The organism is Micromonospora sp. NPDC048830 (assembly GCF_043198215.1).
In the GTDB taxonomy this organism is placed as follows: domain Bacteria; phylum Actinomycetota; class Actinomycetes; order Mycobacteriales; family Micromonosporaceae; genus Micromonospora.
The window spans coordinates 114,776-169,104 of record NZ_JBICUP010000011.1 but is presented as its reverse complement, the minus strand read 5'-3'; the positions used below and the strand labels follow the sequence as shown (position 1 = coordinate 169,104).

The following is a 54,329-nucleotide window of genomic DNA, read 5'->3' as shown; positions in this document are numbered from 1 at the left end:
CTTCCGGGACGGTGGATCAGGTGCGGTCCGAGCTGGGAATCCAGGGCCTGGCCCCGGAGGAAAATCCCCCGGATTTATCCGTGGGGATCGTTAAGAAGACGCTGTTGGGATCCTCCGCGTAAGAACCGAACGGAAGGCAGAGAACGAATCCTGCCTTGGCGTACAGCGCTCTCGCCGGCGCGAAGAACTCCATGCTGCCGGTTTCCAGGGAGATCCGGTGGATGTGGCGTCCCCGCGCATTCTGCACGAGATGGTCGAGGATCCGGGTGGCGATTCCCTGGCCTCGTCGCTCCGGATCCGTCCGCATGCTCTTGAGTTCCTCGTGCCCCGGCTCCAGGTTCGCGAGAGCTCCGGTCCCCACGATCTGTCCGCCGACGGAGGCGACCCACAGGCGGACGTCTGGTGTCTGCAGGCCACCGAGGTCCAGTGCATGCCGGCTCTCCGCAGGGGCTGTCGGCGCGAGATCGTCGAGATGCGCCCGAAGGAACGCACTGAGGTCGGGGTCGGTGAAGTCGGCGCGTTCGATACTCAACTGCATGGTGGCATGCTGTCGGCCCCTTGTTGCGGCTACGTTTCGCCGAGCCAGTGACGGTCGCCACCACTTCATCGCCCTGTCATCGGCATGCCCGCCCACCGACGACTCATCAAAACTGTAGCGGCAGGCGAGGTCGACCTGCGCACTGGTCGTGGTGGTACTCGGAATTTCGACGTATCGACATCCTCTCCCGCCTAGAGGCGGGAGATCCCGCTTCCAGCGCCGTACGTCGCCGGCGTTGTGTGGGTGGTCGACAGGACGCCGGTTGGTTCCTGTCCCGGACTGCCCGCCCGGTGGGTGGGGGCGCCGCCTCGGCGGTGTCCCTGACGTTGATCGCCGCGTTCACGTCAGCGTTGGCCTGGTATCCGCAGGACGCGCACCGGAACATCGCTTGGCTTTTGCGGTTGTTCCGGTGCGTGTTCCCGCAGAACCTCCCGTGATCACGAAGCGTCAGCAACTTCATGATCAATGGATCTGTGCCTGCATCCGTTCAGGCGCGCGATATTATTCCGGTGTCGTATGCCTTGCGGATGGCCTCCAGACGCGGGTCGTCCGCCTGCTCGGGCAGCCAGATGTCTCCCCGGTAGGGGCGCTCGGGCCCCGGATCCTGCTTCGACAGCAGGATCGAGTGAACCTTGTCCGTGAAGTCGCGGCTCCATGCCTCCTCGGTTTCGGGGTCATCCCAGTGCAGCTCGAACCGCGCCAGCGCCTCGCCCAAGGGCATGGAACAGCTATCTTGCAGGTCCGTCATCCGTCCGCCGCCTAAAATGACGAGCGTGTACATCCGCTCGCGCAACGGATGCGCCTGCGCCGATTCGAAGGCGGCGTATAGTTCGAGGAGCATAGGCTCGCAGTCCGGAACGACCCAACTCGAAATGGACGTGAAGTAGGAGCTGGCCATCTCCCGCGCGGATGAGGTCTGCTTCCAGTATAGTAAGGGATTGGCGTGCAGCGCCTCCGCGGTTACCTCCCCCAGCATCTCTGGGTGGGCTGCCAGAAAGTCCGAAGCCGGCAACATGCGCAGATCGAGCAAAGTCTTCTCTGACCACGCCGAAAGATCGGCCACGATGTCCGTAACCTCGTCCCCCAGGTATTCGCGCAGCAGTTGCACGGTGGCCTCGGCGGTCAGTAGGCTTACAACGTTGAATGAGCACACCGGCGCCAGCTGATCCGGCTCGAAGTGGATGCGGACCGAGACTGACACCTCCTGGGGCAGCTTGGCTGATCGTCCGAAGAAGCCATGGCCCACGCAGGTGGCCAGCTGTTCTCGGGTGATCCGCGTGAATCGCCAGGTCGCCAGCGCCGGCTCGTCTATCAGCTTCAAGCGTATTTCGGTGACGACTCCCACGCAGGCGATGGCACCGCCGCGCATCGCCAGCAGCAGGTCTGGATGGCTTTCTTCGTCCACGTCGATGACGCTGCCGTCCCAGAGCACGACTCGACCGCCCACGACGGATTGACACCCAAGTCCGTATTTGCGTGCGAGGATAAGGTCCCACCCGGCGGTGAGGAAGTGCCCGCCCGCGCCGACTCCGAAGCAGTCGCCGTGCGGCACTGCCTTGCGGTTCTTGGCCAGAATGTTGATGGTCTGCCCGAGCACGCAGCCCGGCTCCAGGAACAAGGTGTCGCCTGCAATGCGACGCTGGGTCATGTTCGCCAGGTTGATCATGATGCCGGTGCAGGTCGCGCCGTTAAAATAGCCATGGCCGCCGCTCTTGACCGACAGCGGGACCTTCCCGTTCAGTTTCAACTCGGCCATCAGTTGCAGCGTCTGCACGACGCCCCATTCGCTGCGCGGAGAGACGACGACGGCTGGGACGACGGCCGCGCGGTCGTGCATCGCGGCGTTCGCCGGGAAATCGATGCCGTTTGTCTCCTCTACCTGAATTCCTCGCAACCTCAATCTGTTCACGAATTCTCGATAGCTGGTTACATCTTCGCGAGCTTTCATAAAGACGACCTCCTGGGGGATGAAGAATTTGACGCGTCTGGGTTAGTCACAAGCGCTGTAGGGGCCTCCACGCCTGAGAGTCAGCAGTTCCGGCCCGCTGATTAGGCGGGTCATCCCCAAGTAGAGAGACCGTACTACCACACCGGCGCTCATGGGGCTGTGCCGAGAAATCCGGGTTCACCGGCATGTGCAACGAGTTTGGCGCGGTGCAGGCATTTTGATAGATGTCGCAACCGCATAACCCCTACTTTTCAGACAGGCTTGAATTGGAGGCAACTAAACGATTGGCGGTCCGGGCGGCATTCGCACCGGGCGTGCCGGTTATCTTGAACGCACCAAAGCGAGAATTCGCCCAAAGGCTACTGGCTTTCACCCGGCTCTGGTCATATCGGCGGCTTAGCCGAGCTCATCGCCATCAGTCGATGCGGGCCACCGCCGCTATCCAGGGAAGGGCCGTAGGAGGCGGTGGCGCCTCACGACCTCGTGCGGGCGCTGGGCCGGGCCGGGCTTGGCTGCCGACCGCGCCAGCGGTTGGGGAGGATAGCGTGGTCACGGTGGGCACCTCCGCTGCGACGAACTGAGTGATCAGTCAGTGTGGACACATGGACGACGAAGGTCACTAGACCGTGTCCACATTTCAGATGTCCTCCTGGACCGGGGTTGATCAAATCGAAATATGGCTGCTTGCCCGATTGACGTCCTCGTCGGCCAGCCGGTCCGCCGCCTCATCGGCTGTTTGCGCTGGTCAAGCCGTTCCGGCAGCGCCCCGCATAGCACCTCAACCCCGAACGGCGGGGCTATGCCCTGTCCCAAGTTGCGTGAAGACGATCTCTACGGGATGGATGCGATTGTTCTTTACCATGGCACACACTTTCGCATCCAGCCCAATATCCCTAAATTAGGGCGAGACCGGTTGTTATGATGGCGTACCCGCGCCCGGTCAGGATCACTTCAGTCGGCGCCTTCTACCGCCTCATTGAGCCGCAATCCAAATGGTCCGTGATCATTGTCCACCTATGGGCGTTGTGGTACGAAACGCGCGGCGGCTTTCCCCGCAGGCACAAGAGGCTCAGGCTGGACTCGGCCGCGGTAGGGGCGCTCGGTGGCGTGGCGGCGGCCATCGTCGCCTTCCTCACCTACGCGTGGCCGCGGAACACTCCCCGACACCTCCGGTCCGAGACTCAGAGGTAGCGCATCCTCAGGAGGCCGAGCCGACCGCGCCTGTCCATGCCGCACCAAGCACGGTAGGGCCACAGACGACAGCGCCTGAGCCGAGCGCGAGTACCGTTACCTATCAGTGCGCTCTGGTGAGCATGTGATCGGTAGTCCTGCCTTGCGGTGGGACGGTCCCGGTCTGACCCGCTGGGGCGGTGCCGGGTTGACGTTTCACGGCCACCTGCCCCGCGAGCGGGGTCTTACGGTCGGCTCCACGTCCGTTTGGCGACTCCCGGCCACTCCGGGCGTCGACAGCCCCCGCCTCACCCCGCTACGCACCACGGAACGCTCGCTCACGCGCGAGCGCGGCGAGGTTGCGTGCGGCGTTCAGATCCCGGTCCAGGACCAGGCCGCAGGTGGCGCAGGTGTAGGTACGCTCGGCCAGGGCCAGCTTGGCTTTCACCGCGCCGCAACCCGAGCAGGTCTTCGAGGACGGATACCAGCGGCCGGCCACGATCAGCCGACCCCCGTTCCATCCGGTCTTGTAGGTGAGTTGTCGGCGTAGTTCGGCGAACCCGGCGTCGGCGATGTGCCGGGCCAGACGCCGGTTGGCCAGCATCCCGGACAAACTGAGCCAGCAGGCCGCCGCGACGGAGGCGTACCAGGGGATGATGCGCGCGGGCCTGGCCGCGGAGGGAACTGTCCAGACGGTGACGGTGGCGCTGTCGCAGGACTTCTCGAACATGCGCTTCATCCTGTCGGGCACGATTCGGGAGACTACGCCGCGGCGCAGGCCAGGACGAAGAGGGACGCCCAGACCCTCCGGGATGTATGCGGCTCCGACTGACAACTCAACCGGAGATCACGCGATGACCGCGGGCCACCGCCATCGACGGCGGTCCGACCCGATGCGCGCGCCGGCTTCAGCGGCGGGCCGCCGCGGCGTCGAGCCGGTCGAGGACCGCGCTGGCGAGCCGGTACAGCGTCTCCACCTCGTCGGGTTCGAGGGCGTCGAAGAACAGGCGGCGTACGGCGTCGACGTGACCGGGCGCGGCGTCGGCGATCGCCTGCCGGCCGGCGTCGGTGAGCACGACGTACGCGCCACGCCCGTCCTCGCCGCACTCCTCGCGGCCGACGAGGTCGCGGCGTTGCATGCGGCTGAGGTGGTGGGACAGCCGGCTCTGCTCCCAGTCCAGGGCGCGCTGCAGCTCGAAGGGGCGCAGCCGGCCGTCGGGGGCGTCGGTGAGCTGGACGAGGACATCGTAGTCGGCCAACGACAGGTTCGAGGTGGACTGGAGCTGCCGGTTCAGCTCGGCCGTCAGCCGCCCCTGCATTCCCACGTACGCCCGCCAGGCGCGCTGTTGGCCCTCGTCGAGCCACCGGGTCTCCGCCATGCCAGCCATCCTACTCGACCTGAATGACGCGTCATGCTTGTGGAATGAATGACGCATCATGTATGTTGTGGCAAGCGCATGACACGTCATCTTCTGAGCGGAGCCACCGACATGATCGTCAACCTCGCGACCAAGACCGCCTGACCCGCCGGACGCCGCCGCCCCATCCGCCCCCTCCCCACCTCACGCACGCCCCGAAGGGACATCCCATGAGCACCGCGCTGACCCCGACCGTCGACATCCGCCGTGCGGAGGACCGGTTCAAGACCAACATCGCCTGGCTGGACTCCAAGCACTCGTTCTCCTTCGGCGGGCACTACGACGCCGCCAACACCCACCACGGCCTGCTGCTGGTCAACAACGACGACATCGTCCTCCCGGGGACCGGGTTCGACACCCACCCGCACCGGGACATGGAGATCGTCACCTGGGTGCTGCAGGGCTCTCTGGTGCACCAGGACTCCACCGGCCACTCCGGCGTGATCTACCCCGGCCTGGCCCAGCGGATGAGCGCCGGCACCGGCATCCTGCACTCGGAGAAGAACGACTCCTGGCGGATCCAGGGCCAGCGGCACACCGACCCCGTGCACTTCGTGCAGATGTGGGTCGTGCCGGACGAGCCCGGCATCACCCCCGGGTACGAGCAGCTGGAGATCGACAACGAACTGCTGCGCGGCGGGCTCGTCCCGGTCGCCTCCGGGATGGACAAGCACGACGGCGCCGCCGCCATCCGGATCAAGAACCGGCACGCCGCCCTCTACGCCGCCCGGCTGCAGCCCGGCCAGAGCGTGCAACTGCCGGAGGCGCCGTTCCTGCACCTGTTCGTCCCGCGCGGCACCGTCACCCTCGAGGGCGCCGGAACGCTCGGCACCGGGGACGCCGTCCGCTTCACCGCCACCGGTGGGCAGCGGGTCACCGCGGCCGAGGCCGCCGAGATCCTGGTGTGGGAGATGCACGCCACCCTCGCCAACTGACCACCGCATCGCGGCGGGGCCGACGCGGCCGGCCAGGCGTCGTCGGCCCCGGCCGGGGTGCCGTCACCGGAGCTCCGTGCTGCCGTTCGGCCCGTTGAGCCGGACCACAAGCGCGGCGTCGGCCGCAGGTTCGACCTGCACGTCGGCGCCGAGGGCCGCGAGTACCGGCCTGAGGGACTCCGGATCCGGATGCTCGACGTGGAAGGATTCGAGGAGGAGCCCCGGTGGCGCCGAGCGGGCGGGGTGCGGGGTGTCGCCCCAACCTATGAGGAACGGGACCAGGCCGGCGTCGAGCGCGTTGCGCGTCAGCCGCCACCGCAGCATCTCCCCCGTCGGCCCGACCCTCCGGCCGTCGATCACGTCACCCGGGTCGAAGCCGTGCCGCCGCGTCCTGGCGAGCGCCGCGTCGATGTCGTCGCACTCGACAGCCCAGCCGACCAGGCCGCCGCGGGTGACGCCGTCGACCCCGTAGGGACGCGGGCGGGGCGGCTCAGCCTGGTCGGGGTCAGGGGCGACGATCTCCAGATAGGTACGCGGGCCGAGCGCGAGCAGCTTGTTGTGCGTCCCTTGACCCACGTGCTTCCCACCACCGAGGGCCCGCACGCCGAGACGCTCCTCGAGCTGGGTGACGGCGGCGTCGAGGTCCGGATGGGCGTAGATGAAGTGGTCGATCGGCATGGCAACCTCACTGCGGCACGGAGTGGCGACTCGTCGACCTCCGCCGTTCGCCTGGACGTCGAGTATCAAGTGACTTGATGTCGTCCCCGTCTCTGACCTGTGCAAAGGGATCGCAATGGGCTCGTACAACTTCTTGGCGCCGCAGCTTCGTCGGCGCCTGGCCGCCGGGTTCGTCTCTGCCACCCTGCTCGGGCTGGCCGCCTGCGGCGGCTCCTCCGGCGGGCCGGCGGCGAGCCCCGGCACCACTGCGACCGGCACGGTCGATCTCTCCACCCAGGCTCAACTACAGCCTTCCTTCACCGCCAACGAGTCGTTGCGGGCGTTGCTGCCGCAGAGCGTGCGGGACTCCGGGGTGGTGCGGCCGTCGTCGCGGCGGTGGCGGCGCGATGAGCCTGCGGCGGGATGCGGGCGTACGCCAGGTCCGCATCCCGCCGCGGTAACCTGCCTCCGTGTCGAAGGCCACGTCAGCCCAGCCCGACGGCAGCCCGCCGCCGCAGGACCTCCGACTGCTGTACGCGATCGGGCGCCTCGACCGGGGGATCATCAGAGAGCTGCAGCACGGGCTCAGACCGCTCGGCCTCTCCCCGCATCAGTACGTCACCCTCACCGTGCTGCGCGCCCGCAGCGGCCTCAGCAACGCCCAGCTCGCCCGCCGCGCCTACGTCTCCCCCCAGGCCATGATCCAGGTTCTCGCCTCGCTGCAGGCCGGCGGGCTGATCACCCGTTCTCCCTCCGGCGAGAACCAGCGGATCCTCGAGACCCGTCTCACCGACAAGGGCCGCGAGATCACCGAGCGCTGCGACCGGATCGCCGACGAGATCGAGAACCGGATGCTCGCGGGCGTCCCGCAGAAGGACAGGAAGGCGCTCCTGGCCACCATCCGCGCCTGCGTCCAGCGGATCAACGCCGGTCTCGCGCGAAGCTGAGCCGACAGACCGCGACTGCCGCCGAGGTCGGGGAGAGCTCTGGTGGTGCGTCACCTCGGGATGACGGTTCGCCGCGCCGTGGATCGGAGCTTGTCCAGCTCCGCGTCGTCGACGGCTTGGGTCCACCGCGCCCCCGACCGGGTGGTGGACAGACTGGCCACGCAGACCGCTGTCTCCGCCGCCGCGACGAGGTCCGCTCCGGCCGCGAGCTCGGCGGCCAACACCCCGCACAGGCAGTCGCCCGCGCCCGTCGTGTCCAACACGGCCACCGCCGGCGGGGCGATGTGCGTGACCCGGTCGCGCTCCCGCTCGTACACGTAGGCGCCGGCGCCGCCGAACGTCGCGACCACGTCGCCGCGCCCGGGGGCCTCCCGCACCGCGGCGGCGGCCTCGTCCGGGCCGATCAGGGCGTCCCGGCGCAGCAGGCTGCGCAGCTCGAACTCGTTCGGCACCAGCACGTCGACCCGGTCCAGCAGTTCGACCACCCCGTCGACCATCGGCGCCGGGTTGAGCACCACGAGCCCGGCGGCCCGCTCGGCGACCGCGCGGGCCGTCTTCAGCGGGATCTCCAGTTGCAGGAGGACGACCCGGGCCGCCGCCAGCGGCCCCGGCGGGATGTCGGCGGTGTCCAGCAGCAGGTTCGCGCCCTGGTCGACCACGATCGAGTTGTCGCCCGAGCCCTGCTCGACGATCACCACCGCCGTCCCCGACGCCGCGGGTTTGGCCACGAGGTACGTGGTGTCGACACCGGCGGCGGCCAGGTCCGTCCGCAGGAACTCGCCGATGTCGTCGTCCCCGACGGCTCCGACGAACGCGACCCCGGTGCGGGTGGCCGCGGCGACCGCCTGGTTGCCTCCCTTGCCGCCGGAGTGCCGGGAGCGCGACGACGCCGACAGCACCGTCTCGCCCCGGATCGGCAACTCCGGCACCGGATAGACCTCGTCCAGGTTGACGCTCCCCACGACCAGGAGGTCAGTCACCACGCGCCTCTTTCCCCATCGGTTGTCCCTGCCGTCCCGGTGCGCTGCCGGCGGCCCGGATCCCCGCCACGAAGCATTCCAGCACCGCGTCGATGTCCAGCCCGGTCGCGACCTCGATCGGCGGATGCGGGGGCTCCGGCTTGCCGGCGACGAACGGTCGCCGGTCGGCCAGCGTCGCTCCCCGGGTGATGCCGCGCGCCAGCTCCACCTGGACGCTCCACCGCGAGTACTCGCCGTACTCCGGGTGCAGCAGCAGGATCGCGGCGGTCGGGTCGTGGATGGGACAGCTCTGCCGCCCGTAGGCCACCGAGAAGTACGCGGAGAACCTCTCGATGATCTGCTGGGCGAGCCGGCCACCCGGGGTGGCCAGGGCGTCGATCGCGGCCAGTTCCGTCGGCCGCAGCCAGGTGGTGAGGGTGACGTCCAACCCGGCCAGCACGCAGCGCCGCCAGCCGGCCGAGAAGACCAGGCTCGCCGCCTCGGGGTCGTGCGCGATGTTCGATTCGGCCCAGGGGGTGTTGTTCCCGGGCACGGTCACCGCGCCGCCCATCACCGAGATGCCGGCGACCAGGTTCGGCAGGTCCGGCTCGATCATGAGCGCCAGCGCGATGTTGGTGAGCGGCCCGACGGCGATGATCTCCAGCTCGCCCGGGTACCGCCGCGCGAGCTGGACGAGCTGCTCGGCGGCGGAGATGTCGGTGCGTACCCGCACCTGGCGGTCGACGGGGATCTCGCCCAGCCCGTCGGAGCCGTGCACCTTGGCGCTGTACTGCACCGGCTGGGCCAGTGGGCGCCGGGCCCCGACGGTCACCGGCACGTCCGTGCGGCCGAGGGTCTTGAGCACGGCGGCGGAGTTGTGCGCCCCCTGTACGGCCGAGACGTTGCCGTGCACCGAGCCCACCGCCACCAGGTCCACGTCGGGCCGTCCGGACAGGAAGATCAGCGTCAGGGTGTCGTCGAGGCCGGTGTCGCAGTCCAGCACGATCCGCCGCCGAGGGGTCCCGGTCTCCGGCATCACGCCGCTCCCTGTTCCGTCAGCCGGGCCAGGTCCTCGCGGATCAGGGCCATCTCGGCCGGGCCGAGCGGCGCGAGCGGCGGCACGGGCTGCCCCACGTCGATCCCCAGCGCGGCGAAGAGTCCCTTGACGCCGCGGCCGGGGCCGAGGGTGCGGAAAACGTTCAGCGCCGAGTCGAGCCGGCGTTCCCTCGTCTGCGCCGCCGCCCACTCACCCCGGACGGCGAGGTCGTAGATCTCCACCGACTCGGCGGGGAAGGCGGCCGCCGGACCGGCCATCCAGCCGCACGCTCCGGACAGCATCGCGGCGGTGGGGGGTACGGCCGTCGCGGAGAAGTACCGAATCCCGCCCGAGGTGGCGTCCAGCCACCGGGCCACGTTGGTGATCCGCCCGGAGGCGTCCTTGACATGGTTCACGCCGTGGTCGCGGTGCGCCGCCGCGATGACGTCCGCGGAGAACTCGACGTGGGTGAGATGCGGGTGGTGGTAGAGCACCACCGGCACCTCCACGGCGGCGGTGACCGCGCCGATCATGCCGAGGATCTCCGCCGGCCGCAGCGGGAAGTAGGCGAGGATCACCAGCAGGATGCCGTCGCTGCCGGCGGCCACCGCGGCGCGGGCGTCCCGCACCACGGACGCGGTGTCGAAACCCCCGACCCCGGGTACGACCGGAACGCGGCCCGCCGCGGCGGCGACGGTGCCCTCGATCACCGCCAGCCGCTGGTCGCCGGTCAGGTAGGGCAGTTCGCCGCTGCTACCCAGCGGGGTCAGCCCGTGTACGCCGGCGGCCAGGCAGCGCTCGACGATGTCGGCCAGCGTCGTCCGGCGTACCGTGCCGTCGGCGTCCAGCGGCGTGGGCAGGTACGGGAAGACACCGGACCAGGGTTGCTGTGTCATTACTTCACTCCGGTTCCGGCAATCGACGCCACGAAGTACTTCTGCGCGTAGAGCAGCAGGCAGAGCGGAATCGCCGCGGTGATTACCGTGCCGGCGAAGATCGCGCCGAAGTCCACGAACGTCTCCTGGGAGAACTGCGCGATGGCCACCGGGGCGACCTGGATCGCCGGGTCCGGCGCGATCAGCAGCGGCCACAGGAACGCGTGCCACTGGAAGACGAACAGGATGAGCGCCGCGCTGATCAGCGCGGGCTTGGACAGCGGCAGGTAGATCCGGAACAGGATCCGCCACCAGCCGTACCCGTCCATCTGCGCGGCCTCGAGCAGCTCACGCGGGATGTTCCGGAAGAACTGCCGCAGCGCGAAGATCGCCAGTCCGTTCCCGACCGCCGGCAGGATCAACCCGTCGTAGGTGTTCTGGAACCCGGCGCCGGAGAGGACCTGGCTGAGCGGGATCGCCAGCGCGTCGAAGGGCATGAGGAAGCCCACCAGGGTGATCCCGAACAGGAGCTTCTGCCCCCGGAACTGCAGTACGCCGAGCGCGAAGGCCGCCGCGGAGCAGAGGATCAGCCCGATGACGATGGTGAGCAGCGCGACGATGACGGAGTTCACCACCGGCGCGCCGAATCCGGTGCTCATCAGGGTCCGGAAGCTGGCCCCGGTCAACGTGGTCGGCCAGATCGACTTGATCGACAGTGGGGAGAGGTAGCGGAAGATGTCCCCTTCCGGGCGCAGCGAGCTGACCAGCGCGAACCACAGCGGAATGACGGAGTAGAGCGTCGCGCCGATCGCCAGGGCCAGCAGGACGCCACGCTTCAGCCGGCTTCCCGACCTCGCCTGGCGTTGGTCTCCGGTCGACATGTCAGTCCTCCGAGGGAAGCAGTTTGAACTGGATCGAGACCACCGCGAGGATGATGCACAGCAGGATGAAGGTCTCCGCCGACGCCGCCGGCAGGTCACCGGTGACGTAGGCACGTTCGTAGATGTCGAACATGATCAGGTTCGTGGAGTGGTCCGGGCCGCCGGCGGTCAGGGTCTCGACCGGCGCGAACACCAGGAAGTTGGCGATCGTGTCGGCCACCAGCACGAACAGCAGCGGCCGCTTCAGCTGCGGCAGGGTCACCCTGAAGAACGTGCGGAGCGGTCCGGCTCCGTCGATCTTCGCCGCCTCCAGCGTGTCGCCGGGGATGTCCTTCAGACCGGCGACGAGGAACATCATCCAGTACCCCACGCCCACCCAGGAGACCAGGATGATGATCCCGGGCAGGGCCTGGAACTTCGAGGTGAGGAACGGCTGGTGCGGCAGGCCCAGCGCGCCCAGCACCGCGTTGAGCGGCCCGTCCGGGCGGAACATCACGCCCCAGATGATCGCGCTGACCACCTGCGGGAGCGCCGCGGGCAGGAAGATCAGCGTTCGCCAGAGCCCGACCAGGGGCAGCCGCTGGGTGAGCAGCACGGCGAGACCGAGGGCCAGCAGGATCTGGAACGGGTTCACCAGGACCGTGAACAGCAGGGTCTGCCGTACCGAGGCGAGGAACGCCGGGTCGGCGAAGACCCGGGCGTAGCTGGCGAAGGCCCCCTGCGGGTCGGACAGGCTGGTGCGGATGGCCTCGACCGCCGGTACGAGCCGGAAGAACAGGATCGCGACCAGCGCCGGCCCCAGCATCAGGAACGCGGCCAGGCCCGTACCGCCGATCTTCTTCGCGGGACGCCGGCGCCGGGCCGGCCCGCCGGCGCGCCTGGGCGGCGCGCCGGCGGGCCTGACGGACGTCGTCATTTGTTGAACCGTCCCAGCGTGTTGACCAGCTGCGCCTGGCCGTCGGCCAGTGCGCTGTCGACGTTCGCGCCGTTGCCGATGTTGTCGATCATCTTGTTCACCACGGCCTCGAAGTCGGTGTAGCCGACGCTGGAGGGGCGCTTCACCGCGGTCTGCGACAGCTCGTCGGCGATCAGCTGCGAGGTGCCGGCCAGCTCGGGCCCGGCGCTGTCGATGAGCTTGGCCCAGGCGGCGTACGCGTGGTTGTTGGCCGGGATCCGGGCGATGTCCTGGCCGGAGAGCGCGGCGCCCTCGTCGTTCAGGGTCAGGAACGAGATGAACTTCTTGGCCTCGGCCTGGTGCTTCGAGTACGGGCTGACGGCGAGTGCCCACGAGTCGGTCGGGGTCGCCGGCTTGCCGCCCGCGAAGGTCGGCGACGGCGCGACGCCGAACTTCAGGTCGGGGCTCTTCTTGAAGGTCGCGACGGACGGGGTGTTCGCCAGGAAGTACGCGATCTTGCCGTTGGCGAAGAGCGCGGGCAACTGGGTGTACTGGATGCCCTTCGGGGTGATGCCCTGGCTGAACAGCCCCTGGTAGAACGTCAGCGCCTTCTTCCAGCCCTGGTCCTGGATCGCCGGGGTGAGGTTCTTGTCACCGGACAGCCCGGTGCCGCCGCCGGCCGAGACGATCAGCGGCTCCAACTGGTAGTAGCGGCCGGGCTGCTCGAAGGCGAAACCGTACTGGGCGCCGGCGGCCTGGGTCTTCTTGGCGTCGGCGGTGAGCTGTTCCCAGCTGAGGCGCTTGTCCGTGGCCATCGCCGGGTCGGCGATGCCGGCCTTCTTCAGCAGGTCCTTGTTGTAGTACAGCAGCATGGTGGACGTCCACAGCGGCAGGGCGTACAGCTTGCTGTCGAAGGTGGTCGCCTGGACGGCCTCGGGGCTGGCCTGCTTGTCGGCCTCGCCCTTCAGGTCGTCGAGCGGCAGCAGGAAGCCCCGGTCGACCATCGAGGGGATCTTCGGCTCGTCCGCGGTGAACGCGTCGATCGAGCTGTCCTTGCCGCCGAGGCGGGCCTGCAGCACCTGGGAGAGCTGGCTCGCCGGGTTGGACACGTACTTCACCTTGATGCCCGGGTTCGCCTGCTCGAACGCCGCGATCGCCTTGTCGTAGTAGCCGTCGGGCTGGCCGCCGACGAACTGGAGGGTGACGTCACCCCCGTCCCCGCTGCCGCTGTTGGAGACGGGACCGAGGCACGCCGTCGTGGCCAGCACGGCCAGCAACGGGACCGAAAATATGATCTTTTTTCCGGCACGCCAATTCATGACAGTATCTACTCCCTATTTCCTGATTAAGCCGTTATTGAGGGTCAGGCCGCCGGAGCGGCGGTGGAGTCACGTATCCGGAGCTCCACCGGAATGCACACCTCCCGCGCGCCGGGCGCCGACCCCGACCGGACGGCGTCCATCGCCGCCGCCGCGATCGCCCGCACGTCCTGCCTCACCGTCGTGATCCCGGGCGTGGTGTACGACGCCACCGGCACGTCGTCGAAGCCGGCCAGCGAGAAGTCCCGCGGAATCCGCAGGCCGTGCTCACGTGCCGCACAGTGCACGCCGATCGCGATGAGGTCGTTCGAGGCGAAGACCGCGGTGAAGGGTGACTCCCGTCGGACCAGGGTGTCCAGCGCCGCACGGCCGCCCGCCTCGTCGAACGTGCTGGTGACCACCAGTCGCCGGTCGTAGCGGATCTTGTGCGCCTTGAGCGCCGCCCGGTACCCCTCGTACCGTTCCAGCGCGACGTCGCAGAACGCCGGACCGCGCAGGTGCGCGATCCGCCGGTGCCCCAACTCGATCAGGTGCTCGGTCACCGCCCGCGCGCCGTCGAAGTTGTCCGAGTGGATCCGCACTGCGTGGGTGGACGGGACCGCCCGGTCGAGCGCGATGAAGCGCAGGCCGGCGTCCTCGTACGCCTGGACCTCCCCGGAGTCGGCCCGCAGCCCCATCACCAGTACGTGTTTGATCTTCTTCGACAGCAGCACGTCGAGGTTCCGCTGCTCGATCCGCTCGTCGTCCCGGGTGCTGCACAGCAGGACCGCCAACCCCGACCGCTCGGCCAGGATCTGGATCTCCTTGACGAGGCTGGAGAAGAACGGGTTCGAGATGTCCGGCAACAGTACCGCGACGGTGTTCGACGCCCGGCGGGCCAGATCGCTGGCCAGGCTGTTGCGCCGGTAGCCCAGCCGATCCGCCGCCGCCAGGACCCGCGCCTTGGTCTCCGGCGCGATGCCGTTCGCGCCGGCCAGCACCCGACTCACGGTAGAGGCGGAAACGCCGACCGCCTGGGCGACCTGGTAGATCGTCGGCGGTGAACCGGTGGTCACGTCGTCCTCCTGCAAGATCCCTCGCAACCGGTTGCGCAACCGGTTGCGAGGATCCTTCGCCTGCTCAGGCCGATTGTCAAGACCCCGACAACGCCGCAACAGGCGAGAAACGCGCCCGTCCCAGGCCCGCGCTCACCCCGAAACACCGCAAATGTCCGGTCATGTACGGAACGGCGAGCAAGAGCACCCCTCCGCGCGTCCGATTCGTGACTCCGCGGTGACACACCGCAAGCGCCAGACATAGCGTCGCGGGATGCAGCCGAAAGAGCCGCCCCCCTCCCAGACCTCGCGGCCCCCGCTGGTGCCCGCCCAACCCTTCACTCCCCCGGCCGTGCCGATCTACCACGGCGAGCCGATCCGCCCCGCGCAGAACACCGCCGGCACCGCACCGGCCCAACCCCCGGCCCCGCAGCCGCACCAGGCGCTGACCGCGCGTCTGACGCACTGGAGCGCGGCCGAACAGGTGGTCGCCGACGTGGTGGCGGCCCTCGACCAACTGCTAGGCCAACGGGTCCGGCCCTCCGTCACGCGCTTGCTGGTAGGCGGGTGGTTCGGCTGACCTGGTGAAAGTGTTGGTCGGTGGCCTGGTTGTCGGGTTTGTTGATCCATGCCTGTTCGGGAACCCGGGGTGCGACGGGTCGGCGGCTGCCGAATCGGTGCGGGTGGGCGGCTCGGGCGGCGTCGAGGGTGCGTTGCCGCGGAAGCCCTTCCCAGCAACCTGGGCATCAACCTGTTCGACGCGGCCCGGATCGCCTTCACCGGCGGGGTTGTGCCCTTCGGTGAGCGGTTGCCGGTTTGGGCGCTTGGGGCAGCGCTCGCTCTCCTTCGGGGGCGAGCCCGTGCGGTCAGCGTCGCTCCGCGCGGGCGCGTCCGACGGCACCCGCCCTGCCCCACCGCCCGGGGATGTCGAGCAGTTCGATCCGGCCCATGCCCGGGGGCACGGCCGGTCTGGCCACCAGGTGCTCGCCGCGTGGCTCCATGCCGAGCATGGTCCGCAGCAGCAACAGGGGAGTTCCGGTGGACCACGCCTGTGGGCTGCACGCCGTGGGGTACAGCACGGGATATCTGGTCAGCGTCCGCTCGTATCCGCCGAACGCCTCGGGGAGCCGCCCGTCGAAGTGTTCCGCGGCGTCGATGATTCCCTCGGCGATGCGGCCGGCCTCCTGGTGGAATCCGTAGCGGCGCAGCCCCCAGGCGATGAAGGCGTTGTCGAACGGCCACACGGTGCCGACGTGGTAGCCGATCGGGTTGTAGCGTCCCTCGCCGGTGCCGAGCGTCCGCACCCCCCAGCCGGAGAACAGTTGGGGGCCGAGCAGGTGTTCGGCGATCTTCGGTGCCCGGGATTCGTCGACGATGCCGCTCCACAGCAGGTGGCCGATGTTGGAGGAGAGGGCGTCGACCTGGCGGCCGTCGCCGTCGAGGGCGAGTGCGTAGTACTCGCCGTCGGAGATCCAGAAGTCGCGGTTGAAGCGTTCCTTGAGGTCGGCGGCCTCCCGTTCGAGGCGGTCGGCGTACGCGGGGTCGTGCCAGCACTCGCGGGCCAGCCGCGCGCCGCGGATCTTGGCGTCGTACGCGTAGCCCTGCAGCTCACAGGTCGCCCGGGGCAGGCCGGGCAGCCGCCCGTCCCGGAACGAGATGGAGTCCCAGGAGTCCTTCCAGCACTGGTTTTCCAGCCCGGTCCGCTCGTTCCGGCGCTGGTACCAGACGTAGCCGTCGCCCATGATGTCGCCGTACTCGTCGATCCAGTGCAGGGCGGCTCTCCCGGCACGTTCGAGAGACCGGACCAGGGTGGCGTCGCCGGTCCATCGCTCGTACTCGTCGAGCAGGATGACGAAGAGAGGAGTGGAGTCGGCGCTACCGTAGTACGGCGAGTGTGGCTGCTCCTCGAATGCGGTCGTCTCCCCGTACCGCAGCTCGTGGAGGATCTTCCCGGGCTCCTCCTCGCGGAAGTCGTGCAGGACGGCCCCCTGTCGCACGGTGAGCTGGTGTAGCGTCGTGGCGGCGAGGTCGGGCGCGAACGGCAGTGCCTGGATGCTGGTGAGGATGCTGTCCCGGCCGAAGATCGCCATGAACCACGGTAGGCCGGCGGCGGGGATGGCGTGTCCGCGGCCGGTCAGCGGTGCGTAAAGCAGCGCGGAGAGGTCGGCCAGGCTGCGTCGGTAGGTCATTCCCAACGTGGGGGAGTCGCAGGTGAGGCGGGGTGCCTGCGCGAGCCAGTCGGCCAGGTCCTGCCGGATCTGCGCTCGGGATCGACCGGGTCTGCCCTCCAGGCTCTCCCGAAGGTCGCGCCCGCCCAGGCCCAGCGCCTGCACGTGCAGGTTGGTGGTCCATTGACCGTGCGGTTCGAGTCGAACGTGGTATGTCAGCCCCTGTTCGTCGACTCGGGCCGGCGCGGTGGACGAGACCAGGGTCTCCCGGCGGAACGCTTCCCGCTGATAGCCGAGACGTAGGCGCCCGCCGTCGACCTGGGTGTAGTACGTCCCGCTCTTCTTCCGCACGTCCTTGATCTCGAAGAGGTCGGCGAAGTCGCTGTCGACGTCGATCCGGATCCGCAGGTCGACGGGCTCGGGTTCGTGGTTGATCACGGTCAGTTGCTCCGTGAAGCTTCCGCCGATGGAGCGGTCGCGAATGGCCGAAACACCGATGTCGACGAGTGGAGCGGGGAGGGTCGGGACGACGACCATGCGGCTCTCGAAGTACTCGACCTCCTCGACGGTGAGCGCGTTGACCCGCTCGTCGTTGATGGACAGGATCCATTTCGACAGGAATCGGGTGTCGAACGAGAAGAACCCGGTCGGGATGGTGGGGGACGCGTCGATGTCGCCCGTCTCCTCACTGACGACGAACGTGTTGCCGTCCAGCAGCCGGACGAGGCCGTCGCTCATGCCGCACGTCTCCGTTCGCGGCCGAAATCCCGAGGGTGATGGGCTTTGGGCGGCGCCGGCATGAGCCGAACGAAGAGGCGGGCCAGCCGGACATCACCCGGCGTCGTGATTTCGTTGCGCAACCATGACGGGTACATCTGTGACTGGCCAGCCAAGATCCGGTCGAAGGTCGCCCGGCTGCCATGGAAGACACAGTCGGCCTTGCCGCCATCCCGAGAGACGCGGATATTGCCCCGTTCGATGGCCACGAACCAGCGGTCGACGCCCTGCTCGTGGGTGAGGTCGAACCGTATGGTCCCGGTGGCGTCCTCGAGGAGGGTTTCGTGCCCGCGACGGGCGAGGGATTGGAAGAAGCTCGTGGTGGGATTCGACATGTCCGCCTCCCTCCGATGCGTGCCGAGCCCGGATGAGCCGCGTACCCACCCTGACCCGGAGCGAGGCCCTGCCGCATCACCCGGATCGGGTGGATTTCCCCGCGCCGCTCGCGGCCGCAGTCCAGGTTCATCCGTTCCGGGTGAGGCCGACCCACCCTGATGCGAATGATGCTGCTCGTGGTCCGGCGGATTGCTACGGGGGTGGTGCCATGTCGGAGGCGACCAGGAAGTTCTTCGAGGCACTCGAACGACACGGCCACGAACGCCTGCTGAAGAAGACGAACGGCACCATACGGTTCGACCTCGAGCGTGACCACGAGGTCGACCACTGGTTCGTGGAGATCCGCGGCGGCGTCGTCCGGGTGTCACAGCAGAACTGCGCCGCCGACACCGTCATCCGCTCCGACGACGCCTTCTTCGACCGGATGGTCCGCGGCGAAGCCAAACCGCTCCCGGCGTGGCTGAGGAACGACATAACGTTCGAAGGACAAATCCGGCTCGTCAGCTTGCTGGAGCGGCTCTTCGCGCCGCCGCCCAACGCGCGTCACCCGCGGATCGCCGCCCGGGACCGGGGGAGGCAGGGATGAAGACCGATCTCGTCAGAATCCTGGACGGCAACATCTTCGTGTTGAGCGACGGCAGCGGCGACATAGCGGCGACGCCCAACGTCCCGACCGGCTACTTCTCATTCGACACCCGGTTCCTCTCGCTGTGGCGACTGACCATCAACGGCGAACGGGTGAGCACACTGGCGATGGACGACCCGTCGTACTTCGAGGCGCGGTTCTTCCTGGTGCCCGGGGCCCCGACACACTACGTCGACGCCAAGGTCTCGGTGATCCGCGAACGGGCGGTGGCCGGCAGCTTCGAGGAGCGGTTGACAGTGCTCAACCATTCCGGGGAACCGGCCGAGTTCACCGTCCGGGTGGACGCCGGCTCTGACTTCAGCTCCGTGTTCATGGTCAGACAAGAACGCACGCCGGCCGGCCGGCTCTACCAACGCGTCGAGAACGGTCGCCTGCACCTCGGCTACGTGCGGGAGAAGTTCCGGCTGGAGACGGTGATCTCCACGACCGAGCCGGCGCAGGTCGACGAACAGGGGCTGACCTACCACATCCGGATCGAACCCCACGGGCAGTGGACCACCATGCTGCACGTCCGGGGGCTGGTGCTGAATCCCGACGGTCAGGACATGCGAGAACACCTGACTCCCCCCCGCCAGCAACGCGACACGGCAAGGCTCCAACACGACCTGCGGCAGTGGCTCGACAAGGCTCCGCAGCTGCGCTGCGACTGGAAGCCACTGGAGCGGACCTACCAGCGCAGCCTGGTCGACCTTGCCGCGCTGCGGTTCTCGCCGCTGGCGCTACCGACCGAGCCGATGCCCGCGGCGGGCCTGCCGTGGAACGCCACCCTCACCGGCCGCGACCCCATCCTCACCAGCCTGCAGGTCCTGCCGTTCACACCGGACATGGCCGTCAACACCCTGCGGATGCTCGGCATCGACCAGGGCAGCGTGCTCGACGACTTCCGGGACGAGGAGCCGGGCAAGATCCTGCGCGAGTTCCGCTACGGCGAGCTGACCGCGTTTGAAGAGAAACCCGCATCGCCCTACTTCGGCGCCGCCGACAGCACCCCGCTCTACGTCATCCTGCTCGACGAGTACGAGCGGTGGACGGGGGACGCCGCGGCGGTGCGCGAATTCGAGGACGAGGCGCGCGCGGCGCTGCACTGGATCGACGAGTACGGCGACATCATGGGCGACGGCTACGTCTGGTACCAGCGCCGCAACGAGCGGACCGGGCTGGAGAACCAGTGCTGGAAGGAATCCCCGACGGCCATCTCGTTCCGGGACGGCCGGCTGCCCAGCCTGCCCCGGGCGACATGTGAGCTGCAGGGCTACGCGTACGACGCCAAGATCCGCGGCGCCAGGCTGGCCCGCGAGTTCTGGCACGACCCCGCGTACGCCGACCGCCTCGAACGGGAAGCCGCCGACCTCAAGGAACGCTTCAACCGCGACTTCTGGATCTCCGACGGCGAGTACTACGCACTCGCCCTCGACGGCGACGGCCGCCAGGTCGACGCCCTCTCCTCCAACATCGGCCACCTGCTGTGGAGCGGCATCGTCGACGAATCCCGGGCACCGAAGATCGCCGAACACCTGCTCGGCCCCCGCCTCTTTTCCGGCTGGGGCGTACGCACCCTCGCACAGGGGGAGGGGCAGTACAACCCACTCGGCTACCACGTCGGCACCGTCTGGCCATTCGACAACGCCTTCATCGCCTGGGGGCTACGCCGCTACGGATTCCACCAGGAAGCCGGGCGGATCGCCGAGGGAATCATCGAGGCGTCCCGGCACTTCCAGGGTCGACTTCCGGAAGCTTTCGGCGGCTACGACCGCGAGTTGACCCGGCACCCCGTCCAGGAACCCGCGGCGAACAGCCCACAGGCCCTGGCCACCGCAGCGCCCCTGCTGCTGATACGCACGCTGCTCGGCCTCGAGCCCTACGGCGATGATCTGGTGGTCGCGCCGGCACTGCCCGAACGGTTCGGTCGCATCGAACTGCTCGACATCCCCGGACGGTGGGGCCGCGTCGACGCCATCGGCAGCGTGACATCCCAGGAGGCGAACGCGGCCGACAGATGAGCGTTGTTCAAACGTGTTGCGGCGGGCGCACCGGGCGGTGATCTCCGGGGTGTCCGGGCCGGTGTGCCCGCCGGGACGGGTCGACAGCGGGATGTCCGCCAGGGCCCGAGCGAATCGGTCCCTCGCGGGCAGGTCGAGCGCGACGGCTGCCGCGTCGGGCTCGCCGACGTCGCTGGCGCGGGTCACCGTTGATGCGTCTCGACGGCCGACTACCCACGCCGCAGACCGTGGTCACGACGTGGGCACCGCGCTGAAGTCAAGTGTGCGGCCAGCGCGTCTGCCGGTAGGCCAGGTAGTCGGTCAATGCGGCGAGAGTGAGGTCGTCGATGAATCGGGCCTGGTCGCCGATCTGTATCGCCGGCCGGTCAGGTCGAGGTGATCGAGGCGCGTCAGGCGGATGGGGTTCGCGGTGAGTGCGTGATGCGCGGCGAGCACGACGACGAGCCACGCGGTGGGTGATTCGCGGGCCTCGGCGGTTTCGTCCGACACTGACCGGTCCAGCGGAACCCTGCCGCACTGCCTGATCAGCTCAGGCCGCAACTCCGGCGGCATGTCGTCCCAGCCGTCCTCCATCGGCACCGTCGCCCAAAGTAGACAGTGGGTGCACCGCTCGTCGAGAATGCTCGGGCGCCTTGAGGTGTATGCCCGAGATTTTCTGCATGAACTGGGAGCAGCCAGTGACCACCGCCGAACAGCCGGCCGTTTGCCCGCTGCGGTTCGATCCTCTCGCACCCGAGCAGCTTCGTGACCCGTACCCCCTCTACACGAGGCTGCGGGCGGAGCAGCCGGTCTTCTACTCCGCCGAACACGAGATGTGGATCGTCACGCGGTACGACGACGTGCTGGAGGTCCTCCGCGACCACCGGACGTACTCGTCGGCGAACGCGGTGCAGGCCACCGTCAAGCCGCCACCGCCCGAGGTCCTGGCCGTGATGCAGGAGGGCTGGCCGCTGCGCCCGACGCTTACCGAGAGCGACGAGCCGGTCCACCGTCGCCTCCGCGCCCCGGTGAGCAGGGTCTTCACCCCGAAACGGGTGGCCGACCTCGAGCCGCGACTACGCGCGGCCACCGACGAACTGATCGACTCGTTCGTCGCCGACGGCCGCGCCGACGTGATCGAGAAATTCGGCTGGCCGCTGCCGCTGGTGGCCATCGGCGACATCCTCGGCGTACCGCGCGAGGACATCCCGATGCTGCACCGCTGGAGCTACAACTGGCTCCGGCTGTTGCAGCCGACCGACCCGGTCGAGCGGCGGGTCGGGTACGCCCGGGACGTGGTGGCGATGCAGCGGTACTTCATGGCGGCGTTGGAGGAGCGTGCCGCGCGCCCGACCGACGACCTGATGTCCGGCCTGCTCGCCGCGAGCGGTGACGAGCTGACCATGGTCGAGATGATGCGGGTACCCATGAACCTGGTCATCGCCGGGCACGTGACGGTCACCCGGGCCATCGGCAACGGGCTCGTCGCCCTGCTGAACCACCCCGATCAGCTCGACAAGGTCCGCCGCGATCCCACGCTGGTCGACACCATGGTCGAGGAGATCCTGCGGTACGAAAGCCCCGCGCAGGGCCTGTTCCGGACGGTCACCGCGGAGACCGAGCTGGGTGGGGTCCGCCTCCCCGTCGGCGCCCGGCTGATGGTGCACTTCGGCTCGGCCAACCGGGACGCCGTCTTCGACGACGCCGACGCCTTCGACGTCACCCGGGACAGCGCGAACCGCCATCTCGCCTTCGGCAAGGGGATTCACGCCTGCGTCGGCGCACCGCTGGCGCGCCTGGAACTGCGGATCGCCCTGCCCCGGCTGCTCGACCGGCTGCCCAACCTGCGGCTGGCCGGCCCGGACGCCACCGAGCGGGACGTCATCTTCTTCGCCCGCGGCTTCAGGCGGGTGGAGGTCGCCTGGGACGTGTAGCGCGGCCGCCGCGGACCGGGATCCCTCGCAGGACACTGAACCCTGGATTCCGCCACATCCGCCGTTCAGCTCCGCGTCGTCATCGCTGGCCAGGCTCTGGCCAGCTCTCCTGGAACCGAAAGGATGACCATGCGCCGCAACACGTACGATTCGGCCTGGCGGGCGGGGTGACGGCTGTCTGTCTCGCCGTCTCCCAACTGGCCGCGGCCGCACCGGGCCGCCCCGACGGCCTGCCGCTCGCGGACGCGCCCGGTGGGCTGCCGCTCGGTCCGGCGACCCTGGCCGAGACCCGCACCGTCCGCCAGCTCGCCGACGGCGTCACCCACATCGCGATCGAGCGGGGGACGGCCTCCGCCGAGGACTTCTGGACCGTCACCATCGGTGTGGCGACCACGGAAGCCGCGGCTGCCTCGCTGGAGCAGCAGGTCCGAGCGGCCGGCTACGAACCGCGGCGGGACCCCACCGCCGGGCCGTCGCCGACCGGTGTGGACGACCGCCCACTCGGGTGGATGGTCCGGGTGGGGCGTTCCCCGGACCAGCAGGGGGCGCAGGCGATCGCGGCCGGCCTCCAGACGAAGGGGGTACGCGGCAGCGTCCAGTTCACGGGTGAGGACGGCCACCCGACGACCGGCCCATGGTCGGTCGACGTACTGGTCGTCGACCCGCGCCAGTTCCGGGGACGCCTCGGCTCGGAGTTGGCCACGCAGATCGTGCCGGGTCGGGAGACGACCAGCTCGCTCGCGCGGCGTACGGGGGCACTCGCCGCCGTCAACGGCGGCTTCTTCGTCCGGCCGGGCGAGCCGCTCGCGGTGAGCCGCACCGTCCTCGATGCCGAGCGCGGTACGAGCACGTCGAGCTGCGCCTGGTTCGAGACCTGCTGCACGGTGAAGATGTCCGGGCTCAGCGGCCGGCCCTGATGTAGGTGACCAGCCGATCCCAGATCTTGCCGTCGGCGCAGGATTCGGGCAGCCAGTTCTCGATGTTGTTGTTGTAGACGACCAGGAAACTGGGGGATGTGTTGACGGCGGCCGAGGCCACGGTGGCGCTGGCGGCGCTGACCGCCGCGGTGGTGAGAACCGTGGTCAGCACGGCGACGACGGCGCGCAGGATGCGGCTACCACGCGTGGACAACATTTCCTCCCACCAGCGACGATGCATCTAAGCATGTCGATAAGCAGTCTGGCAAGGACGGCTCAGGCGCTGTCACGACTTCCCGGCGCAGGCCGCCCTCCGAGAGCCGCCGCCTCGTTGCCCACGGGGGCGAGTCTGCACCGACCCGGCAACCCGGTGCGCCCACTGCGCCCACTCGTCGAAGCCCAGGAACCGGCCCAGCCGACCGAGCTGCGTCACCGGGTCGTCGACGAGGTCCTCGTACGTCATCGTCAGCACCTCCCGCGGCCCGGCGTCGGCGATGGCCTGCTCGGCCTCGCTGGCGAGGAACGCGCACAGGGCCAGGTAACGCCCGACCTCCCGGCTGCGATCGCGCAGCGTCCGGGCCGTCAGCCGGCCGGGCAGGCAGCGCTCCATCTCCTCCGACACCGGCTCGCCGGCGGCGACCTGGAACGGGTCGAGCCCGTACCGGCGGAACGAGTCCATGCGGAGCTCCAGAAGCTGGAAGTAGGAGTGGCGCCTCATCGACTCGGCGGTGTCCACCCAGTTGCGGCTCAGATAGACGATCTTCGCGGCGGGAAAGGTCCTCAGCAGGGACGGGGCGATATGACTGGAGCCCCCGGAGCGCTCCACCCAGCGCCGCCGGCCGGTGAGCGAGGTCAGTAGCTCCAGGAACATCTGATGGTGCCGCGCCGCCGGCTGGGCCGGAAACCCGGGCACCAGCTCGGCCAGCGTGTCGTACAGGTCGTCGGGGTCGGACGAGATCTTCGGCAGCGTGGTCGCCAGGAGTCGCGGCAGTTCCCCGAGGTTGCCGGCCCACCGGCCGTCCTCCGGGTAGCGCACCTCGGGCGGCGCGAGTCCGATCCGGAAGAGGGTGGTGAGTTCCGGGCCGGGTCTGCTCAACCTCGACCAGTACTCGGCGCCGCTGAGCCTCTCCTCGTCGTCGATCCAGGACCCCACCGGCACGAAGAACTCCTGGACCGACAGCGTGTCGGGCTGCTCGGCGATCAGGTCGGACAGCAGCGTCGACCCACACCGACCGGTGCTGATGATGATCGCCTGGCCGGGGTTCGGTGAATCCATCGACAGCCTCCTGAGTGATGCGGAATCAATGCGAAGCAGCGGGTGAAGGTGGCTGGTCCCGCCCGTCACGCGCGGCTGCGGCCTCCCCGGGGCCGGGGTGGACGCCGCTGTCCCGGCGCAGCCAGGACAGAACGATGTCGCGGACGGTGGCCGGCTGGTCGATGAGGATGGAGTGCCTCTGGCCGGGCACGGTGACGATCCGCGCGTCCGGTAGGAGCCGCCGTACCTCGGGGGCCAGATCGACCACGGCTGAGCATCCGCCGTACAGCCACAGCGTCGGGCACCGGATCGCGGCGATCCGCTCCTCGGCCGGTAGCCGGCTGGCCGGCAGGTCGCGTGCGAGGCTCGTGGCGGCGAGCACCTCGCGAGCCACCCTGGCCCGGCGGCTGGCGCGCTCCCCGCGTTCGGCGCTGATCCTGGCGAGCACATGGTCGTGCGGCAGGTGCTCGGCGGCGGCGTCGAGCCGCCTGGCCACCCGCTCGAACCATGCCGCCGTGGGCGGGGAGGACTCGACGGCGACGATGGCGGCGACCCGCTCAGGGTGGCGTGCCGCGTAGCCGACCGCGACCGTACCGCCGAAGGAGTTGCCGAGCAGGTGGACCGGGCCGGTCACGTCGAGCGCGGCCAGCAGCGCCGCCAGGTCGTCGACGAAGTCGTCCAGCGTGTAGCCCTCCGGCGGGCGCTCGCTGTTTCCATGCCCACGCAGGTCGTACATGATCACGCGGAAGCCGGCGGCGGCGAGCGGGTGGGCCAGGCTGAGATACCAGCTCGCCAGGTTGTCGCCGGCCAGGCCGTGGATCAACACGGCGGTCGGGCCGGAGGCCGCCCCGGACCCGGCCCCGGGTGGCACGAGCTGCTCCATGTGGACGGAGAGCCCGTTGGCCCGCACGACGCTCATGCCGACAGGCCGGCCCTGCCGAGGCCGGCGTCCGCGCTGCCGGTGCCGGCCTCCGTCCCGCCGAGCGCGGTGGCGATGTACTCGACGAGTTGACCGACCCGCAGTTCCCGGACGGAGTCCAGGTCGAGGCCGGCGACGAACTGCGCGAAGTTCACCGCGTTGCCGTACCGGACCTGCAGGCGGCCGGCGAGGGAGATGACGTCGATGCTCTCCATCTCCAGGTCGTCCTGAAACCTGGTCGCCATGGTGATCTCACCGTCGACGCCGGCGTCGTCGCGGATCGCGTGCAACATCTCGGCTACTTCGGCGAGGATCCTGGCCTGGTCCACAGACATGTGATGTTCCCTCTCGTGCTCGCGCTACGGGCGGCTGGTCCGGTGGGCGGGCTCCGGTCCCCACGTCCAGCCGACGACGTACCGCCTCGGGGGCAGACCCTCGGGATTGGACACCTCTCGATGTGCAACCTGGTAGACACGGTCGCCGACCTCGACGGTCAGGGCGGCCGAGGTGGCGGCCACCACCCTGAACCGTCGCGGGTCGCTGGCCGGTCCGATGCCCTCCGCCTTGGCGGTGGCCTCCTTGGCGACCCGGAAGCGGGCGAACCACAGGCACCGGTCGCCGTCGCCGGCCGTCACCGAGTTGAGCATCCGTCGCTCTGGTTCCGACAGTGCGGACGCGACCGCGCTCTCCGGCGGCTCCGTGATCTCGGCGACGTCGATGCCGACGCCGGGGGCGCCGGGCGGCGCGTCAGGCTCGCGGGCCACGGCGATCGCAACCCCGACCTCGGCGACGCGGGCGAGTGAGACGTCCCAGTCACGGAAGCCGCGGCCGGGGCGTGGGCGCACCCGGGGGCGGCCGTTCGGGTCGTTCGTGACGGTCAGCTCGATCGGGTAGACATCGGTGTGGCCGCCCTCCCACAGCTGGAAGCGGACGGCGTCCTTGGCCGCGATCCGGCCGAGCAGCCACTGCTTGCGCGCCTTGGGCGGCTGCCGCTCGTAGTCGATGTAGCCCCTGTTGCCGAGGATGCCGCGCGCGGTCATGCCGCGGGTGACCAGGTCCGGCCAGCAGTCGAAGGCCATGGCCCAGCCCTCCGGCTGCCGCAGCGACATCGAGTGGCGCTCCGGGAAACGTTCCTCCGGCACGGTGGGGTGGCTCTTGAACCGCCGCTCGACGCAGCCCTCGAGCTGCGCCCACACCCGGCCGTCGAGGACGAGCTGGATGTCGAAGACGTGCTGCGCGTCGTCGGTCGACCGCGCGCGGGCGATGCACTCGAACGTCGTACCGGGAGCCGGCGGCGGCCCGAAGAACCGTGCGTGCCCGATCCCCACCGGCAGCGCCGAGTACGGCTGCGTCGTGACGATCCAGTTGGCCACCAGTTGGAACGTGCTGTCGAGCAGCCCACCGGGCGGGGACGGGGCGGCCAGGACGCCGCGGATGTGCCTGTCGCCGACGGCGTGCACCTTGGTCACGCCGCGGAACAGGGGGCCGTGGAACACGAACCGTTCGGCGTACATCTCCTCGGCGCTGATCCGCGGCGGCTGTTCCGTGGCGGGGTCGTGCTGCCAGACCGCCGGACGGTCGACCGGGTAGGCCGGTGCCACCTCGATCGTCGAACGGGCGTAGCTGCCGAAGGTCACCGCGAGTTGGCCGGGACCGGCGGGCTTGACCGTGATCTCGACGTCCTGCGGCGGCGCGGCGATGCACCAGAGGTTGAACCGGGCGCCGCGCACGCCGACGACCCGCATGCCGGGGGTCGCCTGCTGGGCGGCGTCCATCATGTGTTGTACGGCGGTGGTGCCCGGCACCACGGGCCAGCGGTCCTCCGGGTCGGGCCAGTCGTCGGGTTGCACGAAGAAGCAGTGGTCGCGCAGGTACGGCATCGTGTCGAGGGCGACCCGCAGGACCGTACGGTGGGCGTGCGGCGGTGGCATCGGCGACGGGTTCCCGCCGCCACCGCCGCCGACCGCGCCGTTCGGTGGGTCGGTCAACAGCGAGGCGAGTTCCGCGGCGGCGCTGGAGTGCCCGGTGAGACTGTGCAGCGTCGCCACAGCCGGCGAGCTCGACGCGCCGACAGGGGCCTGCGCGGGCACCGCCACCTGCGCGGGCACCGCCACCTGCGCGGGCACCGCCGCCTGCGGGGCCTCGGCGGCCTGCGGGGCCTCGGCGGCCTGCGGGGCCTCGGCGGCCTGCGGCGGGGACACGGAGACGCCGAGCAGCTTGTCGGCTCCCTCGCCGAAGCGGACCAGCGCGCCGCCGAGGTCGAGCCGCATGACCGGGCCACGGCGGGCGGGTTGGTCGGTGGCGGGCGCCGCGGCCCGGGCACGACCCGTGGACGTCGTGTCGAGGGCGTGCAGGTCCGGTGCGGCGCCCTCGACCCACAGCGCCGTGGCGACCCGGCGCAGTTGGTTCAGCCCGCCGCGATGCGCGACGTTGACCGGCATCGCGAGGTGGTCGCGGCCGCGCAGGTTGTCGGCGATGACCGAGGCGAGCTGCCCGGCGCCGACCTGCAGGAAGACCCGGATGCCGGCGTCGTACATGGCCGCGACGGTCTGCCGGAACCAGACCGGTTCGAGCATGTGCCGGGCGGAGACCTCCAGCACGCGGTCCGGCTCGGTGGGGAACGGCGCCTTGAGGGTGGTCGACCAGACGGGCACCCGGGCGGGTTGGACCTGCCAGCTGGGCAGGGCCGCGCCGATGGACTCCAGCCCGGTCGCGAACACCGGCGTGTGGAAGGCGGCGCGGAACGGCAGCTTCTGGCACAGGATGCCGTCGCCGCGTAGTGCTTCGACGAGGCCGTCGATCTCGTTCTCGGGCCCGTTGACGATGCACTGGGCGGGCGCGTTGTCGTGGGAGAGGACCACCCCCGGGTAGCGGGCGAGCCGTGGGGTGACCTGTTGCGCGGCCCCGCCGACAACGGCGAACGCGCGGCCGGGCGTCTCCACCGACGCCGAGTCGAACGTGGCGAGGAACCCGTCCATGGACGCTGGGCTGATCAGCCCGGTGGTGGCCGCGGCGGTCCACTCGCCGATGCTGTACCCGGCGACCGCGTGCGGGGTGATCCCGATGCGGTGCAGGGCGTCGTTGAGCAGCTTGCCGAGTTCGATCACGCCGGCGGCGTGCCGGCCGAGGTCGTCGGCGGACCATTGCTGGTCGGGCAGGCCGAAGTGCGCCGCGACGTCCGCGGTGCGCGGGCTGAACTCCGCCTCGATCCCGGGAAACACGAAGGCGAGCTGGCCTCGGGAGCCGTCGGCGAGCATCGGGGTGGGGCTGAACCAGATGTCGCGGGCGCCGCGCCAGGGCTGTCCCTTGGCGACGGCGCGTCGGGCGGTGGCGAGGCGTCTGGTGTCGGGGGCGACGACACCGAGCCGGCAGCGCTCGTCCGCCGGACCACGGGCGCCGGCGGGACCCGCCCCGCGGGCCCGGGCGGCGCCGAGGGCGCGTGCGGCGTGGTCGTCGGTGTCGAGCAGGCGGGCCAGTGCGGCCGGGTCGGGGGCGGCCAACCACAGCACCTCGTCGGGCTGTTCGACGGCCGCCGTGGCTTGGCCGGCCGCCGTCGCCGCGGGCGCCGGCACGGCGCGCGGCGCCGGCCCGGTCGTGCCCGTGCCGCCCCGACGGGACGCGAAGGCGTCCGGCGCCTCCTCCAGGATGATGTGGGCGTTGATGCCGCCGAAGCCGAAGGCGTTGACGGCGGCGCGGCGGGGTCCGTCACTCTCCCACGGGTGGGCGCCGCTGATCGGCGCGAACCGGGTACGCTCCAGCTCCGGCCGCGGAGTGTCGCAGTGCAGCGTCGGCAGCAGCACGCCGCGGTACACGGCCAGGGCGGCCTTGATCAGGGCTGCGCTGCCGGCCGCCGGCATGGTGTGACCGATCATCGACTTCACCGAGCCGATCACCGGTCGTACCCCGCCCCGGTGCGGGCCGAACACCTCGGCCACGGTGGCGAGCTCGACGGCGTCGCCCGTCGGCGTCGCGGTGCCGTGTGCCTCCAGCAGGCCGAGCGCGTCCGGGGCGGTCGGGTCCAGTCCCGCCGCCGCCCAGGCCCGCCGGACGGCCAGCACCTGCCCGGCGCTGGCCGGGTTGACCATGCTCGCGGCGCGCCCGTCGCTGGACCCTCCGCTGCCGCGGATCACCGCGTAGATCCGGTCGCCGTCGCGCCGCGCGTCGGTCATCCGCTTGAGTACGACGATTCCGGTGCCCTCGCCGATGAGCAGCCCGTCCGCCGCGCTGTCGAACGGCCGGATCTCGCCCCGCCGGGACAGCGCGCCGAGCTGGCTGAAGATCGACCAGAAACCGATGTCGTGCACGTGGTGCACGCCCCCCGCGAGGACCGCGTCGAGCCGGCCGCTGGTCAGCTCGGTGATCGCCTGGTCCACCGCGACCAGCGACGACGCGCAGGCGGCGTCCACCGTGTACGCCGGACCGCGCAGGTCGAGCCGGTTGGCCACCCGGGAGGCGACCAGGTTCGGCACCAGCCCGATCGTCCCCTCCGGCCGGTGCTCGCCGAGCCGCTCGTCGAACCTCTGCCGCACGGCCTCCAACCGGCTCTCCGGCAGGTCCGGGATCAGCTCCCGGAGCAGGTGGATCGTCTGGCTGGACATCCGCACCCGCAGGGCGTACCGGGCCGCGGCGGGGCTGATGCTGCCACCCCGACCGAGGATCACGCCGACGCGGTCACCGGCGGGCAGCCGGTCGCCGCCACCGGCGTCGTCGATGGCCGCGGCGGCCACCTGCAGCGCGATGAGCTGGTCCGGCTCAATGTCCGCGACGGACGCCGGCATGATGCCGAACCTCAGCGGGTCGAAGGTGGCGAAGTCGTCGACGAAGCCGCCGCGGCGGCAGTACACCCGGTCCGGCCGGTGCGCCTGCGCCGGGTCGTAGAACTCCGGATCCCACCGGTGCGGCGGCACCTGGGTGATCGCGTCGAACCCCTTGACCAGGTTGCGCCAGTAACTGTCGAGGTCACCCGCGCCGGGCAGCAGCGCGGCCATCCCCACGATCGCGATCTGGTCGCCGTGCAATCCGATCACCAGCCCGACGCGGCGTAGACGACGGCGGTGTCCGCAGGATCACCCCAGGCCAGCTCGCCCAGCAGGCTCAGCGCGCCGTCCTCGGGGTCGATCAGACGGATGCCGCGTCGGGCGTACGCCCGGCTCAGCTCCGCGGTGACCATGCCGCCGTGGCCCTCCACCGGCGCCCATGGTCCCCAGTGGACGGTCAGGCAGCGGTTGCCGGTGCGGGCCCTCCAGCGGGCGCCGATCGCCTCCAGGGCGTCGTTGGCCGCCGCGTAGTCGCTCTGGCCGCGGCTGCCGTACGTCGCCGCGATGCTGCCGTACAGCACCACGAACCTCGGCGGGTAGCGCAGGCCCTCCAGCGCGCCCAGCACCGCCTGAGCACCCGTCACCTTGGTGTCGAAGACCCGGGTGAACGACTGCGGATCCTTGTCGGCGATCAGCTTGTCCTCGATCACCCCGGCGGCGTACACCAGCCCGTCGATGCGGCCGTACTCGCCGTGGATCGCGGTGATCAGCTGCCTGGTCGCCTGCGCGTCACGTACGTCGAGGTTGTGGTAGCGCACCCGGGCTCCCCGCTCGCCCAGCTCCCGCACGGTGGCCTCGACCTCCCGGCCGGCCAGGATCTCCTGAGCCGTGCGGGCGATCGTCGCCGGGGAGCCGATGCCCTGGCCGGCGAGCGCCGCCCGCAGCGCCACCGCGTCGGTGGCCGCAGCCAACACCGGGTCCGGCGGACCCTGCGGCAGCGGGGTACGGCCGACCAGCTCGATGCGGCACCCGGCAGCCGTCGCGAGAGCACGTGCGAACCAGGAGGTGATGCCCCGCGCGCCGCCGACCAGCACGACCACCGAGTCGCGGTCCAGGCCGATCGCCCGGGCCTCTGCCACGCCGTCGCCGGCCGGGCCGGCGCCGCCGGCCGCCAGCGCCCCGAGACCCGCCGGCACCAGGTCGTACGCGCGCCGCCCGCCGTCGCCGCGGTGCACCACCGTCGCGTCGCTCTCGAGGAGCAACTCGTCGACGATCTGCTGGGCGAGTCCCTGCGCGGGTTCCGTGCGGTCGACGAGGACCAGCCGCGCCGTGGTCGACGGGTACTCCCGAGCGATGGTGCGGAACAGGCCGCCCAGCCCGTCCGCGCCGGCGCTCGGGGCGGCGACCGCGAACACCCAGCGCGGCCCGCCCGCCAGGGCCCGTTTGACCAACCCGAACGCGCCGGGCAGCAGCGGCGCCTGGCCACCGGCCAACCCGTCGAGCAGGACCAGTCCGTCCACGCCGTCGCCGGCTCCGGGCTCGGCTGCCGTGCCGGTGCGTACGGTCGCCCCGTGCCGGCGCAGCAACTCGACCACCTGACCGGCCACGGCACCGGAGCCGGTGACCGCGAACGTGGCACCCGCGAGCACCGTCGCCGGTCGCGTCGGCGCTGCCGGGACCGGAACCAACGTGGGGAGCATCCGAGTCGGCGCGACGCCCAGCCGCCCGTCCCCACCCGCCGGCGCCGCGCCGCCCGCTGCCGGCGCCGCCCGCGGCTCCTGGTCCTGGTGTCCCGTGGGGGTCGCCGCGGGCGGCGCCGTCCGCGGCTGTGCCGGGATCGTGGGCAGCGTCGCGGCCGGTGCCGGCCCGACGGGTGCGCCCGGGGGCGATGCCGGGACCCTCGCGGCCACGGCGCCGTTCACCCGGGTGGTGAGCAGGTCGAGCATCCCGCGCACGGTCCGGGCCTTGATCAGCTCCTCCAGCTCCGATTCGTCGCCCTCGGCCGACAACCCGAGCCGGGCGATCACCTCACCGGCCACCTCCGTCCGCTTGATCGAATCGATACTGAGATCGGCCTCCAGATCCAGATCGAGATCGATCAGGTCGACCGGGTAGCCGGTCCGCTCGCTGAGCACCGCCAGCACCACGGCCGGAAGGTCCGTGCCGGCCGGTATCGCGGCCGCGGGCGGTGCCGGTGCGCCGACCGCGCCGACGGGCCCGCCGGCTGGCGGCTGGAAGGGGGACGCGGCACCATCCGCCGGCGCGGTTGAAACGGCGGAGGTGGCGCCGGCGGCTGCCGAGGGGGCAGCGTCGGCGTCACCCGCCACCGGGGAGGTGACCGCATCGCTGACCCGGGTGGTGAGCAGGTCGAGCATCGCACGCACGGTCCGGGCCTTGATCAGCTCCTCCAGCTCCGACTCGTCGCCCTCGGCCGACAACCCGAGCCGGGCGACCACCTCACCGGCGACCTCCGTCCGCTTGATCGAATCAATGCTGAGATCGGCCTCCAGATCCAGATCGAGATCGATCAGGTCGACCGGGTAACCGGTCCGCTCGCTGAGCACCGCCAGCACCGCGCTCCGGAGGTCGATACCCGGCGGCTCCGCCACGACTGTGGCGGCCTGCGCGGCGACCGGCGCACCGCCGGTGTCGGGTGGCGGGACCGCCGGCGCCGTGACCGCCGGCGCCGTGACCGGTGTCGGCGCGACCGGTGTCGCCGTGACCGGTGTCGGCGCGACGGGTATCGGTGGGTTGACCGTGGCCGGCTGGCCCGGCACCCGCGGACCGGTCGGCGCCGGCGCCGGCGAGACGGGTACGGCGGTCTTCGTCCCGCCCGCCGCGACGCCTGGCGGCGCGGCCGCGTAATCATGGCCGAAAGGGGCCGCGTAATCAGGGCCGAAAGGGGCCGCCATGGCTGGCACCGGCGACCCCGGCGCCGGTGGACCCGCGGCGGTGCCGGCCGTGTCGACCGGCGAGCTCGCTGGGCGGTGCGTCTCCGGCGGCCGGGCGAGGGGTCCATCGCTGGTGCCGTTGCCCAGGTAGGCGAGCATGACGTCGCGCTGGGAGGCGATCATCTCCCGGTTGGTCCGGAGGAACTCCGCGAGCAGCTCGTCGGGGGTTTCCCGCCCGTTGCGATGAGCACGACCGTTGGCGGTGCGTTCGGTTGTTCCGGTCATGGACAACTCCTTGATGCGTCGTGGGGGCGTCATGCCGCCGGGGAGGCGGTTACCGTCGCGGTCACGGACAAGTTGCCCGTCCACCGTCCAGAAGGGGCGGCTGCCGGCCGCGGCCGCAGTGGCCTCGACGGTGTCGCGGCCATGCCACAGCCAGCCGGTCTGTACGGGCACACCGGCGCACGCCAGCTGCGCCACGGCGATGAGGAAGTCACGGAGCCCTTCGCCGGTACGCCGGTCGCAGGCGATGGCGAGGTGTGGCCGGTCGGCGAGGACGGCCTGGACGAGCCGGGTGAGCACCTGCCCGGGGCCGGCCTCGACGAAGGTGCGGGCGCCGGCGGCGTACATGGCTTCGATCTGTTCGACGAAGCGCACGGGGGCGCCGATCTGGGCGGCGAGTTCGTGCCGTACCCCGTCGGCGGCGGCGGGGTAGGCGGCGGCGGTGCGGTTGGACCAGACCGGGATGTCCGGCGGTGTGACCGGTTGGACGGCGAGCGCCTGCGCGAAGCGGTCCACGGCGGCGGCGACGAGCGGGCTGTGGAAGGCGCAGGCGACGTTGAGTCGGCGTGCCGTCAGGCCGGCGGCCTTCAGCGCGGTGACCGCCGCCTGCACCGCCGGAGTGGGGCCGGAGATCACCTGCTCGGTGGGGGCGTTCCGGTTGGCCAGGACGACCTGGTCGGCGAGACCGGCACCTGCCAGCACCTGGACGAGGCGTTCGGCGGTGGAGCCGACCGCCGCCATGGTGCCCGGATCGTCACCGGTGGCGCCGAAGATCGCATCGGCGCGTTGCCGGCTGAGCCGCAGCAGGGTCGACGGGTCGTAGGAGCCGGCGGCGCACAGCGCGACGAGTTCGCCGTAGCTGTGCCCGGCGGCGACGTCGGGACGGATGTTGAGCCGGCGTAGCAGGTGGTCCACGGCCAGTCCGCCGATGCCGAGCACCGGCTGGGCCATCCGGGTGCTGCGCTGCTGCTGGGCGCGCTCCGTGGTGGGATCGAACGCGGCCGGTGGGAACAGCACGTCCGCGCATTCCTCGCCGAGCTCGAGATACTGGCGCAGGTCGGGGAAGGTGACGAACAGCTCGGCCAACGCGCCGGGGTACTGGCTGCCCTGCCCGGGGAACAGGAACGCCACCTTCCCGCCGGCGGCGCCGGAACCCGTGGGCTGCTCCGGCGGCTGGATCAGTCCCTGTCCGGGGTCGTGCTCGCCGGCGAGCGCGCGGCGCAGCAGCAGATCGAGTTCGGCGGTCCCGCGGGCCACGATCGCGACCTGGACCGGGCCGGAGCGCAGGTCGGCCTGCGCCGCCGCCGTGGCGGCCAGGTCGCGTAGTCGCCACGGCCGGCCGTACGCGTCGGTGGCCTGCAGCGCGGCGGCCACCTGCCGCATGGCCCGGTGTGCCGCGGAGCGGTCGGGGCCGCGGAAGCAGAACAACTCCGCCGACCATTCCTGGCGGGCGTGGCGCGGCTCGGGCGTGTGTGCGTGCGCGGCGAGCACCACATGGTAGTTGGTGCCGCCGAAGCCGAACGCGCTGAGCCCGGCGATCCGCTCACCGGCCGGGGCGCTCCACGGGCGGGCCTTCGTGTAGAAGACGAACGGGCTGCGCCGCGGATCCCACACCGGGTTGGGCCGGGTCAGATTGATGGTCGGGGGTCTGACCCCGGTGTACAGCGCGAGCGCCGTCTTGATCAGACCCGCGAGTCCGGCCGCGCACTTCGTGTGGCCGATCTGCGACTTGACCGAGCCGAGCGCACAGCTGCCCGGCTGCGCACCCGACTCGACGAACAGCCGCGTCAGGGTCTCCAACTCGGTACGGTCCCCGACGATGGTGCCGGTACCGTGCGCCTCGATCAGCCCGACCTGCCGCGGGGAGATCCCGCTACGCGCGTACGCCCGGTCGAGCGCCCGGCGCTGCCCCTCGGCGCGCGGCGCGGTCAGGCCGAGGGCCCGCCCGTCGCTGGAGCTGCCGACCCCCTTGATGACCGCGTAGATCCGGTCGCCGTCGCGCTCGGCCTCGGCGAGCCGCTTGAGCACGACACACGCGACGCCCTCGCCGAGGGCGATGCCGTCGCCGGTGCTGTCGAACGCGCGCGACCGGCCGGTGGGCGACAGCGCGTGCGCCGAGCTGAACATCAGATAGTCGTTGATGCCGTTGTGCAGGTCGGCGCCGCCACAGATCATCAGGTCGCTGGTGCCCGCGGCCAACTCCTTGCACGCCGCGTCCAGGGCCGCCAGCGACGAGGCGCACGCCGCGTCGACGGTGAAGTTGGGTCCCCCCAGGTCCAGTCGGTTCGCCACCCGCCCGGTGATCACGTTGGCCAGCACGCCGGGGAACGAGTCCTCGGTGACCGTGGGCAGCTGGTCCTCCAGCTCCGCCGGCACCTCCCCCAGGTAGGTGGGCAGCATCATGCGCAGGTTCTGCGCGTGCGCCATGTCACTACCCACCTCGGCGCCGAACACCACCCCGGTACGGGAATGGTCGACGCCCGACGCGCACCCGGCGTCGAGGAGGGCCCGGCGTGCGACCTCCAGGGCCAGCAGCTGGGTCGGGTCGATGCTGGCCAACGCCGCCGGTGGAATGCCGTACCCGATCGCGTCGAACGGGATCGGCGCGATGAACCCGCCCCACTTCGACACGCTGAGCCGGCCCGCCTGTCGCGGCTCCACCTCGGACGCGTAGTAGGTGTCCACCGGCCACCGCCCGGCGGGCACCTCGGTGACCGCGTCGCGGCCACTGAGGATCGTCTGCCAGAAGCTGGCCAGATCCGGCGACTCCGGGAAGACGCAGGCCATACCCACGATGGCGACGTCCAGCGGCGGCACCGGCGCCCGTTCGGCCGCCTCGCCGCCCGGCCCGAGCGTCGCCGCCAGCGCCGCGACGCGCTCGGCGTGGAAGCGCTGGGCGCCCGTGGTCACTCCGGCGTGCAGGGCGGCCACGGTGGTCCGCGCGTCGCGCAGCACGGCGACCTGGCCCGCCATGAACAGGCCCTCGGCGTGCTGGCCCGCCTCGTCCACCGCGACCAGTTCGCCTCCCTCGCGCCGTCTGCCCTTGCTGGCGATCCGCAGCCGGCCGACGTTGAGCACCTCCAGCGACTCCCACACCCGCCGGCCGGCCACCCCTGCCGCGAGCAACTCGTGCCGGACCCGGTGGAAGTCGTCGACGTACGGGCTGTGCAGGCAGCGCGTCACGTGTCCGGGTGCGGTCTCCAGCACCGCCGTACCCGTCGCCGCGATCGCCTGACGCTGGAACAGCGGCTGGATCGCCCCACACTCGACCGCTTCCCGGGTGAACAGGTACGCGGTGCCCATCAGCACGCCCACCTGCACACCGCGCCGGGCCAGCGGCCCCGCCAACGCCGCCACCATCGCGGCCGAGCGCGCGTCGTGGATGCCACCGGCGAAGAGCACCTGCACCTGCGCGGCGGCCTTCGATCCGTCCGGAGCGCCGCCTGGCGGCGCGGAGGCGGAACTACGGCCGCCGGTCCCGGGCGGCGCGGAGGCGGAACTACGGCCGTCGGTCCCGGGCGGCGCGCCGTCGAGGAACTCCTCCAACGCCAGTGCCTGCGCCTCCCACAACGAAAAGCTCGTCCGCGGCCCCACGTGCCCACCACACTCGGCGCCCTCGAACACGAACCGCCGCGCCCCGGCGCGCAGGAACTGGCGCAGCAACCCCGGCGACGGCACGTGCAGGAACACGTTGATGCCGTCGGCTTCCAGGGCCTTGGCCTGCGCAGGCCGGCCCCCCGCGATGATCACCACCGGCGGCCGGGCCTCGCGCACCGCCGCGAGCTGCGCCGCCCGCACCTCTTCGGGGGCGAAGCCGAGGATGCCCACCCCCCAGGGGCTCCCGCCCAGGGCCTGCACGGCCTCCCGCAGCATCCGCCGGGACTGTTCGCCGCCGGCGAGAGCGAGCGCGATGAACGGCAACGCGCCGTCACCGGCTACCGCCGCCGCGAACCCCGCCACGTCGCTGACCCGCGTCATCGGCCCCTGCGCCACCGGGATCCGCACGCCCAACGCCCGCGCCAGCGGCGCGCCCGGCGCCAGCGACCCACCCGCCGCGGCGTCCCCGACGGCATCCGCGATCCCCGCGCGGATGCCGCGCACCGCGTCAGCCGTCCCCCGCCAACGCTGCCGGAACACCGCGGCCAACCAGCCGTCCTCACCGACCGGCAGCAACTCACCGGCGCCGTCCGGCCGGCCGTCGCGGCGCACCCCCCGCACGCCGTCACGCAGCACCGTCTCCGAGCCGTCCATCCGCCCGATCACGGCCCGCACGTCCTCCGGCAGGTCCGACTCCGGCATCAGCGCCAACTGGCTGTCCAACACCACCCCGGCCGCGCCACCCACCACACACGCGGCCGCCGTCCGCGGCCCGATCCCGCCGGCCACCCACACCGGCAGGTCCAGTGCCTCGTCAGCCAGCAACTGCTGCAACAGGACGAACGAGCTCAGCTCACCGACCCGTCCGCCCGCCTCCGAACCGCGCGCGATCAACCCGTACGCGCCGCTCGCCGCCGCCGTACGCGCCTCCGTGCCGCTTGTCACCTCCACCAGCACCCGATGGCGCTCCGCCGCCTCCCGCAGCGGCCACGATCCGTCCGCCGGCAGCACGAGGAGACTCACCCGGTCCTGCGCGGCGCGCGCCACGTCGGCCGCCGTCGCGGCACAGCCCGCGGGCACCCGCACCCCGATCGGCCCCGCCGAGCTCGCCGCCGCCCGCTCCAGCGCCCGCAGCGTCGGGCGGTCGCCCCGGGCCAGGTCGAACACGCCGAGCCCACCGCCTGCACCGGCGGCCGCCACCATCCGCGGACTGGGCTCAACCGCACCACAGGGATTGATTACGATCACCAAATTGCGACTGGCGGGTGCGGTACTCATCGAACTCCCGTCGATTGGGTCAGGCGCGCCGGGTTCCTGGGCTGATCAGCCCCGCATGGCAGCGCTACGGATCCGCACGACCGAGTTAACGGTGCGTCGCGCCCGTCGTCTGGGTGTCACCTCAGCGATGTTCGCCGCGCCCCGTCACGACCGCGTCACCGTCGGGGTATGCGGAGTTACCTCACCTTTTGCCACCCCTGATGGCCGGCGGGCCCTCGCGTCACCGCAGGACTCACTCGCCCGAGAAGTGTAGGTATTTGACCTTTTGACCGACTAAGCCCGATTTGTCTGATAGAACCGGTTTCAGTCTCACGTTCACGTTGACTCGGAGGAATCGAGGACCAACGACATCTGCCCCGCCCACGCCCGAAGTCCGGACGCCAGCCGCCCGACGCATCGCCGCCCTACGAACCTAAGGACCATCTATGGATAGGACCCGGCTCCTTACCCGGTCTCTGCTCCCCGCCGCCATCCTGGCGACCATGCCGCTGCTCGCCGCCGTACCGACGGCCCACAACCGCTCCAGAACGGATGCGTTGGGACACACACTCGCGTTCGCGGACCAACCACCCCTGACGGACGGGTCGACGGCACCGGCGTCCCCCGAACCGGAACTCCTGGCCAAGGCCGCGCCGGACGAGTGCTTCGCCGGCATCGGCAAGCCGTATCCACCCGGGCCGCCGTGCAGGGTCGGGGTACCGAAGGTGAACCAGTCGTACGTGTGGGGCCTGACCAGGTCGGGCGACAAGCTCTGGTTCGGGACGGCCCCCAACGTCCACTGCCTCACCGCGGGGACGGGCCTCAAGCAGACCAAGCCGGTCGAGACCGACGACTACGTCTGCGAGTACGGCAAGAGTCAGCTGCGGAAGTTCAACCCCCTGCTGCCTGCGGCAGGGGGAGACTGGCGGCCACCGGACGTGTTCCTCTACGACACGCGGACGCGGCAACTGACAGACAAGAGGAGCGACATCGGCAACGCGTCCGCGCTGGACCGGCTGCGGTTGAACTCCACGGTGGGGATCCGGGCCGCCGGCTCCCACCGGGGCGTCGTGCTGCTCGGGGGACCAGCTCTCGTCGGCATCAACCTGTTCGCCTTCGACGGCGAGTCGGGCCGGTTCCTCGGATCGACGACTCTCGCCCGATACGGCAACATCCGGAACTTCGTGGTCGCTGACGACGCTCTCTACGCCGGCGTCGGCGTGGGGCCCGACGGCCTGGGCGGGGGCGCGGTGCTGCGCTGGACCGGTACCAGGTCCGACCCGTTCAGGTTCGAAGTGGTGGGGAATCTGCCGGGACAGGTCTCGGACATCACCGCGCACGAGGGACGAATCGCGGTCATCACCTGGCCCAGCGCCAGTGTCCGCGGCCGAGTTCCCGGCGTGTGGCTGAGCCCGCGCCTGCCGGACGGAGAGTCCGGCCTCACTTCCGCCGACGCCAAGAGCTGGAGCCAGGTGTGGAACGTGACCAGGTACGAGCCGGACCCCGTCGTGGCCGGGACGTACGCCCTCGGCGGGCTCGCCTCGTACGGCGGTTACCTCTACTGGGGGACGATGCACATACCGCTGAAGAGCACCCAGGCGCACAAGAAGCGCTACGAGCCGGAGCGTACGCAGGCAAGCCCCGTCGCGGTGCGGAACACGCAGCGCACGGCGAGCATCTTCCGGGCCGGCAACGTCGACTCCGCCTGCGCCTGCAAGGGCAAGGGCAAGGGCAAGGCGTCGGTCGAGCTTCTGTACGGCGAGTCGAAACTGCCGGCATTCGATCCGAAGGCCAACGGCGGGGCGGGCGGGTGGCGGCTGACCCCGACCGGGTACACGCCCAAGTTCGGCGCGGCGGGATTCGGTAACGGCTACAACAACTACATCTGGAAGATGGTGGTGGCCGGCGGCTCGCTGTACATCGGCACCATGGACTGGAGCTACCTGGCCAGGACGTCGCGCAGCGAGGTCAAAGCCACGCTCGGCGCCGCCGACGCCTCGTCGTACGGCGCGGACCTGTGGGCGTTCGACAACCCGAACGGGCCTGCCAAGCCCGTGGACACCACCGGGCTCGGCAACTACCTCAACTACGGGATCCGCACCATGGTGGCCGACGATTCGGCCCTCTACCTCGGCATGGCGAACCCGATGAACCTGCGGACCGACAAGGAGGATGATGTCCCGGAGGGCGGTTGGGAGCTGATCCGGCTGTCCCTGGCCGCCGCCAACCGCTCCACCGCCGGAACGGGGCGACCGGCCCCGCCCGGAGGTGCCTGCGGAAAGTGACGAGCCCGTTCGGGGCGTGGCCGGTCGGTGCGGAGCGCCGACCGGCCACCGCCGCCGACGACGAGCACCGCGAGGGGAGACATCAGATGGACCGGCGAACCACGAGGGCGGCCACCGTCAGGCGTACCGCGTCAACGGTGGCGGTGGCCGCCGCGCTCGTCCTCACCGTGCTGATCGGCTGCGACGTGACACGTCCGCCGCGGCGGGACGCCGCCGTACCGGCCACACCGCACGCGACCGCGCCGACCGCGTCCGGCCCCCGAAGCCCGGTCGCCACGGGATCGTCCGCCCACAGCATCACGGTGGCCGGCAGGAAGCGCACGTTCCGGCTGTACCGGCCGGCCAGGCTGCCGCTGTCCGCGCCGGTACCGCTGGTGGTGATGCTGCACGGCGCCCTTGGCAACGGTCGCCAGGCGGAGACGGCGTACGGATGGGACGCCGTGGCGGACCGTGAGGGGTTCGTGGTCGCGTACCCGGACGGGCTCCACCGGTCCTGGGCGGTGAGCGCCCACTGCTGCGGGCGGCCGGCCCGTGACGGCGTCGACGACACGGCGTTCATCGTCGCCACGGTGGCCGACGTCTCCGCCAAGGCGCCGATCGACCCGAACCGGACCTATGCCGCCGGGATATCCAACGGCGGGATGCTCGCCTACCGGTTGGCCTGCGAAACCACCACGTTCGCCGCGATCGGGGTGGTGGCGGGAAAGCTGCTCGGGTCCTGCCCGTCGCCGGCACCGATCTCCCTGATCCACGTCCATGGCACAGCCGACGACGTGGTCCCGTACGACGGCCGGCCGGGGAAGCTGGACAACGGCGGGGTCGGTGCGCGTCCCGTCAAGATCGACGGCGGACCCGTCGCCGACCAGATCGCCCGGTGGCGCGAGATCGCGCGGTGCGCCGCGCCGGAGGTGCGTACCGCCGGAGCCGTCACCACGTCGACCGCCCGCTGTCCGGACGGGCGCGACGTCGAGCTGATCACCATCGCCGACGCGGGGCACCAGTGGCCGGGCGCGTCGCCGGCGGCGGTGGAGCGCCTGCTCGGGCTGGACCCGCCGTCAACGGCGCTGGCCGCCACCGAGTCGATCTGGCGCTTCTTCGCGAACCACCCGCGCAACAGCTGAGCCGGAGCCGCGGCTGCCATTACCCGCGGCGCCGACGCGCGAGAGAGACGGTGAGGTCGGCGGCGACCTCGACGGTCTCGGGAAGGACCTGCATGCTCCGGCGGTACGCCTGCTCTCGCGCGGAGGGCGGCAGTTCGAGATAGGCCGAGACGGTCGACAGCAGGCCGACGTAGTCGCGGGTGCTCATCGTCATGCGCCGCTCGATCACGGACTGCCGAACGTCGGCGAACCACTCGGACCGTTGGAGCTCCGTACCCGGCCACTGCATGTGATGTCCCGGAGGCGTCCCGTCCGGAGACGGCACCTCGTCGCTCTCCGACGACGACCCGGTCCCCGTCGGATCTCGGAGAGCAGCCCGGTGTCCCAGCCCCGGTGGCCTATGGTGAGAGGCCGGAGGGGCCGCCGTCGTCGTCGCCTGTCGGGGCGAGGCGGACGTCCCGCTGAACCGGCAGGAGCCTTCACGTTGTTCGGCACGAAAGGTGGACCGATGACCGGGAAGACGTACGCCGAAACGTTCGCCGTGCCGAGCGGGAACGTACGCGACGTCGACAACCGCTGAGATGGACTGGGCCGGATGGGCGCTGTTCGGTTTGGTCGCCACCGTGGCGCTCACCGCAGCGCTGATCGCCGCCCAGCTGGGCGGCCTCACCCGGCTCGACCTTCCCCTGGTGCTCGGGACCCTCGTCACCGAGGATCCCGACCGGGCCCGGATCGTCGGGTTCTTCATCCATCTCTGCGCCGGCCAGGGCTTCGCCCTCGGTTACGCGGCCGCGTTCACCCTGCTGCACCGCGCCACCTGGTGGATCGGGGCGCTGTTCGGGATGCTCCACGTCGGGATCGCGCTGACGGTGCTCCTGCCGCTGCTTCCGGGTGTCCACCCGCGGATGGCCTCGCAGCGGGCGGGCCCGGCCAGCACCGCCGTGCTGGAGCCGCCCGGCCTGTTCGCCCTCAACTACGGGATCCAGACTCCCGCCGTCGCAGCCGTCGTCCACGTCATGTACGGCGCCGTCCTCGGACTGCTCCTCAAGGCCGCTTGACCCACGGCCCGCGACCGTCTCCACCGCCGCGCTCACCGGGGCCCCCCGCGACGTGTCGGGACGCGGTCCCATGACCGACGGGCCGGACGCCACACGCCCCCGGTCCCCGACGCCGATCAGCGACTACGGGCTGCTGGGCGATACCCGCACCGCCGCCCTCGTGGCCGGTGACGGCGGGATCGACTGGCTCTGCGTGCCCCGCTTCGACGGCGAACCCCTGTTCGGCCGGCTGGTCGGGGGCCCGGACGCGGGAACGTTCCGGGTCGGCCCGGCGCGGCCGGCGCCGGTCGTCGAACGACGCTACCGACAGCACACCGCCACACTGACGACGACCTGGGCGGTAGGCGCCAGCCGCCTCACCCTCACCGAGGCCATGGTGGCCGAGATCAGCGGCCGCCTGCTGCCCGCGACGCTGATCGTGCGGCGGCTGTCGGCCGAGGTGGGAGCGGTCGACGCCGTCGTCGAGTTCGACCCCCGCCTCGGCGCACGACACCGCCGCCCCCGGGTCCACCACCGGCGCCAGGCCCTGGTGTGTGGGTGGGGGTCGCTCGCGGTCTCGCTGGGCAGCGCGCCCGAACTCGCCATCGAGCCGGGCCGGCCCACCAGGATCACGATCAGGCCAGGCCAGGCGGTCACCCTCGTGCTGGCCGTGGCCCATCGCGAACCGCTGATCCACGTCGAGCCGGCGGCAGCCTGGGAACTACTCCTCGAGGACGAGCAGCGGTGGCGGACCTGGACCGCCGAGATCGACGAGTCGCTGCCCTTCCGGGAGCACGTCGTACGAAGCCTGCTGACCCTACGGCTGTTGACCTACTCGCCCTCGCAGGCCCCGGTGGCCGCACCCACGACGTCACTGCCCGAGGATCCGGGCGGCATACGGAACTGGGACTACCGCTACGTCTGGCCCCGGGACGCCAGCATCGGCGTCAGTGCCTTTCTCAGCGTCGGGAAACCGGACGAGGCCCACGGCTTTCTCGCGTGGCTGTTGCACGCCAGCCGGCTGGAGCGGCCACGCCTGCCGGCGCTGCTCACCCTCCACGGCCGCCACGTACCGGCGGAACGTGCCCTGCCCGGCTGGCCCGGCTACCTCGACAGCGCCCCGGTGCGGGTCGGCAACGGCGCCGCCGGCCAACACCAGCTCGACGGCTACGGCTGGGTGATCGACGCCGCCTGGGCGTTCGCGCAGGCGGGGCACCGCCTGTACCCGGAGACGTGGCGGGCGGTGCGCGGCTTCGCCGACGTGGTCGCCCGTCGCTGGCGGGAGCCCGACGCCGGAATCTGGGAGGTCCGGGCGCCCGCTCAGCACGTACATTCCAAGCTCATGGGCTGGCTCGCCCTGGACCGGGCCCTGCGCATCGCCGACACGCACCCCCTGTCGGATCGCCAACGCCGACGCTGGCGGGAGGCCCGAGATGCCATCGCCGCCGAGGTCCGGACGCGCGGCTTCGACCCGACGGCGGGCAGCTACGTCCGCTGCTACGGCTCCCAGGACCTCGACGCGGCCCTGCTCGTCCTGCCGCTGCTGGGCATGGACAGCGTCGGGTCGTCCCGGGTGCACGGCACCATCGACGCCGTTCGGGACAGGCTCTCTGCCGGCGGCCCACTCCTCTACCGCTACCCCCCGGGACGGGACGGCTTCCCCGGCACCGAGGGGGCGTTCCTGCCCTGCTCGTTCTGGCTCGTCCAAGCCCTCGCCCGCACCGGACGCCGCGGCGAGGCGGTCGAGGTGTTCCAGACCATGCTCGGCCACGCCAGCCCGCTCGGCCTCTACGCCGAGGAACTGGACCCCGCGACCGGCGCCCACCTCGGCAACTACCCCCAGACGCTGACCCACGCCGCGCTCGTCCAGGCCGCACTCGCGATTCGGGACGCCCCCGCAGCCGATCCTGGATCCGCGTGACTGCCGGAAAAGGCGCCGCGCCCGCCGGGGCACGGCGCCGGGTTCCGATGCGTGTGGCGCGACGGATCAGGGGATGAGCGCGTGCAGGGGCACACTCGGGTCGGCGAGCCGGGCCAGGTCCACCTCCCGGCCGGCCCAGCCGGCGCGCACCAGGGCCTGGATGTCGTTCTGCACATCCCAGACGTTCACGTTCATGCCGGCGAGCACCCGGCCGGCCGACACCCAGAACGCGAGGAACTGCGGGGGTGCGCCGTCGCGGATGGTCGCGTCGCCGCGGAAGACCACGTGGTCGTAGCCGCCCGGTTCGACCCAGCCCGCGTACTCCATGCCCAGGTCGTACTGGTCGGTGAAGAAGTACGGGACCCGGTCGTAGGTCACGGGTTCGCCGAGCATGGCACGGGCGGCGGCCTTGCCACCGTTGAGGGCGTTGGACCAGTGCTCGACCCGGATCCGCTTGCCGAGCAGCGGGTGGGCGAGCGCGGCGACGCCCTCGCCGTCGGCCCGGAAGCCACGCACCCCGACGTCGAAGCGGAACGTGACGCCGTGCGCGCGGTGCAGGGCGGCGAACAGGGCGGCGACGTCGTCGCCGAGGATCCGGCGCAGCGGCGCCCGATCCACCTCCACCACGGTCACGTCCGCGCCGTGGTGACGGGCGGCAGCCGCGGCTTCCAGGCCGATCCATCCTGCGCCGACCACCACCACCCGCCGCGCCGTGGGCAGGTCGGCGAGCAGCGCGTCGGCGTCGGGCAGGGTGCGCAGGTACCGCACTCCGGGTAGGTCGGCGCCGGGCACGTCGAGGCGGCGTACCCGCGACCCGGTGGCCAGCAGCAGCTTGTCGTAGTGCACCGGGTCCCGGCCGGACAGCAGGACGGTGTGGGCGGCCCGGTCGAGCCCGGTGGCTCGTACCCCGAGCAGCAACTCCACCCCGAAGGTGTCGTACCAGTCGGGCTCGTGCACGTACGCCTTGTCCCGCGGGTCGGCGCCGAGCAGGTAGCCCTTGGACAGCGGCGGTCGCTCGTACGGCCGCTCGGTGTCCTCGCCGATGAGCAGGATCCGGCCGGCGAACCCGGCGGTACGCAGCTCCTCGGCGGCTTTCGCGCCGGCCAGCGATGCCCCGACGATGACGTGGACGGGCGAGTCAACCACGGTGAACTCCTCAGCAGACAGCGGTCAGCCGGCGCGCAGGCCGGCCAGGGCGAAGAACTCCGCGCGTGAGCGCGGATCGTCGCGCAGCGTGCCCAGCAGGCTGGACGTGACGGTGGTGGCACCCACCGCCCGCACGCCGCGCAGGGTCATGCACAGGTGCTCGGCCTCGACGACCACCCCGACACCCTTCGGTTTCAGGTGTTCGGTGAGCCATTCCGCGATCTGCTTGGTCAGCCTCTCCTGCACCTGGGCGCCGTGCGCGAACAGCTCCACCACCCGGGCGAGCTTCGACAGGCCCAGGATCCGCGCGCCGGGCAGGTAGCCGACGTGCGCGACGCCGACGAACGGCAGCAGGTGGTGCTCGCACACCGACCGGATCGGAATGGACCGCGCCACGACCAGCTCGTCGTAGTCCTCGTCGTTGTCGAACGTGGTCAGCGCGAACTCGCGTGGGGTCAGCAGCTCCGCGTACGCGCGGGCCATCCGCCCGGGCGTGGCGGCCAGCCCGTCGCGGTCCAGGTCGACTCCGAGAGCGGTCAGGAACTCCGCCGCCGCTCGCTCCGCGGCGGCCAGGTCACGCGCGGGCCGCTGCCGGGCCACCCGCATCGGGGTCATCGTCATGTCAGCTGCCACCCACGCCCGACGCCGCCAGCAGCACCGGCTGCTTCACCTGTTCGCACGGGCGCATGGCCCACCCCCAGCATTTTCACCAACGGACGCTACAGATAATGCTCATCCTGCACCCCGCGCCGACGAATTTCAACAGCAGGAGCTGGTGATAACGTCGGGTTGTGACTGTGGACGACCCGTGGACCGGCGTGAGCGCCCTGGTCGACCCGTCCCGGCGAGCCCTCTACGACTACGTGCGCCGCGCCGGCCACCCGGTCAGCCGGGAAGAGGCCGGCGACGCCACCGGCATGTCCCGGGGCCTGGCCGCGTTCCACCTCGACAAGCTCGTCGGCGCCAGCCTGCTCCGAGCCACGTACCAGTCACCCCCCGGCCAACTCCGCGGCCGGGGCCGCTCGCCGAAGGTCTACGAACCCGCCGGCGAGGGGATCGCGGTGACCATCCCCGAACGCCGCTACCAGCTCATCGCGGAGATCCTCGCCGCCGCCGTCGACGACGATCCCGCCCACGCGGGCCGAGCGGCCGGCCAGCATGCCCACGAACGCGGACGAGCCCTCGGCACCGCACTCGCCGCCGACGGGACCGACCTCACCACGGCACTGACCCACCTCGGTTTCGAACCCCACCCCACCGCCGACCGGATCCTGTTGCACAACTGCCCGTTCCACGCCCTGGCCGCCCGCCACACCGCCCTCGTGTGCGGGCTCAACCACGCCTTCCTCACCGGCCTGCTCCACGGGCTGGGCGCCACCGACCGGCGCGCCCTCCTCGCACCCCGCCCCGGCCGCTGCTGCGTCGAACTCCCCTCCGGGCGGCCCTGAGGCAGCACCTCGCCGCGGCCGTCGCCGCCGGGGGGCGGCCGCCACGTCTTGATCGACTCAATGTCGGCGACACAGGGGTGTCCGAGCCCTCCGGATGCCGCCATGTCGGCGACATGGCGGCCTCGACTCCGTCGCGTTGTGCGGTCGGGCGGCAGCGGGTGCCGCCCGACCCGCTGGTCTAGTTGTTGCCCTGGTCGTGCGGGACGGTGACGGTGACGGTGCAGCCGACCGGACGGCCGACCTCGTCGTGACCGGCGTACGTGAGGTGGTAGACCCGGTCCCCGCCGTCGCCGGCCCGCTCCGCCCTCAGTTCGCCGCTGGTGTCCGGCGCGCCCGTGGCGAAGCCGCTGACGTCCGCGGGGTCGCCGCCGGTCACGCCGGTCAGGGCGAACGCGTTCGGGCCGAGCACGCCGTCGCGCAGGTCCACCGTCACGGCGACGTCGACCAGTTCGTGGTTCGGCGGCCACAGGACGGGTCGGTCCACCGCGCAGTCGAGCTGCCGTACGGGCACGGGGTCGGCCAGGGTCGCGGTGGCGTGCCCGATGGTCGCGGTGAGCCGGCCGCCGGCCTCGTAGTACATGTGCGCGGTCCGGCCGTCGAAGTAGAACGTCGGCGCGGCCGACCGGCCGAGGTCGGGTGCGCCGGCCATCGAGTCGTGCACGATGCCGAGGTGGATCTCCTGGTCGAAGTCCTCGCCGACGTCCACCGCGTGCATGTTGCCGTCGGCGGCGTGGAAGATCACCAGGTTGCGGTCGTTCCAGCGCAGGAAGAACGGCCCTGAGGCGTTCGGGCCTTCGCCGCCCTGGGGGGTGACGATCGGTTCGGGTTGCATGGCCCAGGTCCGGGCGTCGTTGGAGACCGCCCAGCGGATGCGCCGCGACACCGGGCCGGTCGGTCCGGGCAGCGCCGCGGTGGGGTTGTCCATGAAGAGCATCAGGTACCGGGTGCCCAGGCGCGGCACGGACTGCTCGAACACCCGGGCGTAGGAGGTCTCGCCGCCGGTCGTCTCGTTCCGGCTCACCGCGGTGCCGCCGTAGCTGAAGTGGATGCCGTCGTCGGAGGTGGCGTAGCGGGTGATGGAGTTCTCGCCGTGGAAGTAGAGGAACAGCTTGCGCTCGCCCTCGATCCACACCGCGTGCGGTGAGGAGACGTGGCTGACCGTGGAGTAGTGCGGCAGCCAGGTGTTGCTGATCAGCGGGTTGGCGTCGTACTCGGTCCACGGGCCGTCGAGCGAGTCGGAGTAGGCCAGGGCGATCCCGCCGGGCCGCTCGTGGGGGGCGTAGTACAGGTAGTAGGTACCGAGCGGGTCGGAGAAGTAGTCGGCGGCCCGGATGACACTCGGGAAGATGAACTCGTTGGTCGGTAGTCAAGGGTGCTCTTGTCGAACGCGGTGCCCGCGTAGGTGAACCGGGGAAAGTCGAGGCCCGGCTCCGCGGCGGCCGGGGCGGCGCCGGCGGTCGCCAGGACAGCGCGTCGGGATGATGCGGCGGGTGGTCTCGTCATGCGTCTTCCTTTTCGATCGGGTCGCTCGGACGCTGGGCCGCCCCGACGGACGGTTGCCGGACGCGCGGCCCGGCCAGGCGGCGGCACGGGAGGGGTCGCCCTCCCGCCCGCGGTGCGCGGCAGGGCGGCACCGAGCACACGAGGTAACTTTCAGTAACGACAAAGGGGTCCCGACCGGCCGGCGATCCGTCCGGTCGCGGCGCTAATGCGTATTAGCACCGATGTTTCTCGAATGTTGCGCGCGCGGGAGGGCCACTGTCAAGAGGCCCGGCCGCCTCTCCCCCGACACCGGGCGCAGCTCCGGCGGCCAGCGGCCCGGATCGGCCGAGCAAGCTCTGCCGGTTCGGGCTAATGCGCATTACTCCAGGGAGTTCATCTCGTCGAAATCTCCGTTCACCCTCTTGACACAGGTCGGTCGACGCGCCAGGCTCCTTCCCAACGCCGAGCGCTAATACGCATTAGCCGCACCGGAAGGACCCCCCGTGGCCGCTCCCCCCAAACGCGTCACTCAACGTGACATCGCGCGGTTGGCTGGTGTCAGTCAGGCGACCGTGTCCCTGGTGCTCAACAACCGGGCCGACGCCGACATCCGCATCGCGCCGGAGACCCGCGACCGGGTGCTGCGGGTCATCGCCGAGACCGGGTACGTCGCCGACCCCGTGGCCCGCCGACTCGCCTCGCGGTTCAACCGGATCATCGGCGTCTTCACCTACGAGCCCGCCTTCCCCAGCGGCAGCCGGGACTTCTTCCACCCGTTCCTGCTCGGCATCGAGGAGTACGCCGAGCGGGTCGGCTGCGACCTGCTGCTGTTCACCAGCGCACCGGTGGTCGACGGTCGGCGACGCATCTTCCACCACGACAACCGGCTGCGCCTGGCCGACGGGTGCATCCTGCTCGGGCGCGAGATCGACAGCACGGAACTCCAGCGGCTCAACCGCGACGGATACCCGTACGTCGCCGTCGGCCGCCGCGACGACGCCGGCGGGCCGGTGCCCTACGTCGGCGCCGACTACGCGGCGGCGGTGACCCGGCTCGTCGAGCTGGCGCTGCGGCGCGGTCACCGGCGCCTGGCCTACGTGGGCATGGGCATGACCGCCGAGTCCTCGGCGGACCGCCGCGACGGGTACCTGGCCGCCGCGGCGCCCGCGGAGAGCGCCCGCCAGCTGGCCATGGCCGCCGGGGACGCCGACACGAGCCTCGACGAACTGCTGGCCGACGGGACCACCGTCGCCTTCGTGGAGGACTTCGCCACGGCGGTGGCGCTGGAGTCGGCCGCCCGCCGGCGCGGGCTGAGGGTGCCGGGGGACCTGTCGATCCTGACCCTCGGCGACCCGACGGTCCCGGTCCCGACCGAGATGGCGTTCACCGGGTTCCGCATCCCCCGGGAGGAGATGGGCCGGCAGGCGGCCGAGGTGCTGACCGGGGTCATCGACGGCAGCGTGGGCGGCCTCCAGCAGCGACTTCTCCCCTGCGAACTCGTCGAGGGCGACACCCTCGGCACCCCTGATCCGGCGGTCGACCGCCGCTGAGCGGACGGCCGCGCAACTGGAAGGAAGCAAGTGGTACTTATGCGTGCGGATGTCCTCGTCGTCGGGGGCGGACTGGGTGGCGTCGCCGCGGCACTGGCCGCGGCCCGGGCCGGCCGGTCCGTCATCCTGACCGAGGAGTTCGACTGGCTCGGCGGGCAGCTCACCAGCCAGGCCGTCCCGCCGGACGAGCACTCCTGGATCGAGCAGTTCGGCGCCACCGCCAGCTACCGGGCCCTGCGCAACGGCATCCGTGACTACTACCGTCGCCACTACCCGCTGACCGAACGCACCCGGGCCTGGACCGACCTCAACCCGGGCGCGGGCTGGGTGAGCCGGCTCTGCCACGAGCCCCGGGTGGCCGTGGCCGTCCTCGAGGAGATGCTCGCCCCGTACCGGGGATCGGGGCGGCTGCGGGTGCTGCAGCCGTACCGGCCGGTCTCCGCCGAGACCGACGGGGACCGGGTGACCGGTGTCACCCTGGCGCACCGGGACCGGGACGAGCGGATCGAGGTGGTCGCGCCGTACGTCCTGGACGCCACCGAGACCGGTGAGCTGCTGCCGCTGACCGGCACCGAGTACGTCACCGGGTTCGAGTCGCAGGGCGAGACCGGTGAGCCGAGCGCACCGGCCGAGGCGCAGCCGCTGAACATGCAGGCCGTGTCGGTCTGCTTCGCGATCGACCACGTCGACGGCGACCACACCATCGACCGCCCCGCCGGGTACGACTTCTGGCGCGACTACAAGCCGGACTTCTGGGGTGACCGGCTGCTGTCCTGGCGGTCGCCGCACCCGCGCACGTTGGAGATCGTCGACCGCAGCTTCACCCCGAACCCCGACGACGACCCGTTGAGCGTCAACGCCGACCAGCGCCTCAACCCCGGTGACGGCAACCTGTGGACGTTCCGGCGGATCGCCGCGCGGCGCAACTTCACCGACGGGGCGTACGGCAGCGACATCACGCTGGTCAACTGGCCGATGATCGACTACTTCGAGGGTCCGGTGATCGACGTGCCGAACGCGTCGTGGCACCTGGCCAAGGCCCGCGAGCTGTCGTACTCGGTGCTCTACTGGATGCAGACGGAGGCGCCCCGGCCGGACGGCGGCACCGGCTTCCCCGGCCTGCGACTGCGCGGCGACGTGACCGGCAGCCGGGACGGCCTGGCGCAGGCGCCCTACATCCGGGAGTCCCGCCGCATCCGGGCCGAATACACGGTGGTGGAGCAGGACCTCTCCCTCGCGGTGCGGGGCGAGCACGGCGCGGTGTCCTACCCCGACTCGATCGGCGTGGGAATGTACCGCATCGACCTGCACCCGTCCACCGGCGGCGACAACTACATCGACGTCGGCTCCTGCCCGTTCGAGATCCCGCTCGGTGCGCTGATCCCCCAGCGGGTGGAAAACCTGCTGCCGGCCGGCAAGAATATCGGCACCACGCACATCACCAACGGCAGCTACCGGCTGCACCCCGTCGAGTGGAACGTCGGCGAGGTCGCCGGCCTGCTCGCCGACTTCTGTCTGGCGCGGGGCGAGTCCCCGCGCGCGGTCCGCGGCACCCCCCGCCTGCTGGCCGAGTTCACTGACCGCGTCTCGGCCGCCGGCGTGGAATGCCGCTGGCCGCAGATCGCGGGCTACTGAAACCCCCGTGAGGAGAAGATAGTGAAACCAGGAAAGGGTCTGGGCGTTGTCGCCGCGGCGCTGGCCGGCGTCCTCGCGCTGTCCGCCTGCGGCGGCGGCGAGGCGAAGGACAAGGGCCCGGCCAGTCTGCGGATGACCATCTGGTCGGCCAACGAGGCGCACCTGAAGCTGTTCAACGAGATCGCCGACGAGTACCGCAAGAGCCACCCGGACGTCGCCGAGATCAAGTTCGACCCCATCCCGTTCGAGAACTACACCACCACCCTGACCACCCAGATCGCCGGTGGGAACGCACCCGACCTGGCGTGGGTGATGGAGAACTCGGCACCGGACTTCGTCGCCTCGGGCGCGCTGCTGCCCCTCGACGACACGCTCAAGAAGGCCGACGGCTACCAGTACGACAACCTCTCCCCCGCCACCCTCAAGCTCTGGCAGAACGACGGCAAGCTGTACGCGTACCCGTTCTCCACCTCGCCGTTCGGCGTGTTCGTCAACACCGACCTGCTCAAGAAGTCCGGGCAGAAGACCCCGGCCGAGCTGATCGCGGCCGGACAGTGGAACTGGGAGAACGCGCTGGCGACCGCCGGCGCCACGCAGCAGGCCACCGGCAAGGCCGGCCTGGTGATCCGGGACTTCGACTACCGGACCTGGGACAACCTGGCGAGCTTCTGGACGGGCTGGGGCGCCCAGGCCTGGAGCGCGGACGGCAAGAGCTGCGGCTTCGCCAGCCCGGAGATGGTCGAGGCGATGACCACGCTGCACAAGGCCATCTTCACCATGAAGGCGCTGCCCGGCCCGGGCACGACCGCCGACTTCTTCGCCGGTGACGCCGCCATGACGATCACCCAGATCTCCCGCGCCTCGCTGCTGAAGGACGACGGCTTCGCCTGGGACCTGGTCCCCCTGCCGGCGGGCCCGAAGGGACCGTACGCGGTGGTCGGTCAGGCCGGCCTCGGGGTGATGAAGAAGAGCCCGCACGCCGACGTCGCCGCCGACTTCCTCGCGTTCTTCACCAACCCCACCAACTCCGCCAAGCTCGCCCAGTTCTTCCCGCCGCCGCGCCAGTCGCTGCTGACCGCGGAGAACCTCGCCAAGACGAACCCGAGGCTCAAGCCGGAACAGCTGCAGAAGGTCGTCATCGAGGGCATCACCAACGGTGTCGTCAAGCCCAGCCACGTGGGACAGGCCGAGCTGAGCCAGCAGGTTCGCGCTGGGCTCGACCCGCTGTGGAAGCCGGACGCGGACGTCAAGGCCGTCCTGGACGGGGTCTGCGCCAAGATCCAACCGCTGCTGGCGAAGTAGGCAACCGATCATGACCCGTACGGACACCAGGGTGGGCCCGGTCGAGGCCCGGCCCGCCCTGGTCCCGGCGCGGCGATTCTGGACCAGCCGCCGCCGTGACCAGCTCACCGGTTACCTCTTCATCACCCCGCAACTGCTCGGCAGTGTCGTGTTCGTGATCCTGCCGCTGATCCTCGTGGTCTGGTACAGCCTGCACGAGTGGAACGTACTGGCCGGGACCTTCGACTTCGTCGGCACGGACAACTACCGGGCGCTCGCCGAGGATCCCAACCTCGGCGCGGTGCTGCGGGCCACCGGGCTGTTCTCCATCGGGCTGGTGGTGTTGAATCTCGGGCTGGCGTTGCTGCTGGCCGTCCTGCTCAACCAGAAGCTGCGGGGCACCATCCTGTTCCGCACCCTCTTCTTCTCCCCCGTGGTGGTCTCGTTGGTGGCCTGGACCATCGTGTGGGGCTTCCTGTTGCAGGACAACGGCGGAGTGAACGGCCTGCTCGACACGATGGGCGTGGACGGGCCGAACTGGCTGCGCGGCGAGGGCACGGCGACGCTGTCGGTGATCGTCGTGCAGGCGTTCAAGAACGTCGGCCTGAACATGGTGCTGTTCCTGGCTGCCCTGCAGGGCGTGCCGGCGAATCTGTACGAGGCCGCGGAGATGGACGGGGCGAGCCGGATGCGCCAGTTCGGGCTGATCACCGTACCGCTGATCAGCCCGACCATCCTGCTCACGTCGATCATCACCGTGGTCGGGTCGTTGCAGGTCTTCGCGCAGATCGCGGTGCTGACCCAGGGCGGGCCCGGCACCTCGACGACCGTGCTCGTCTACTACCTCTACCAGCAGGCGTTCCAGTTCCACCACTTCGGCTACGGCGCCACCCTGTCGATCGTGCTGTTCGTCATCGTGCTCGCGCTCACCGTGCTGCAGTGGCAGATGCGCAAGAGATGGGTCTTCCATGAATCGTGACCTGTCGCAACGGACCAAGCTGGCGCTCTACGGGGTGCTGCTGGTCCTGGCGATCCCGTTCGTGTTCCCGACCTGGTGGATGGTCACCTCGTCGCTGAAGCCCGTGGCGGACATCTTCGCCTTCCCACCGCAGCTGTT

General features: G+C 71.0%; 43 protein-coding genes (1 of these 43 cut by a window edge). 17 read left to right on the top strand and 26 right to left on the bottom strand.

What is annotated here, in order from left to right; all coding sequences use genetic code 11:
* Positions 1-16: 16 nt before the first annotated feature.
* The 5 genes from ACGFIZ_RS13025 to ACGFIZ_RS13005 all read right to left on the bottom strand — a co-directional run bounded on the left by ACGFIZ_RS13025 (position 17) and on the right by ACGFIZ_RS13005 (position 5,035).
* Positions 17-538 carry a GNAT family N-acetyltransferase gene (locus ACGFIZ_RS13025; protein WP_393418805.1) on the bottom strand — a complete coding sequence of 174 codons (522 nt, stop codon included), beginning with the start codon at positions 536-538 and terminating at the stop codon, positions 17-19.
* 106 nt (positions 539-644) lie between these two features.
* Complete coding sequence (locus ACGFIZ_RS13020; protein ID WP_393418803.1) at positions 645-998, bottom strand: zinc ribbon domain-containing protein; 354 nt, start codon at positions 996-998, stop codon at positions 645-647.
* Between the two features lie 27 nt (positions 999-1,025).
* Positions 1,026-2,486 (bottom strand): FAD-binding oxidoreductase, encoded by a 1,461-nt coding sequence (locus ACGFIZ_RS13015; RefSeq protein ID WP_393418801.1) that lies wholly within the window; start codon positions 2,484-2,486, stop codon positions 1,026-1,028.
* Positions 2,487-3,972: 1,486 nt separating this feature from the next.
* A complete protein-coding gene (locus tag ACGFIZ_RS13010) occupies positions 3,973-4,407 on the bottom strand; it encodes a zinc ribbon domain-containing protein (RefSeq protein ID WP_393418799.1) in 435 nt (144 codons plus the stop codon).
* Positions 4,408-4,564: 157 nt separating this feature from the next.
* On the bottom strand, positions 4,565-5,035 hold the full coding sequence (locus ACGFIZ_RS13005) for a MarR family winged helix-turn-helix transcriptional regulator (RefSeq protein WP_393418797.1): 471 nt from the start codon (positions 5,033-5,035) through the stop codon (positions 4,565-4,567).
* 209 nt (positions 5,036-5,244) lie between these two features.
* On the opposite strand from ACGFIZ_RS13005, the gene ACGFIZ_RS13000 reads away from it, so the two are divergent.
* Positions 5,245-6,009 carry a pirin family protein gene (locus ACGFIZ_RS13000; protein ID WP_393418795.1) on the top strand — a complete coding sequence of 255 codons (765 nt, stop codon included), beginning with the start codon at positions 5,245-5,247 and terminating at the stop codon, positions 6,007-6,009.
* Between the two features lie 63 nt (positions 6,010-6,072).
* On the opposite strand, the gene ACGFIZ_RS12995 is transcribed toward ACGFIZ_RS13000, so the two are convergent.
* Positions 6,073-6,687 carry a VOC family protein gene (locus tag ACGFIZ_RS12995; RefSeq protein ID WP_393418793.1) on the bottom strand — a complete coding sequence of 205 codons (615 nt, stop codon included), beginning with the start codon at positions 6,685-6,687 and terminating at the stop codon, positions 6,073-6,075.
* 449 nt (positions 6,688-7,136) lie between these two features.
* On the opposite strand from ACGFIZ_RS12995, the gene ACGFIZ_RS12990 reads away from it, so the two are divergent.
* A complete protein-coding gene (locus tag ACGFIZ_RS12990) occupies positions 7,137-7,613 on the top strand; it encodes a MarR family winged helix-turn-helix transcriptional regulator (protein WP_393418791.1) in 477 nt (158 codons plus the stop codon).
* A gap of 50 nt (positions 7,614-7,663) precedes the next feature.
* On the opposite strand, the gene ACGFIZ_RS12985 is transcribed toward ACGFIZ_RS12990, so the two are convergent.
* Genes ACGFIZ_RS12985 through ACGFIZ_RS12955 form a run of 7 tightly spaced genes read right to left on the bottom strand, consistent with a single transcriptional unit; the run spans position 7,664 to position 14,633 of the window.
* Positions 7,664-8,593: a ribokinase gene (locus ACGFIZ_RS12985; RefSeq protein ID WP_393418789.1), complete on the bottom strand. Its 930-nt coding sequence runs from the start codon at positions 8,591-8,593 to the stop codon at positions 7,664-7,666.
* Entirely contained in the window at positions 8,586-9,608 is a 1,023-nt protein-coding gene (locus tag ACGFIZ_RS12980) for a nucleoside hydrolase (protein WP_393418787.1), read from the bottom strand. Before ACGFIZ_RS12980 ends, ACGFIZ_RS12985 begins: the two co-directional genes overlap by 8 nt.
* Positions 9,608-10,504 carry a dihydrodipicolinate synthase family protein gene (locus ACGFIZ_RS12975; RefSeq protein ID WP_393418785.1) on the bottom strand — a complete coding sequence of 299 codons (897 nt, stop codon included), beginning with the start codon at positions 10,502-10,504 and terminating at the stop codon, positions 9,608-9,610. The genes ACGFIZ_RS12980 and ACGFIZ_RS12975 overlap by 1 nt, the downstream gene beginning before the upstream one ends.
* The gene (locus tag ACGFIZ_RS12970; protein ID WP_393418783.1) at positions 10,504-11,364 is read right to left on the bottom strand and encodes a carbohydrate ABC transporter permease; all 861 of its coding nucleotides are present in this window, start codon (positions 11,362-11,364) and stop codon (positions 10,504-10,506) included. Before ACGFIZ_RS12970 ends, ACGFIZ_RS12975 begins: the two co-directional genes overlap by 1 nt.
* A 1-nt stretch (position 11,365) precedes the next feature.
* Complete coding sequence (locus ACGFIZ_RS12965) at positions 11,366-12,280, bottom strand: carbohydrate ABC transporter permease (RefSeq protein WP_393418781.1); 915 nt, start codon at positions 12,278-12,280, stop codon at positions 11,366-11,368.
* A complete protein-coding gene (locus ACGFIZ_RS12960; protein ID WP_393418779.1) occupies positions 12,277-13,578 on the bottom strand; it encodes an ABC transporter substrate-binding protein in 1,302 nt (433 codons plus the stop codon). The genes ACGFIZ_RS12965 and ACGFIZ_RS12960 overlap by 4 nt, the downstream gene beginning before the upstream one ends.
* 44 nt (positions 13,579-13,622) lie before the next feature.
* Complete coding sequence (locus tag ACGFIZ_RS12955; protein ID WP_393418777.1) at positions 13,623-14,633, bottom strand: LacI family DNA-binding transcriptional regulator; 1,011 nt, start codon at positions 14,631-14,633, stop codon at positions 13,623-13,625.
* A gap of 253 nt (positions 14,634-14,886) precedes the next feature.
* Between ACGFIZ_RS12955 and ACGFIZ_RS12950 the strand changes: the two genes are divergently transcribed.
* Complete coding sequence (locus tag ACGFIZ_RS12950) at positions 14,887-15,192, top strand: hypothetical protein (protein ID WP_393418775.1); 306 nt, start codon at positions 14,887-14,889, stop codon at positions 15,190-15,192.
* A 286-nt stretch (positions 15,193-15,478) separates the two neighbouring features.
* Here the strand turns inward: ACGFIZ_RS12950 and ACGFIZ_RS12945 are convergent, their stop codons facing one another.
* Together ACGFIZ_RS12945 and ACGFIZ_RS12940 are read right to left on the bottom strand one after the other, a co-directional pair.
* The gene (locus ACGFIZ_RS12945; RefSeq protein WP_393418773.1) at positions 15,479-17,518 is read right to left on the bottom strand and encodes a glycogen debranching N-terminal domain-containing protein; all 2,040 of its coding nucleotides are present in this window, start codon (positions 17,516-17,518) and stop codon (positions 15,479-15,481) included.
* Positions 17,515-17,892 (bottom strand): SCP2 sterol-binding domain-containing protein, encoded by a 378-nt coding sequence (locus tag ACGFIZ_RS12940; RefSeq protein WP_393418771.1) that lies wholly within the window; start codon positions 17,890-17,892, stop codon positions 17,515-17,517. The genes ACGFIZ_RS12945 and ACGFIZ_RS12940 overlap by 4 nt, the downstream gene beginning before the upstream one ends.
* Before the next feature lie 209 nt (positions 17,893-18,101).
* On the opposite strand from ACGFIZ_RS12940, the gene ACGFIZ_RS12935 reads away from it, so the two are divergent.
* Both ACGFIZ_RS12935 and ACGFIZ_RS12930 read left to right on the top strand, forming a co-directional pair.
* Positions 18,102-18,479 carry an SCP2 sterol-binding domain-containing protein gene (locus tag ACGFIZ_RS12935; RefSeq protein WP_393418769.1) on the top strand — a complete coding sequence of 126 codons (378 nt, stop codon included), beginning with the start codon at positions 18,102-18,104 and terminating at the stop codon, positions 18,477-18,479.
* Entirely contained in the window at positions 18,476-20,539 is a 2,064-nt protein-coding gene (locus ACGFIZ_RS12930) for a glycogen debranching N-terminal domain-containing protein (protein WP_393418767.1), read from the top strand. Before ACGFIZ_RS12935 ends, ACGFIZ_RS12930 begins: the two co-directional genes overlap by 4 nt.
* Positions 20,540-20,839: 300 nt before the next feature.
* Here ACGFIZ_RS12930 and ACGFIZ_RS12925 read toward each other — a convergent pair whose 3' ends face one another.
* Entirely contained in the window at positions 20,840-21,118 is a 279-nt protein-coding gene (locus ACGFIZ_RS12925) for a hypothetical protein (RefSeq protein ID WP_393418765.1), read from the bottom strand.
* Between the two features lie 80 nt (positions 21,119-21,198).
* Between ACGFIZ_RS12925 and ACGFIZ_RS12920 the strand changes: the two genes are divergently transcribed.
* Together ACGFIZ_RS12920 and ACGFIZ_RS12915 are read left to right on the top strand one after the other, a co-directional pair.
* Positions 21,199-22,452 (top strand): cytochrome P450, encoded by a 1,254-nt coding sequence (locus tag ACGFIZ_RS12920; RefSeq protein WP_393418763.1) that lies wholly within the window; start codon positions 21,199-21,201, stop codon positions 22,450-22,452.
* 167 nt (positions 22,453-22,619) lie between these two features.
* Positions 22,620-23,369, top strand: a complete 750-nt coding sequence (locus ACGFIZ_RS12915) for a hypothetical protein (protein ID WP_393418761.1) — start codon at positions 22,620-22,622, stop codon at positions 23,367-23,369.
* On the opposite strand, the gene ACGFIZ_RS12910 is transcribed toward ACGFIZ_RS12915, so the two are convergent.
* The 6 genes from ACGFIZ_RS12910 to ACGFIZ_RS12885 all read right to left on the bottom strand — a co-directional run bounded on the left by ACGFIZ_RS12910 (position 23,353) and on the right by ACGFIZ_RS12885 (position 38,273).
* Entirely contained in the window at positions 23,353-23,586 is a 234-nt protein-coding gene (locus ACGFIZ_RS12910; protein ID WP_393418759.1) for a hypothetical protein, read from the bottom strand. The two genes, ACGFIZ_RS12915 and ACGFIZ_RS12910, sit on opposite strands and share 17 nt — an antisense overlap.
* Positions 23,587-23,655: 69 nt before the next feature.
* The gene (locus ACGFIZ_RS12905) at positions 23,656-24,645 is read right to left on the bottom strand and encodes a sulfotransferase domain-containing protein (protein ID WP_393418757.1); all 990 of its coding nucleotides are present in this window, start codon (positions 24,643-24,645) and stop codon (positions 23,656-23,658) included.
* A gap of 25 nt (positions 24,646-24,670) precedes the next feature.
* Positions 24,671-25,543: an alpha/beta fold hydrolase gene (locus ACGFIZ_RS12900; protein ID WP_393418755.1), complete on the bottom strand. Its 873-nt coding sequence runs from the start codon at positions 25,541-25,543 to the stop codon at positions 24,671-24,673.
* The gene (locus ACGFIZ_RS12895) at positions 25,540-25,878 is read right to left on the bottom strand and encodes an acyl carrier protein (protein ID WP_393418753.1); all 339 of its coding nucleotides are present in this window, start codon (positions 25,876-25,878) and stop codon (positions 25,540-25,542) included. The genes ACGFIZ_RS12900 and ACGFIZ_RS12895 overlap by 4 nt, the downstream gene beginning before the upstream one ends.
* A gap of 24 nt (positions 25,879-25,902) precedes the next feature.
* A complete protein-coding gene (locus ACGFIZ_RS12890) occupies positions 25,903-30,570 on the bottom strand; it encodes a beta-ketoacyl synthase N-terminal-like domain-containing protein (protein WP_393418751.1) in 4,668 nt (1,555 codons plus the stop codon).
* A complete protein-coding gene (locus ACGFIZ_RS12885; protein WP_393418749.1) occupies positions 30,567-38,273 on the bottom strand; it encodes an SDR family NAD(P)-dependent oxidoreductase in 7,707 nt (2,568 codons plus the stop codon). Before ACGFIZ_RS12885 ends, ACGFIZ_RS12890 begins: the two co-directional genes overlap by 4 nt.
* 500 nt (positions 38,274-38,773) lie before the next feature.
* Between ACGFIZ_RS12885 and ACGFIZ_RS12880 the strand changes: the two genes are divergently transcribed.
* The gene (locus ACGFIZ_RS12880; protein WP_393418747.1) at positions 38,774-40,612 is read left to right on the top strand and encodes a hypothetical protein; all 1,839 of its coding nucleotides are present in this window, start codon (positions 38,774-38,776) and stop codon (positions 40,610-40,612) included.
* A complete protein-coding gene (locus ACGFIZ_RS12875) occupies positions 40,609-41,733 on the top strand; it encodes an alpha/beta hydrolase family esterase (protein WP_393418745.1) in 1,125 nt (374 codons plus the stop codon). Before ACGFIZ_RS12880 ends, ACGFIZ_RS12875 begins: the two co-directional genes overlap by 4 nt.
* Positions 41,734-41,752: 19 nt before the next feature.
* Here the strand turns inward: ACGFIZ_RS12875 and ACGFIZ_RS12870 are convergent, their stop codons facing one another.
* Complete coding sequence (locus ACGFIZ_RS12870) at positions 41,753-41,926, bottom strand: hypothetical protein (RefSeq protein WP_393418743.1); 174 nt, start codon at positions 41,924-41,926, stop codon at positions 41,753-41,755.
* A gap of 367 nt (positions 41,927-42,293) precedes the next feature.
* Between ACGFIZ_RS12870 and ACGFIZ_RS12865 the strand changes: the two genes are divergently transcribed.
* Together ACGFIZ_RS12865 and ACGFIZ_RS12860 are read left to right on the top strand one after the other, a co-directional pair.
* On the top strand, positions 42,294-42,770 hold the full coding sequence (locus tag ACGFIZ_RS12865) for a hypothetical protein (protein ID WP_393418741.1): 477 nt from the start codon (positions 42,294-42,296) through the stop codon (positions 42,768-42,770).
* 70 nt (positions 42,771-42,840) lie between these two features.
* The gene (locus ACGFIZ_RS12860; RefSeq protein ID WP_393418739.1) at positions 42,841-44,670 is read left to right on the top strand and encodes a glycoside hydrolase family 15 protein; all 1,830 of its coding nucleotides are present in this window, start codon (positions 42,841-42,843) and stop codon (positions 44,668-44,670) included.
* A 66-nt stretch (positions 44,671-44,736) separates the two neighbouring features.
* On the opposite strand, the gene ACGFIZ_RS12855 is transcribed toward ACGFIZ_RS12860, so the two are convergent.
* Both ACGFIZ_RS12855 and folE read right to left on the bottom strand, forming a co-directional pair.
* Positions 44,737-45,816: an NAD(P)/FAD-dependent oxidoreductase gene (locus ACGFIZ_RS12855; protein ID WP_393418737.1), complete on the bottom strand. Its 1,080-nt coding sequence runs from the start codon at positions 45,814-45,816 to the stop codon at positions 44,737-44,739.
* A 24-nt stretch (positions 45,817-45,840) separates the two neighbouring features.
* On the bottom strand, positions 45,841-46,437 hold the full coding sequence (folE, locus tag ACGFIZ_RS12850) for a GTP cyclohydrolase I FolE (RefSeq protein WP_393418735.1): 597 nt from the start codon (positions 46,435-46,437) through the stop codon (positions 45,841-45,843).
* Between the two features lie 170 nt (positions 46,438-46,607).
* Between folE and ACGFIZ_RS12845 the strand changes: the two genes are divergently transcribed.
* A complete protein-coding gene (locus ACGFIZ_RS12845; RefSeq protein ID WP_393418733.1) occupies positions 46,608-47,264 on the top strand; it encodes a helix-turn-helix transcriptional regulator in 657 nt (218 codons plus the stop codon).
* A gap of 178 nt (positions 47,265-47,442) precedes the next feature.
* Here ACGFIZ_RS12845 and ACGFIZ_RS12840 read toward each other — a convergent pair whose 3' ends face one another.
* Entirely contained in the window at positions 47,443-48,396 is a 954-nt protein-coding gene (locus tag ACGFIZ_RS12840; RefSeq protein WP_393418731.1) for a hypothetical protein, read from the bottom strand.
* Between the two features lie 853 nt (positions 48,397-49,249).
* On the opposite strand from ACGFIZ_RS12840, the gene ACGFIZ_RS12835 reads away from it, so the two are divergent.
* The 5 genes in view from ACGFIZ_RS12835 to ACGFIZ_RS12815 are tightly spaced (at most 39 nt apart) and all read left to right on the top strand, a layout consistent with a single transcriptional unit that may run on beyond the window.
* The gene (locus tag ACGFIZ_RS12835) at positions 49,250-50,296 is read left to right on the top strand and encodes a LacI family DNA-binding transcriptional regulator (protein ID WP_393418729.1); all 1,047 of its coding nucleotides are present in this window, start codon (positions 49,250-49,252) and stop codon (positions 50,294-50,296) included.
* Positions 50,297-50,335: 39 nt separating this feature from the next.
* Positions 50,336-51,931 (top strand): FAD-dependent oxidoreductase, encoded by a 1,596-nt coding sequence (locus ACGFIZ_RS12830; protein WP_393418727.1) that lies wholly within the window; start codon positions 50,336-50,338, stop codon positions 51,929-51,931.
* Between the two features lie 21 nt (positions 51,932-51,952).
* Complete coding sequence (locus ACGFIZ_RS12825; RefSeq protein WP_393418725.1) at positions 51,953-53,233, top strand: ABC transporter substrate-binding protein; 1,281 nt, start codon at positions 51,953-51,955, stop codon at positions 53,231-53,233.
* 10 nt (positions 53,234-53,243) lie between these two features.
* On the top strand, positions 53,244-54,191 hold the full coding sequence (locus ACGFIZ_RS12820; RefSeq protein WP_393418723.1) for a carbohydrate ABC transporter permease: 948 nt from the start codon (positions 53,244-53,246) through the stop codon (positions 54,189-54,191).
* Positions 54,181-54,329: the start of a carbohydrate ABC transporter permease gene (locus ACGFIZ_RS12815; RefSeq protein ID WP_393418721.1), read on the top strand. 694 nt of this gene lie beyond the right edge of the window; only the first 149 of its 843 coding nucleotides appear in the window; it begins with the start codon at positions 54,181-54,183; its stop codon lies beyond the right edge, outside the window. Before ACGFIZ_RS12820 ends, ACGFIZ_RS12815 begins: the two co-directional genes overlap by 11 nt.

Coding starts and splice junctions, on each gene's coding strand:
- ACGFIZ_RS13025 (WP_393418805.1), bottom strand. CDS start 538: ATGCAGTTGAGTATCGAACGCGCCGACTTCACCGACCCCGACCTCAGT.
- ACGFIZ_RS13020 (WP_393418803.1), bottom strand. CDS start 998: ATGAAGTTGCTGACGCTTCGTGATCACGGGAGGTTCTGCGGGAACACG.
- ACGFIZ_RS13015 (WP_393418801.1), bottom strand. CDS start 2,486: ATGAAAGCTCGCGAAGATGTAACCAGCTATCGAGAATTCGTGAACAGA.
- ACGFIZ_RS13005 (WP_393418797.1), bottom strand. CDS start 5,035: ATGGCGGAGACCCGGTGGCTCGACGAGGGCCAACAGCGCGCCTGGCGG.
- ACGFIZ_RS13000 (WP_393418795.1), top strand. CDS start 5,245: ATGAGCACCGCGCTGACCCCGACCGTCGACATCCGCCGTGCGGAGGAC.
- ACGFIZ_RS12995 (WP_393418793.1), bottom strand. CDS start 6,687: ATGCCGATCGACCACTTCATCTACGCCCATCCGGACCTCGACGCCGCC.
- ACGFIZ_RS12980 (WP_393418787.1), bottom strand. CDS start 9,608: ATGCCGGAGACCGGGACCCCTCGGCGGCGGATCGTGCTGGACTGCGAC.
- ACGFIZ_RS12975 (WP_393418785.1), bottom strand. CDS start 10,504: ATGACACAGCAACCCTGGTCCGGTGTCTTCCCGTACCTGCCCACGCCG.
- ACGFIZ_RS12970 (WP_393418783.1), bottom strand. CDS start 11,364: ATGTCGACCGGAGACCAACGCCAGGCGAGGTCGGGAAGCCGGCTGAAG.
- ACGFIZ_RS12965 (WP_393418781.1), bottom strand. CDS start 12,280: ATGACGACGTCCGTCAGGCCCGCCGGCGCGCCGCCCAGGCGCGCCGGC.
- ACGFIZ_RS12960 (WP_393418779.1), bottom strand. CDS start 13,578: ATGAATTGGCGTGCCGGAAAAAAGATCATATTTTCGGTCCCGTTGCTG.
- ACGFIZ_RS12950 (WP_393418775.1), top strand. CDS start 14,887: ATGCAGCCGAAAGAGCCGCCCCCCTCCCAGACCTCGCGGCCCCCGCTG.
- ACGFIZ_RS12945 (WP_393418773.1), bottom strand. CDS start 17,518: ATGAGCGACGGCCTCGTCCGGCTGCTGGACGGCAACACGTTCGTCGTC.
- ACGFIZ_RS12940 (WP_393418771.1), bottom strand. CDS start 17,892: ATGTCGAATCCCACCACGAGCTTCTTCCAATCCCTCGCCCGTCGCGGG.
- ACGFIZ_RS12935 (WP_393418769.1), top strand. CDS start 18,102: ATGTCGGAGGCGACCAGGAAGTTCTTCGAGGCACTCGAACGACACGGC.
- ACGFIZ_RS12930 (WP_393418767.1), top strand. CDS start 18,476: ATGAAGACCGATCTCGTCAGAATCCTGGACGGCAACATCTTCGTGTTG.
- ACGFIZ_RS12920 (WP_393418763.1), top strand. CDS start 21,199: ATGAACTGGGAGCAGCCAGTGACCACCGCCGAACAGCCGGCCGTTTGC.
- ACGFIZ_RS12910 (WP_393418759.1), bottom strand. CDS start 23,586: ATGTTGTCCACGCGTGGTAGCCGCATCCTGCGCGCCGTCGTCGCCGTG.
- ACGFIZ_RS12905 (WP_393418757.1), bottom strand. CDS start 24,645: ATGGATTCACCGAACCCCGGCCAGGCGATCATCATCAGCACCGGTCGG.
- ACGFIZ_RS12900 (WP_393418755.1), bottom strand. CDS start 25,543: ATGAGCGTCGTGCGGGCCAACGGGCTCTCCGTCCACATGGAGCAGCTC.
- ACGFIZ_RS12895 (WP_393418753.1), bottom strand. CDS start 25,878: ATGTCTGTGGACCAGGCCAGGATCCTCGCCGAAGTAGCCGAGATGTTG.
- ACGFIZ_RS12885 (WP_393418749.1), bottom strand. CDS start 38,273: ATGGTGGCGGCCGCCGGTGCAGGCGGTGGGCTCGGCGTGTTCGACCTG.
- ACGFIZ_RS12880 (WP_393418747.1), top strand. CDS start 38,774: ATGGATAGGACCCGGCTCCTTACCCGGTCTCTGCTCCCCGCCGCCATC.
- ACGFIZ_RS12870 (WP_393418743.1), bottom strand. CDS start 41,926: ATGACGATGAGCACCCGCGACTACGTCGGCCTGCTGTCGACCGTCTCG.
- ACGFIZ_RS12865 (WP_393418741.1), top strand. CDS start 42,294: ATGGACTGGGCCGGATGGGCGCTGTTCGGTTTGGTCGCCACCGTGGCG.
- ACGFIZ_RS12860 (WP_393418739.1), top strand. CDS start 42,841: ATGACCGACGGGCCGGACGCCACACGCCCCCGGTCCCCGACGCCGATC.
- folE (WP_393418735.1), bottom strand. CDS start 46,437: ATGACGATGACCCCGATGCGGGTGGCCCGGCAGCGGCCCGCGCGTGAC.
- ACGFIZ_RS12830 (WP_393418727.1), top strand. CDS start 50,336: ATGCGTGCGGATGTCCTCGTCGTCGGGGGCGGACTGGGTGGCGTCGCC.
- ACGFIZ_RS12820 (WP_393418723.1), top strand. CDS start 53,244: ATGACCCGTACGGACACCAGGGTGGGCCCGGTCGAGGCCCGGCCCGCC.